The sequence below is a fragment of the Bradyrhizobium diversitatis genome, assembly GCF_016031635.1.
GTDB lineage: Bacteria > Pseudomonadota > Alphaproteobacteria > Rhizobiales > Xanthobacteraceae > Bradyrhizobium > Bradyrhizobium diversitatis.
In genome coordinates this window covers 224,329-270,666 of the sequence record NZ_JACEGD010000008.1, presented here as the reverse complement: position 1 = coordinate 270,666, position 46,338 = coordinate 224,329, and the positions used below count along the sequence as shown (strand labels likewise).

Here is a 46,338-nt window from a genome sequence, read left to right as displayed (position 1 = left end):
CTGCAGCATCCAGCATCTGCTCGGCCAGCAGCTTCTTCAGCTTGGCGTTCTCGTCCTCGAGTTGCCGCAACCGCTTGGCATCGGAGACGTCCAGACCGCCGAACTTCGCCTTCCAATTGTACAGCGTCGCTTCAGAGACGCCATGCTTCCGCGCCAAATCGGCAGCCTTCGCACCCGCCTCATGCTCACGCAGCACGCCAATAATCTGCTCTTCCGTAAACCTGGCTCGCTTCATCTGTCCGTCCTTCAGAAGGCCGGACTCTAACTTCAACTGGAGGAAATCGGCAGGGGCAGGTCAACCTTCCTGAAGAGCAGAATTTCCAAGGACACCTGGTGTCGCCAACAGTTCGTGCGTCCCCTTGCGGTGCGATCGCTTGCGCCTCTGCATTGGTTCGCACCAAAGCCATCCGTGGGTGCATGCACACCGAGGGCACTTCGCCGAAAACGCCGAATAGGTCGACGTTTGCGAATCCATTTCCGTTACCGACTCGATAGCTCTCAGTTTTCCGAGCTTTTGGCGCCCCGAAGCATTGGCACGGGCCTTGCTAAATGGGTTAACGCGTGGGGTGTAGCCGCCCGACCGCCTGGGAGCGTGAAATGCCGAGTTCACTCACCGAGCACGACCCGGAGTGGGAAGCGTTCGAAGCGGAAGCACCCGAGTGGCTGGGTGAGAGCAGCTACGAGGTTCGGCGCCTCCTACCCCCCCTTGGCGCCCAACAGAGCCCTCTAATTCGGGGGCTCTATTTTGGACTCCTCTTCGCCGCTGATTTCCCGCTGTTCACTCACCGATTATGCGCACAACCGCGGCTGACCTGACAATCTCCCATTGCATTCTGCTCGGCAGCATTCGAAACTCCCCTCGCTGTGCGCGACTAAGTCCGGATGATGGGCTGACCATGGGAACATATCTTCTTGCTGGGGCCGGCTTCAGTCGAAATTGGGGAGGTTGGCTCGAGAACGAAGCTTTCGAACATCTTCTCTGTGTGACTGAGGATGATCCCGAGCTACGCGAATAGATTGTCGATCTCGTCCAGTTCCTGACAATAGAGCTTGCTCTTCAAATTTTGGCGCGACGTATTACTCTCAGCCGAAGCTCACCGCTCACCAAACCGATCTGAAGCTCGAATATCTCTGCCAGATGATCGTCTCTGGCGACGTGGACGCCTCACCGGCAACGAACCATGCGCTCTTCTCGATGGCCTTGGAGCATTGCTTGGAACGGCACCGAGATGGCCTCTTCCGCGAGCCGGCTAGCGAACCCGAGAAACGGGGGTGTCGGCGAGTCAGGCAAGGCGCCTCGGCGCGACGGTTTCGATCTCATGGGTGGCGGCGCGCTGAAGCTCCTTGCGACGATTTCAGAGTCACTTGAAACGCTAATTGACGGCCCCATTCACCGGCGGCAAACCGAGAGCCAAGAGATGGAGAACGAGCGGCGGATTGATCCAGGACGAACGGTGGAGCAGCAGCAGCGTCCTGAAGAGGCCGAGCAAGCGCAGGCTGGAAAGGCGGGGATGGAAGTCTTTCTTCAGCAGCGTGCTAGGGGGCTGGGGATTGATCGGGGGCGCGGACGGTAGTCCACATTCTTCGCCTGAATTTTAGCACCAATTCTTGGAGAATCACTGGTGACGACATCCGGGAACCACGCTCCAGACCATTGGAATGTCGCGATCGGACGTGAGATCCCCGAACTGAAAGAGTTCGAGAAATTCCTCGAGATCTGGGACTCGACACTTGCTGAGGTTAGCACTCCCGCGATTGGCTGGGCCGCGAAGGAAGCACTGCGACGTGCAGTGAACGCCGTGATCGACGATTACCGACATGACCAACCAACGAGCATCGACGAAGTCGACCATTGGTATGAGCTTTACACCCGAGGCCAGTTTCCGCCGCTCCCGCTGGAGGTCGCTCCAAGCCAATTTCCAGCACCCATCTCCGATGCCGCCATGATCTGCGCGATAACACTCGGGCTGGTGCGGACTCGCTGGCGATCTCGCGATGAACTCATGGACGCCTACCAACAGTGGAATCCCGTTTTTGATCCTCAGGCAGATTTCACAACTCATCTTCGAACCCGCATTCCTCGGGGACAAGAACCCCGCGGGTGCGGCAGCTCAGTATAACTGACATGGAAGAAGAGCTTACTGATCCGCATCAAGAACCTGTCAGGATTGAAGACGAAGTCCGCTCTGTCGGTTTCGGGCGGCGGATAACGCGCGGCGGTGTTTCATGTTGGAGCTCTTTATCGACTCAACGAGGTCGGTCTTCTGGGCAGATTGACCCGGATTTCCAGCGTCTCTTGTTGAAAGGCGCAAAGTTAAACGACCGACCTGACGACTCAAACGGGAATGCACCTCGCTTTGTTATCAATGCCACCAACGTCCAGAGCTCTGCGCTCAGGCGCTTCTCGCGTCCGTATATGGGCGAATACTGGTCGCCCTAGTCAAAGATCCCGATGTGTTGCTTTGCAATGCAGTAGCTGCTTCGCCGGCATTTCCGCCGGTTCTCTCACCCACTACCGCACCAGAAACGCATCGCCTCATCCCTTCTTCCTCACGGCTGCCACAGTAGCGCTCTGCCTGACCCAACCATAGCGTGCTATCCGTATGACAGCGCGGAAGCCTTCGCGCCGGATCACGCCACCAACCCCGCCTCGGGATCGACGCGATGGGCATCGTGGACGGTGAGTGGTTCTGCCGATGCGCGAGAGCTCGGGTAAGCTACGTCGGGCCATTCAGGAGCGCGACGGACAAAGCAACTCATTTTGCCCGCCTACTAATCACAGGTTGACGTCAAAGTCGACGATAGCCCGTTCCGCGAAAGCATAGGTGCCTCCGAGCGCGAAAATTGCGTTTCCGCGCTCGTCGCGACCTTCGACCTTGACAACGTAGGCCTTGTTAGGCGCAACAACGTATCCGCCATTCTGCGGAAACCTGTCCACATTGCGCAACAACAACTCCTTGAGCGACGGGCGGGTGAACCGGATCGACCCGGCAATCTGCAAGACGTCGGTCGGCAGTTGCGCTTGCTCGGCAACTATTACGTTGACCGGTCCTACAGCGTTGACGCGCTTAACTCGCACAGCCACCCAAGCTTGTCCCACAGGCGGTTTGGGATCTACTTCGGTTTCGCGTTGCGATCGGAAGCCTAGCGCCACCATCAGGTTGTAGATGCCTGCGCTGCCTCCCGCGAGGATCAGGCTGGTGATGAATTTCGATACTGCCCCAGTTTCTTGTGCCACGAACTTTCTCAGTTCGTCATCTTTGGTCATCCCGGCGGGGGGCTGCTCGGGAAGCTTGAAGGCAGCGATCAGACTTGCGATCGCGTCGAAACTAAAAACGTAGACGACGATGAAGGAGATCGCGATCATGATGATCGTCTTCACACCACGCGTACTGAAGTAGGTCAAAAACACGCGCCAGTTAAAGATTGTGCTGAATGCACTCTCGAGCAAGAGAGCGACCACGAACAACATGGTCAGGACGCTGAGCGAAGTCGAGTAAACCACGTCGCTCAACCCAAGTGGATTTACCGTTGCCGCGAGGCCTGCCGTGGCGGAAGCGAGCCAGCAAATGGCAGCGACAGTCGTTACGAAAACGCACTTCAGCATGAAAGAGCCCCATGTTGATTGTGAAATCGGCCGCCTCCGTCGCGGCAGTTGTACCGGATCAATCCGGATCAATACGGTAGTCGAAATAAAGGTTGTTGCCGGAAGCGCACTGCTGGAATGCATTCCAGGAACGGTCGCTCGCCTCGTCATGCTTGCTCATCCTAGCGAAATCGGTGTCGGTCTGAAAAACGCGTCCGCCACACCGTTCCATCAATGCAGTCTTGATCGCTTTCAAGGGGTGGTCCCAGCCCGCCTTGCCGTCCGCCCATTTTCGAACGGCCGTGATCATCGCGGTGAACTCGCCTGCGTACCTTCCTCGTCCAAGCCAGGCAAGATTGGGGACCTTCGACATCTCGTTACCGGTAAGCGTCGCGTTGTGGCTGCCGTGATGACCTGTCTTGTAGAGCACTGTGCGGCCGAGCAGCTCGCGGACTTCCACCTCGCCTTCGCCATCCTTGAACGGCTTTGCAGCCCACGAGGCCCAGTTGCCGCGTTGTGCGTCGCCTGCAAAGAGAAGGACCTTGCCGCCTTTACCAAGCTCGAAGGCCAGCACAAGACTGGCGTTGTTAGTGTCGTTGCCCATCGCCAGCGCGAGATGCTCGGCGGCCAACAGCCAGTCGTTGTCGATGCGCCGGAACTTTGAGGCGGACGGAATTTCGTCATCATGCGTGCCCACCTTTCCGGCGCCGGTGCCGTAATGCGCCTTGAACCAGCGCGAGACAGCTGCGTCCCGGGAGATCCGCTCGAGCTGGATGGAATGACGCGCAGAGAACGGGCTGCCCGCATCTCCCGATTTTCCGTTCTGATTCACTGCGGCTGCGAACGACGGGGCGATCGAACCGCCTGTCAATCCGTGCTTCGGAAAACCTTCGCCGTCATGCGGATCGAGATCCTCGAGCAAATCTTCGTCGTAAGGCGGACCAAGCGCGAAAACGCGGACGGATTTCGCGCCGGGCAACGCGATGATCTCCTTATGCGGATAGATGCACCGCGGGTCTTTTGATGAGCACCCGCGCAGCACTTGCATGGATCGCTTGTTGTCCGAGCCACCTTCGGCGGCCATCGTTCCGGCCGCAGCGATCCTCGTCGGCGTCGCCTCCATCTCGCCGCCGATCTCGAGTGCTATCAGTTCGCTAATCCTTCTTGCCTGAGCCGGATCCGACGCGGCCAGCCTGTTGCTCGCAGCGACCAGCGCTCGCACGTTGTCGCCGTATTTCTTGCGCAAGCGCTTTGCCAGCTTGTCTTCCCTGCTCTCCGTCCAGGCGAACCAGACTTCGTCGACCTTGAGGCCGTCGAAACGCTTCTTTGTGATCGCGTTGACGTGGTCCTGATGCTCGTGAGTGATGATTGCAATGTCGATCTTGTCGTTGGTCACGGCGCGGATGTCTGCAACGACGTCATCCGGCGTGCTCTTGAGGAAGCCGGGAGAACCGGGCTTGTAGCCGCAGTCGATAAGCACATGGACAGGCTTGCTGTCGCCCCCGAAAGCCAGCAGGAAGCAATCACCGTGACCAATGCGGTACATCCGTACGATGGCGCCGCCCGCCGGGGGAGCCAGCTTGGCCGCGGATCCAGACGTGTTCGCAGGCTTATTTCTCCCGGATGCCTTTTTCTTGTTCCTCTTCGTCGGAGCCTTCTTCTTGCTCGCTTTCGCCTTTGCCCGCGGCGCCTTGCGCGCCATATCAGCCTCCATGCCGATGCAGCAGCGCGAACGGCTCGCGTGAGCTCATGTCGCGACTGGCGGCTTGGTAGGCGTTGTTTGGCGACAGTCCTCCCTCGAAGATGTATTGGCGCTGGCGTTCAAGCTCGTCGTTGTCGAGAATATCGCCGGGCGTACTGATGACGCGCCGAACATTCATGCTCACAGGATCGATGAGCAGGGTGCAGCCGGTGCGATATCGGAAGTCACCCGTGTCGCTCTTGGCAAGATTGGCTTGCTTGTCCTTGGCTTTTTGCACCTCGGGATCGAAGTAGCCGGCGCGACGCTGCGTGATTTCGACGACCAAGTCGCTGGTTGTCGAACCCTTTGCGGTGCGGCGCAGTGCGCGACGGACGGAGTGGACTTCCACCGCAATTCGTCCGTTTCTGCGAAACACGGTGGCAGGGACCTTCTTGCCGTCGTCGAGCACCAACCCTGCAGCCTTGGCGAGATTCTTGCCGGCTCCCTCGACGAGCCAAAACCAGAGCGCCCTGGAATTATCGTCGATATCCTTCCAAGTTTTCAGCCGATCTCCTTCCAGGTCCCAGGGTTTGAATTGGATCGGCTTGGCCGTGCGGCGAGGCCTGCGGCTCCCGGTCTTGCGCGCATCGGCATCCGATAGTGCCACGAATAGTTTATCGATTTCGTCCTGCTTCATCGTCGTAACGCCAGCATCCTGCATGGCCTCGGCGCCTGTCGGCCACATCAACCCTTCGGCCGACATGGTGCGCATCCCCCGGGGGTAGATTCCCCATTGCCGAAAGCTCTCGATGAACGCCAGCCGATACCCGAACTCGTCTTCCGGATTGATGTCGTGGTCAGCGGTGATAATACCGCGCAGATAGTCCCCGAAGGTGATCCCGACCGGTGGGCAGTAGTCGATTGCGCGGATGCACATCTGCAGTACATACATGGCAACGCGCGCGGCCTCGTCGGCCAGGCGTTTGGCAAGGTCGGGGTGAATAGCACCTTCTGGCAATACACCGGTCCCTTCGGTCGCGATCCTGAAGAGATCCAGCGTCCGTGCGTGATAGACCTTGGAAAAGGCGCCGAACACAGCCGCGACCAGGATGGCACCGCGATCGTGTGGCTCCATGGTATGGTCCAGTGCCGTCGTGCTCGGCGGCCTTGGCTCCCACTTGCCAGTCTTCGGATTCTCTGCCCCCAGCGCGTCACGAAGGGCGCCGCCACGACCTGCAGCTCGCCCGAACTGTTGCGCGAGCTGGGCGAGGATGTTCTCGTTGGCGAGATTGCCGCGCGTCCGCGCGATCTGGTCGCGCAGCACGCCGGGATAACTGAAATGCTGAAACAACGCGACGATATCGGCGAAGGCCTCGTGAAACGCCAGAACATCCTCGTTCACGGGCACGTTGAAACGGGGATGAACGCCGTCGAGAAGCGCGTGCGTCGTTTCGTGCGCGATGATGTCGTGTGAGAGGCAGGAAAAAACCAGCGTTCCCGGCGTATTGAACTTGTCCTTCACCTCGATCGGAAAGTAACCGAACAGCAGCGCCTTCTTGGAGGGACTGTAGTAGGCATTTCGATCACGCAGCGCGTGCGGATAAATGCGCAGGCGGCGTACGAAATATTCATAGTAACCTCCGCCCTTCGGGTACTCGCGCCGGGACGACCATAGCGCGACCCGACCCAGCGCCCGCTCGAAATGCCCGATTGTGGTCATGGCAACCGCATAGACCATCTGCTGATGGAATTGTGGATTGGTCTGCGAGGGTGCCAGGCCGTCCTGCGCGAGCAGCTTGGGATCGTCAAGATCGACCGGCCGATACAGAGCATTGCTGGCGGGATCGATGTCGACGACTTCGATGTACTCGCCGATCGGACCGGCTTGCAGGTCCTCCCACGGGACGTTGATGGTAATTTCGCTGATGCCGGCCATCTCGTACTGGGATGCGAGGCCCGGATCGAAGGAAAAAATCTTTAGGCGCCGGGAAACCGGATTGGGAACAGATTCCGATACAGCCAATGATCGCCCCCCGCGCTGTCAACAACCCCAGCTTGATCCTGCCGCACCGATGCGCCTTTTTCAAGTGCCTCTTGGGCGTTTTGCGCCGTCTGCCCTCATGGACCGATGTTTGCGATCGCGACGCTGCAAGTGTAGCGATAAGTGTAATGCTCAATCGGAAACTAGTAGCGAACAACGCTGCCGCAGAAAATGATGCGGTGAAATTTGAGCGCGAACTGCTCCTTGAAGATCTGGGCTATAACGTAAGTGCCAAAGCTGTGTGCGATGACCGACACTCTTGAAGCATTTGGATGCAACAGCTTCGCGTGCTGTATTTGCGTCCAGACCATCAGCTTTGCTGTGTTTCGAAAGTAAGGAGTTGGCAGCAGAAACTCCAAGATGTTCATACGGCCGTAGTTCGTGGACTTAACCGCGAATCCCTCATCTCTTAGGGTTTACTTAATTTCATTTTGCCATCTCGCGATCGCGTATCCCGTGAATCAGGATAACGAGGTGCTCGCCTGGTTTAGCGCTCAGGTTCATGATCCCTCCGCCGCAGCTAATTGCCTTCCGCGGTACTCACGTAAGCGTCCGGGCGCACCAGCGAGCACGAGTTTAACGCCGCTTCCGGAAGTTGCAATCGGCCAGGGCGTGGGTCAAGCGCTCCGCTGACATCTTGCTTCGGCTGATTTGCATCAAGGTCAATCAGGACCGGACTTGTCGATTTGACACTTGCTAGTTTTTTTGGGGAACGCTCCGCCCGGGCTTTGCACGCGTCCGGCCTTCTGCTTCTCGCGCACTTCGCACCACCATTCCGCCAAAGCATCTGTTGATATCCACTGGTGCAACTGCTGCGAGCATGGTAGGACAGTGTGTCTATTAGCCACTACGCACCGGGAATTGGGGGGCGCGTGGATAGTTTGCACAAACTGTCGGTGCGAGTGCCGTGGCACGCGGGCATTGTTTGTGCGCTGGGCTTGCCAAGCCGTGCGACAGATTCGTTATCTCTCAGTCTGTTTCTGATTTCTTTTTCACCGGGAGGCTCCATTCGGCCACGCTTGCAGTGCGTGACTGTGCGCGCGCCTCACCAGCCTTATAGAGGCGCCAATGGTAGACCTCAATCTTGAGCGCGAGGCACTGCAGAGGCATTTCCGTCAAAGCGGCCCTCTTTTCTATGGTCTTTATCCGATCCAACTTGCTGCGCCCCCGCGGAACGACCCGCAACGCAGCCGCTACATAGGCGAACTGCGCGGCTTCTACCCGAGGCATGATCCACTCGGCTCGCCGGTAGAGCCGATGATCAGCAACGGTTACTTTGGACCCTGGAACAGCTTCCTTCATTACGCGCCCAACGAGGACGGCGTTCATCGGGGGCACGGCGGCTGCGATGTCTACACTGGCTACACCCCCTTCCCTTTCGAGGTCGGCGTTCGTGCGCTGGTCGGCGGAACCCTGACGCTCAAGACGGCCTACCAGCAGACGACGAACGCCTTCGAAGAAGAGACGATCAACGGGCAGAGCGTCAGGACGAAGCGGCGGAAGATCGAGGAGCTTGGCAATCGCATCGCAGTCGAGTTTGACGTGACTGTCGGCACCCGCGTCATTCGCTACAGGCTCGACTACGGTCACTTAAATCGCTTCGCCCCTGCGCACCCGGATGCCCCAGCCGGTATCAAGCAGGGAGAACTGATCGGCTTCGCGGGCAAAAGCGGCAACGCCGACGAGCGTGGAGATGGCCGAACCCTCAGCTCTCCTTTCAGAGTGAACGCGGGTCATGTCCATCTCGCCCTCGTTCGCCTGTCGGGCCCCGCCGATGCCAGCGGCACGAGTGCCGCAGCGCGCTCCAACAAGGTTGATCTCTACGCGGTGCTTCCGCGCAAGCTCGGCTACCACCCGGAGCATGACGAGCTTGGCTACGGCAACGCGGCCAACGAGAAGCGCTCGCGGCCGACAAGAGGCAGGTGGATTGTGCCACCCAAGCCCGCACTGAAGCGCGACTTCGAGCGGCCGCAGCTTCCCATCGGTTCGCTTGCCGTCACGTTCGAGCCGCCGGCACCGCGCCGAAGCGAGCATGCGGGCAACCGCGCGGTGCAGCGCCGCGCCATCATGCCGGCGCCTTTCCACGCGCTGGACTTCGACAACCTCCCCCTGATCGAGACTACCCGCAACGCCTACGGCGCAATGCGCGCCCGCTTCGAGGCGGAAGCCGTTACCAATCCCACGACCGCAGTGCAGCGAGAGGCCAAGGCGGAGGCGGCAGATCATATCCGCGACGGCGCACGCCGCTTCGCTTCGTTAACCTCAACCGCTCCGGCGGAGAATGACGTCACGCACTGGGGCGAGACCGTGGGAGCTCTTGTGGCGCGCGCTCGCGGTCGCTGGACCACGCTCGGGGAGAACGCGCTGGAACGTCCGGCAAAGGTGCTGCTTTCGTTTATCCATCTGGGCGAGGCGCTCTACATCCTCATGGGCGGCCCCGCGCTCGAAGCGCTCGCGCGCTCAAGAGAACAGGTCGCATGCGGCATTTCAGTGCGGGGACAAGCCGTTGCCGTTGCCTGGGAAAATGCCGTGGTCGCGGCTCACATCACCACTATTGAGGGCGACCCTCCCGCCGGGGGCGGAGAGGTACCGAGGTTCTGGGTGGGCTCGATCACACTCGGTAACCGTAGCCTGCGACATGCCACGGTGCCAATGCAGGCGCTAGGGACGGACGCTGCGATCAACGCCTACCTCCAGACCCTCGCCAATGGCTTCCACGACTATTACCGGGCGATCCGCCTTGCGATCACTCAGCATCAGCGGATCGCCGGTGGCGATGCCGAAGCGACGGCCAGGCTCGTTGCCGCCTTTGATGCCATTGCGACGCGGCTCCTCGGCCTCGCGTCCACCATAAACGGCGGGACTGAGGCGGTCCGCATCGCGTTGATGAAGGCGCTCGTCTACGGCAACTTCGCTGCTTTTACCAAGGCCGCCGCGATCGCCGCCAACGAGACCCCCGTGTCGCCGGTCGCGCCGCAGCTCGAAGGCCTCCATTTCCAGCCCCCGATCGTCATTGCGTGAGCCGATGCCCTTCTCACTTATCGACACACGGATCGAACTGTACACCCCCGACGGATCGCAGGACGCGTCGCATCGCATTGCGCTCTCCGTCGAACCAACGGGTCCCGCACCGCGGTTGTCGGTCATTGTCGACGCGAACGAGCGCATGCTGGACCTCGCCGGGACGTGGCCGAACGAGCCGGAGAAAGCCGAGCTTATCGCCCTGACTCTGGCGGCCCCAGGCAACATTCCCGACATACTCGGAATGAAGCTAGGCGCGTCGACCACCGCAACGCCCAAAGAGGTGCGGCTCGAAATCCGCCCGCGCGCCGTGGCCGACGGCGATTCCGGCGGTCCCTTCCTTGCCCTGTTCATCACCTGGACGCTCGAGGCGACGGTGGGCGACGCGGTCGACCCGGCCTCGGGCGCCAGCGTTTCGGCACTGGAGGTCGGCGCCAGCGTTGCGGTCGACGTTCGCGTCGGCTTCGCCGCGATGGCGCAAACATCCGAGCTTGGCGTCGCAAACTTCGCAGTGCGGCTTGACGTCGTCGGCTTCGGCATCACCTCAAACTGGATCCCGCTGGCCCTTCTCGACGTCGCCACCTGGTCGGCGTTCGAGATGCCCGGTCTCCTCGACTGGTTCGCGAAGATCGTTGGCGTGACGATCCCTGACCTCCCGGCCATCACGTGGGACGTCGACCTTCCGCTGTCGATCACGTTACCGCTCGGCCTCAGGTTGAAGGAAAGCGCGTTCCGCATTGCGCCGGCAGACGGAAGGCCGCGTGTTCACCTCGAAGCGAAAGGCCTCGTCCTGCGCATCGGCAGCATCGATCTGCCCCACGATGACTTCCGCCTTGACCTCGTGTGGAACGGCGCCTCCTATACCCTGCGGGTGGTGCTCGCCGAATGGAAGAGGGCGCCCGGCGGCGACGGCGAGTTCTTAAAGCTGCCGTTTCGCCTCTTGCGCGCCTCGGCGGCAGCGTGGCGACTCCGGCTCGGTTTCTTCGCGCACGACGATAGGGCCTGCTTCGATACCGTACTCGAGGTCGGCGGCCTGAAGCTTGAGTACGGCGAAGGCCGCAAGCTGTACGAGGCCAATCTCAGGATACACCTTCGAGACTTGCGCGTCCTCACCGCGCCTCCCACCACCACCCGCACGCTGTTCGAGGGCGAGGGTGCAGAGTACGACTCCTATAAGATCCCCATCCCGCGCCTCACCTTTGCGGAGTCTCCCGCCGGCGCCGGCACGCCGAACGACTACGGCATCGAGTTCCTCGACGGCGCCGTTGATACGGACAGCCGCCTCTTCCTCGCCTGGCGGCAAAACGGCAACCAGTTCCTCAAGGCCTTGTCCTCAGACCTCTTCGGCACCGTTCCAGCGGGATCGATCCCCGGCGATGCCAACACTCTCGTCGCCGGGATTGAGATCGCCTCGTTCGCGAGCTCTGCTGGCGGCCGTGATTTACAGCTGCGCTTCGATTGGCGCGAGTCCACCGCGGCCGTCACGGCCGTCCTGCCGGCCTTGCCGGCAGTGCCGCCGCCCGCCGGGCGCGACGAGGAGGATCATCTGTGCTTCGACGCAGATGATCTTCGCAGCGGGATCGTGCTCCCCGTCCCGGCCACACCGCTACCCGATATGGCCGCGATCACGGCCGGCGCCGACGCAATAGCACTATCGCTGCTCGGCCTCACCCTGCGCCTTGCGCGGCCGTCGAGCCAGAGCATTGTCTACCGCGCCGAAGCGGACGGGGTCGACAGCCTGGCGTGGCTGGCCAACTATGACCCAGCGCCCTCCTTCGCAGCCGGCCGGGCACTCGCCGAGGCGGTCATCGACTTTTCCCTTGCCGATACCGCCGGCGGCGCGCGACAGGTGCAGCCTTCCAGCGCGGCCGGCAGCAGGGAGCCGTTCTTGCGGGCCTTGCTCGGCGGAACAGGAAGCGGCGCCACGTCCGTCGCTATTGCAGGATGGCGCGAGGGCGAGCGCCCGCGCTTCCTGCAGGTCTATGCGAGCGACCGCCCCTTCACCTCGCTCATCCCCGCGCCGGCTGCGAACAACCTCGGTGAGGATGAGTGCCCCGGCGCTCCGCCGGTCGATCGCGCCGCGCTTCCGCTCCCATCCTCGGCTTTCATCGGGTTCAGGCTGCGCGAGGCGGGTCTCTGGCAACTCGCACTGCAGACACGCCTGCTCGAGTCCGCGCTGAAGCTGTTCGGCGAGGGGCGGAGTGTGAACGTCAAGATCACCGAGGTCTGTGTCGACGCCCACGCGACCGCCGTCCTCCTTGCGACAGAACTAACGGTCGCGTTGACGGCCGAGACTACGGTTGAGGGCACCGTCCGCTTCCGCTTCGGTCTCGACGACCTCGCATTGTCAGTCGAGGGTCCGGCACGCCTTACGGTCGACCTGCCAGTGGACGACTTCCCCGCCTGGACAAGCGACGTGCTCGACCCCATCGCGACAAAAGGGAGTCGGATATCCAAGCCCCTCGAATTTCTGGGCTTCGAGCTCCGCGCATTGCGCACGGGTACGGAAAATACCCCGATTGGCATGCTCGCCCTCACCTTCGACGATGGACGCTTTGTCCTCGGCGTGCCCGACGGCTCGAAAGGGACAAAAGACGTCGATCTCCTCCTGCGCCACCAGGGTTTCGGCGGCACTGGCCTCGTCTTCCGCATCGACCGCTTCGCGCTTGGCACGGGCGGACTGGACCTCGACGCCACGCTGATCCCCGTCGCGCTGAAGCTGCCCGGCCTTAGCAAGCCGTTCGCGCTAAATGCGGCACGCTTGTCGATCGTCGGCGGGCGCATGCAGGACTTGATGATTTCGGGCTCTGGCAACTTGCCCGATCTGCTTAACGCCGCTCCGGTCGAGATCTCGGTTCGCATGGCGCAGAACCCAGGCGGCAATATCGTGCTGAAGGAGTTCGACTGCAGCCTCGGCGATGGCGACGCTCCGATTTTCACTCGCGGCGTGCGATGCCGCTTCGAGCTGACGAAGCTCACCATCGACATGGACGACGCCGGTGGCACCAGGGAAGCGGCCTGGTTTTTCCGCATCAGCGGCTCGCTGCAATTCCACCCTGAGGGCGCCGAATTCGCCGGCAACCTGCTTGAGGACTTTGACAGCATACGGTGCGAGTTCGCCAACGCACCGCTCGGCGACGAGTTTTTTGAGCACATCGAGCTCGTCGCGACCTTGACCCGGCCGCGCCGATTCAAAGTCCTGAAGTTGTTCGACATGGAGGTTCGCGGGATCGGTTTTCACCCGCGCTACCCCTCGTTCGACCGGCCCGCGATTATCATCGCCGGGCAGATCGCGTTTGCCGATATTGGTGACGTGCTCTCGGTCGATGTCGATTTCCACCGCCTCTACCTCGGGTTGCCCAATGCTACGGACCGCCTTCCGCCAGTTGAGGCGAAGGGCCTGCGCATCGCAATCTCCTCGAGCGGGTTCAAGATAGCCGGCCGCGTGGAATACATGAAGGACGAACTGATCGACGGGTTCGGCGGCGAGGGAACCGTCCTCATCCCCGGCCTGCCCGAGCTCTCCGCCGCATTCGCCTTTGCCAAGCTGCGTGCGGTCGCGACCGACGGATGGAAGCGTGGCTGGTTCATCGCGATCGAGGTGTCGCGAATCAGCTATCAGATCGGCTCGCTGCCGCTCTACCTGCGTCAGATCGGACTCGGCTTCGGGTACCGCTACACTTCGGTGATGATCAAGCGCTTGGAGGATGAGCCGGAGCTCGGAGCGCTCATCAAGCTGATGCTCGCCGAACTCGCGCAGCACCAGACCCTTGCGCGGCTGTCGAGCTGGGCACCCGATCCGGAGCGCGACGACGGCGGGTCGCCGCGCTGGTCGATCGGCTTCGAGGCGGTGTTGTCGATGACCTCGGCTAACTCGGCGCCAACCAAGTACGACCCCGCGGGAGAGCGCAAGCTGAAGACACTGATCCTGCAGCTCCTCGTCTTTCTGCGCTCCGACTTCACTTTCCTTGCCGCGGCAAAACTCTGGTTCCCGGTCAGTACCGACGACTTCTTCGAGGACGCCGAGGCGATGCGTAGCCGTCCTCTCGCGCTGGGCTTTGTCTCCTATCAACCATCGAAGAGCCGCCTGCTTGCCCACGCGGCCAAGGGTAAGAACCCCTACTTCGGGCGCGCCGACGACAGGCCTGTGCCGGACCAGGTCATCAAGATCCTCGACGACTCGCATTTCGAGGCAACTTTCCTTAGCGAACCTGGCGTGCTGCATGCCGAGCTCGGCTGGCCGGATCGCCTGTTCTTCAACTTTCGCATCGGCCCGCTGACGCTCGAGTGCCGCGGCGGCATTCTCTATCGACTCGACCGCGAGATGCTCGTCCACGGCGTCTTCTTCTCCGGGCGTGGCAATCTGACGGTCGGCGGTGGGGTGTCGGCGGGCATCGTTGGCGCCGAGGTGCGCGCCGAGATCACCGTCGCCGCAGCGATGCGGCTGATGATCGGTCTCCGCCTTACAGATCCGACGCGCTCAGCTATCTATGCAGTCACTGGCCTCGACGTTGCCGTGCGTTTCTCGATACATGCCTGGTTCCGGCTCAACCTGCGCTTCTGCAAGATCAAAATCGATATCGGCTTCAGTATTGAGCTGCAGCTCGTCGTGGTGCTCGAAATAGGCTGGGCCGGGGCAGCGGATCTCGGTTGCCGCGCCCGCGCGACGCTGGTGATCGGCGCGTTTGGCCGCCAGCTCAAGATCACTGCGCGCGCCTCGATCCTGGCGGACAACGTCGATGACGCGCGCGCTGTCCTCGCGCCGTATATGGGCTCGTTCCTTGAACCAGGTGCGGTCCCACCAATTCCGGGCCTTGGCGGCGGCGCCTTGTTCGATGTTCGCGGGATGCGGGCTCCCGTGTTTCCCGCATTCGCACCATCGACGGGCGATGCTGCAGCTGTCGGCGAGCCACTCGGCGACCGCTTCGTTTTTGCCCGGATGCGAGGCCAGAAGACCACCGACGGTCGCCGGCTCTGGTTCGGCTGGGTCATCCCGAGCCCGAAGTCGGAATTCTTTTACCCCGTCTCCCCGGTGCCTGCCGCGGAGGTCGCATACGCGCGCCTCTCCATTCCCCCGGATGCAGGCGTGCAAGTGTTCGCGCCGCAGATTGCGGGCGATCAGCTCACGTGGATTCCGGCGGGCGCAGCCATTGACCTGAGCATGCATGCCGATGCCAAGGTTGCGCTCGCCCCGGTGGACGGCGGCGCGGCCGAAGAGTTGACGCTGATCAAGCTTCTCGCCGGCTGCCACGAGCCGCCGGCGTCCGCGACCGAACCCGGTTATTTTCCGTCCCGGTGGGGCGATGATGACGACCTGATGAGCGTCGGCCGCGCGGCGCATCTCTTCACTCGCAAGGCCGATGCTGACGAGCGAATCCTCGACCCGAACGATCCCGCCCGCGCGACCCGGCGCAATCTCGACCCGAACAACCCCTACGACAAGAAGTTGATGCAGAGCGTGACCGCGCACTTCGACGCCACGGCGGGGAGCGACGACGCCGCAGGAAATCTGGAGCAGGCGCACGGGGCGCAGGCATGGCTCCTGCGCACCTTCACCGAGGATCTCGACGCTATCGCCTCGCGCACGCGCTTCGATGCAGGCGCGCCGACAGCGACCCCCCTTCCCGGGGGCCGGCCATCGATTGGCCATCTCGGGCTCCTGGTCTGCGTCGTCGCAGCGGAGTGTCCGCCCTGGCTCGGCGCGTTCTCGGGGGGCCACGAACAGGCGCACATCGATTTCCTGATGGAACACCACGGACCGGACACCGTCCACTTCGCCGGCAAGATCGGCCCGGTCCTCGACTTCAATACGGCCGACTTCGAAACAAATCCGCCTGACATCAGGGAGCGAGCTTCGTATTTCGACGAGGAGACGCTCAACTTCGCCTGGGATCTCGACTGGGGGCCGCGAGGAGACCCCGACAGCGTGCTCGGGCGCAGACCCGACATCACGCAATTCCTCGCTGCCTGCGAGGTCGTCATTACCGTGGAAGGCGAGGAGCAGCCGGTCGACCGCGCCCGCGTTCTGCCCGTTGACATTCTCGTGGACCCAACCTTGCGACTTCCCCCTCGCTACCAGTACTCCCGCTCCGTTGCCGCTCTTGGACTCGACCCAGGCGACTCGCTCTCGCTGGAAACGCGAGTGACGGCTACCATCCGTCCGATTGCGCAGGACCGAAGTGTCGGTGGGCCGCTGTCGATGACTGCCGTCTACCGGCCACGCGCGACCCCGCTTGCCGCAGATGACGTCACCTTTATCGTTCGCTTCAAGCCGGACCGGACGCTTACCGGTAGCCTCACCTGGCGCGAGCTCGTTCCGCCTAACGATCCAGGCGTCCTGGCCGTCCGCAGACGTGAGCTCGTACTGCGCCCGCTGCGGCGCCTTCCGCTCGGTGCGTTCCCCGAAGAGGCGGCGGACGCGGACGACAGCGGCCTCGCCAGCGCGCTCGGCAGCGGCCTGCGCGACGGGGACATCGTGATCGCCCTCTCGGACAAGCTTCGGAGCGTTCCACCGACCTCCCTTCCCCGCGTGCTACCCGAGAACGAGACCGCTCCCGCACCCGCACAGCAGGGCTTCGCCATCAACTTCGACGACGACCTCGCGAGTCTCGTCGCGGGTGTCTTCGACCACCTTGGCCGCCGACTCGAATCCACCTCGCAGCAGGCTTTGCTTGCATTTGGTTTTCTACGGCGCCGTCCTGCTACCGCGGCGGCGGGGTCGGGGTGGAACGTCTTCGTCCGCACCGCCGCGAACGATCTCGAACCCGTAAAGGACCTTCCCGCAGTCGGCTACGCTGCGCCGATCCGCGCTCGCATCCTCCTTGACCAGGTAGATCCCGAGGGCACGCCGAAGATGCGCGTGCTCGATCATCTGGAGTGGCTGCCGCCGCGCACCGATGCCGGTACGCATCAGCTGACCGAGGTCGCCGCCACCGTTGGCCTTATCCACACCGCGAACCTCGTTGATGCGGACACCATCGAATACCTGCCACGGCCGGGCCGTGAGCGTGGCGTCACGCTTCGATGGAGTGCGCAGCCCGCTGCCGACAGGCCAATTGAGAAAGTGGCCGCCTACCAGCTCTACGAGGCGCGGATGGACGCGCTCGTTAATCTCGACCGCGTAGAGGCCGCGGGATTCGGCACCGAATGGCAGAAAATTCACGAGGTGAAGCCGATCGACGTCCCCTTCGCCGGGCGCGCTGTTACCTCCTTTGTCCAGCCCGAGATCTGGGAGGCGAGCTCTCCCTCGTTTGCCGCGACGCTATCCTTCCTTCATCGCATCGAGGTGCCCAGCGAAGAGATGACCGCGAAGTGGCCTGGCTGGTTCTCCTGGAACGAGAGCGAGCTCAAATGGCCTCCGTTCGTGCCAAGCGTCGATGCCACGCTGGCCGAGATGCGTGCGGCCGGCGACTTCGTCGCCAAGCGGTCCCTGCATCCATATCTCGCAATCCTCGTCGCCCACCTTTCAGCGCAAGGAGCAACGGCGATCGGCGGGGCGCCTGGCACGACTTTCACGGTAGAAGTCAGTGCCGGCAAAGCCGTGAAGCTTGACGCTGGCGAAGGTAGTGCTGGCCGATTGCCTGACCCAATCACCTGGATGCAGCAGGATGTCGAGAACGCCGACCCGCTCGGCTGGGGCGGGCTCCACCACTTCGGCCTCGCTGTCAGCGTTGCGTTGCGCGACCCCGTATCGGGCGTCTACCTGACCCAATCCCAGGTGCGTCGCGAGATCCAGGTCGCACGAGAAGCTGTCCGGCAACGTGTCGCTTCCTTCGCTGATCTCGCGGAAAGCGAAAGCTACCTTGCGATGGACCTGCCCTTGCAGCACGAGCGAGCGGTGACGACTGAGATACGGCGCACCCTGCTCGCCGAGTCCGATCCGATCGCTCTCTCGATGGTGCAACTCACGTTGCGTCCGAGACCCGTCTGGCTGCGCCGTGGAGACGACTGGACGGCGCACCGCGGGGTGTCCTATTCGGTATTCCACGACCCTGACGGCCTGCTGTCGGGCGAAGGGCACCCGGTCCGCCTCCGCGCGGACCTTTCGGTCATCTACCTCGACGACCCGGTCCGTACAGCCATGTTCCCGGCCGCCGACACCGAAATTCCGTTCCGAACGATCCTGCCGGGCACTTGCCGGCGGGCCGTCTTGAGCTGGCGGTCGAGCGCCCCCCCGAGTACAGCATTCCGGATCGGCGACCACTTCTGGAGCGAGCAGCTGGCTGAGCGACCAGTGCCTCTCGTCGCTGCCGCTGAAGATCCCGCGCTCACCCCGTTCGGCCTCTTCCCGCTGCAGGAAGATGTGGTGGCCAGCGCACTCATGCGCACCGATGTGCTTCCGGATCAGCCTCCGCAATTGACGGCCGCTCCATACTACCAGGGCTTCCTCGACCATCTGGTGCAGGCGTTTCCGGGCGCGACGGCGGACGAACTGAAGCAGGATGCGTTGCTACCCCAGGCGTACATCCGCTGGTCGGCGCGCTATTTCCGGTCGGCATCGGTGGACAACCGCATCGCGACGCTCGTCGCACCGAAAGGTGCAATGCCCTCGCGCATGGCGCCCGACGGCCGCGGCACGCTTGCCTACACGCACCCGATCCGCGAGGACCTTGCGAGTCTGCGCTCCTATGCGGTGCGCGTCGTCGACCGTTATCATATGCTGCAGACCGGCGCCGAACCGCCCGAGCCGGACGGGTTCGCCCCGGAAAGCTGCGTTGACGTCGACATCCCGCGCAGGCGCAAGCTCGTCGCGCCCAAAGCAGTCGGGCTGCGCCTGCTCACCACGCCTGACGCGGTGGAGTACCACGAGCTGGCTCTTTCCGAGCATGTCGAGCAGGCGCTCTCGCGCGCCAATCTCCTTGTCGCCCGAAAACTCGAATTCCAGGATTTGCGGCGACGCTACACCATGGCATTCGCATTCGACCAGTGGGTCGATGATCTCGAGGCGGAAGGCCTCGTCGCTGACGTCTCGTGGCCGCCGGACCTCGCACCTGGTCGCGCGGAAGCGCCGCCGGACGGACTCGGTGCGGATACGTTCCTCGCCACGGCCCCGCTTGCTCGCTTCGGCGGGTTGCGCATCGTCACGCCGGCCGAGGCGTTCTACTACAAACAGACCGTCACCGTTGTCGCACGCGCAGTGTCGGTGCAGTCGCCGCCGCTTGAGATAGCGTTGCCCGCCCCCAATGCGATTCCGCCGCTTCCAGCCGACGCTAGTCCTACGATTTTTGCGCCGACGCCGGACTGGTCGGCCTTCGAGGACCTTTCTGCGCGCCACGCCAAGCTTGCGAATGTTCTCCGCGGCCACGCTGTGGTGCCATACCTCCTGCCGCGGACTGGTGCTCGCATCACGACGCGCTTCCCACGCCTGTTCGAGCACATCGCACCGGCAGCGCTCGCCGGACATCTTGCGGGTGAACGCCTCCCCCGCACATTCGGCTGCCTGCCCGATCCGCTCGGCCGGATCGAGATAGTCGCAGAGACAAGTGGCGCCCGCGCTACCATAGCCGTGGTCGAGCCCCGCAAGGACGCATCACTCATCGGCACAGTCATCGTAAACGAGCTGTCGAACAGCAATCCTGCCGTCTGCACAGTCGATGCCTCGGACATCTCCAAATTTTCCGACGGCATGAGAGTCAGGATCGCCGGCGCCATCGGGACCAGCATGACGGCCGCCAATGGCGTGCAGACAATCTCGAATGTGAACGCAGAGGCCAACACCTTCGTGTTGGCCAGCGTCAACACAGAGTTGGAAACCTCCCCGCAGATCTCAGGCGTCACAGCGACACCGACACTATTTGTCCATCGAAACGTGTCGAACGAGCTCACGGCCGCTCCCATCGACTACCCTGCGCCTTCGGCGAGCTGGCACGAGGGTCTCCCGTTTTCCGTCGACGTTTTCAAGGCGTGGCCGCTGCCGCTCGCTGACGAGATTGCGGTCGCGGTCCGGGAGGCGGCCGATCGCAAGCAGTTCGCAACGGATCGGGTCGCCCGGCTCGCCGCGCTCTCGGTTCGCCTGCGAGTAGAAGGCGCTGCCGACACATGGAAGGTGACTGAAATTGCTCCTCTCGATGGGCCGCGCTGGCTCTACAGGCCCTCACTCGATGCGGCCGGAGAGATCAGCGCCACGCAGGCAGACCGCGAGATTGGCCTGCGCCTTGTGCTCGATCACACACGCCTGGCGGCCGCGGAGCTCGCCGGCGATGATGTCGACCTGCTGCATGAGATTGAGACGAAGCAGAACGTGATCCTCAGCGAGCCGTTTCCACAGGCTTTAGACGTCAGACCGATCGACGCAGCGCTGGCGCAGGTCGAACACACCCTGTGGCTTCATGACAGCAGGGCCTGGCGCCCGATCGACACGATCCCGCCAGAGATCGGCGCTGGCGAGCGTTTCCTGATTCTCGGTGACCTCAACGAGGCGGTGTATGCTGCTGCGGCGGCAGCGCAGCTGCCGCTCCCTGACCCACCACCTACCGCGGCAGAGGCGGCCGCCCTCGCCGCACTCGCTCGCACACTTGCCGAACTCCACGTGCTCCGACGCGTTGTGCTTTCTGTCGTCGCTCACCACGGCAATCTGCCGCCCGCTCGCTGGGGAGACTCGTATGGCGTTTGACGTTTCCCGACTGCGCGCGCTTTTCCCGTCGCTGTACTCGCGCCGCGAGCCACGCCCGGGGGAGCCCACGGAGGAGCCCGACCGCGCCTGGTCGACGCTTGCAGTCGGCCGAACTACCGGGCGACTGCGCGTCGTCGGGCCTAACTGGTCGGTTGCCTGCATTCTCGCCAGGCGGCGGGGCGGTCGCGCGCTTGCGCTGGACACCCTCGCCGAAAGTGAGGTGCCGGCCGATTCCGCGATCAGCGGCCTGCGCCGGCCCACCGTGCTGCGCGCGACGATCTCCGACCTTTGGCGAGGTGCGCAGGCCGCGGCCTCGCTCTCGCGCCTCAGTCTGATCGCGATCGATACCGACAACGGGGGATTCCCCAGCCTTCCGCTGCCGGGATCGACGAGCCTCAACGGCTACGCCTTTGACAGCGAGCGAACGAGCGAGCTTTTGCTCGACACGATCGGCCGCTTCCCACGCAACAGGTCTCTCGCCTCGACCAACGTCGACACAATCTTCCTTCCCGCCACCCGCCTGCTCGCCGGGGAGATCTGGTTCCAGCCGGTTAACGGGTACCTTGGTAAAGCGCGCGCGGCGCTGCGGCTCGGCCCGCCCGACGAGCGCGTCATCCCCGCCGACCTTGCGAGCAAGATCGCCCTCCTGCCAGACGGTGTGGCGATCGCGGGCAGCATCGCACTTCCGTGGCGAACGGATACGTTGTCGGCCTGGTTTCGCATCTCGGTCGGAGGCGACGAGAGACGCGAACGCACCGCAATGCAACTTTGGCGCACGCCGATAGCGGACTGGCAGGGCGCTCTTGACGAGCTCGAGGAGATCCTTGGCACATCTGCAGGCAGCAATGGCCCTCGCTGGCTGGCGATGCGCGCGGGGTACAACATTGCGCCCCAGGCGCTTTCCTGGCCGCTCGGGACGACAGCGCAGATCCTGCTCCGGCGCAGCCAGGTCGACGAGACCGCGAAGGTGGTGCACGTCCGCTCCGACAACCTGGTCACCACGCTGGGAAGCGCACCGGATGGTACGGAGAGTGTTCTGACGCTGCGGCCGGCGGAGTTCCGCGTCGCCGCCGAGGGCGCGACGGGATTGGTTATTACCTCAGCCGCCACTACAGCAACGCCGTCGCCCGGCGCATACCTCAAGGCGGATGCTACCTACGTGTTCGACACCGCCAGGGCGGCGCGCGAAACGCTTACGCTCGACCAGGATGGCCACCCGCTGCGCCTTTCGGTACCGATGCTGTCCAATGCGGAACGGCTGCGGCGCGAGATGGCGTTCGCGCCCCCGGCGTTCAACCCGGACTGGGGTTCGACAGAAGCTAACTGGCTGTGGCTGTTCACCGCGGTCGACGGCGGCTGGCTCCACTGGCCATTCCCCAATGCGACTCTGCCTCTACTCGCGGCGGTCGTGGCCGGAAGGCCTGAGGTGGAAGATCCGATCGCGAGCGTCGGGCCTGGCGGCAGCAGTGGTTCCTGGCGGCTGGGCGCAGGCACGGGCGAGCGGGCGTGGTCGATCCTGATCTCCGGCGCTGAGGAGGCGGAGGTCGCGGCCACATTCGAGCGCAACGGAAGTACATGGGCGCTGTCACGTGCAAAGGTGGTGTCGCGCCGGCTTTCGATGCGGTTCGACGGGATCCTCCCGGTTACACCCTTCGTCCAGACAACCGATCGCCTGTTGCCGGATGCCCCTGAGCGTGCGCTGAGACACGCCGGCCTTGACGCCGTCACGCCGGACCTGTTGCGCGGGACAGAGTGGCAGGCATGGAACGTGCCCTCCGACTCGGCGCTGCGCGTCACGGCGACGATCGCAAATCTCGTGCTGCAGCCGCCCGACGCGTCCGGCGCGCCAGTCCGCTTCGATGCGGCGGCGCGCCTGAGGCTTGAGACGTTGTGGCCGGCCGCAGGCGTTCCCCACCCCGGCGGTGGCACAGATACCCGGAAGCATGGCGAAATGCGGCCATGGCTGTGGCTGCGACACGGGTCTTTGCCGGCAGTTCAGATCATGCCGCTCGCGGCGGCCGGAGCGGCGGCGCGCGAGCCGTCGGGGGTGCGCGAGCTCGCCCCGCTGCGCCGCCTCGCCGCGGATGCTCCCCTCGTCATAGGATTCGCCGTGCCGTTCGAGATGACGAGCAGCACGATCGGGATACATCCGCCGGACACCGGCACGTTCGAGCGGCCGCGCATCCGGTCGATTGTGAAGCCGTCTGCGCGGGACCGGATCGACGCTGACAGCGAGTCAGCGGACGTGCGTCCGATTGACGATGTCGGAATGGCCATCACCACGCTTCCCTCGCTGACCCTGTTCCCGGGGCAGTCCAATCCACGTTCGTTTGCGCTGGCCGACCTCACATGGAATGCCGCGCCGCTCGCGGTGGCTGTTGAGGCCGAGGTGCGGCACGACCTCGCGCTGTGCGACGAGGGCTTTGCCTTCGCCACCGTGCCTCCCCCGCCCCGCGACCAGGACGCTGCCGAGGACGACGCTCCGCCGGAGCCGGATGCGACATTCGCGCCGCTGCCATTTAATGCACCTGACACGGAAACGCGTAGCGCGTGGAGCAGCGTGTGGGCCGCCCGTATCCGGTCGCACGCTCTCGCCACCGCCGCGGACAACCGCCTTGTTGCGCGCAAGGACGGCGGCCACGAGCTGGCCTCGGTATTCCACGGCCAGAGCATCGCTCTTTCCGGAGCCGAATTCGATGGCGCAATCGTGATCGAGGAAGCGGACCCGGAGGCCGATCTCGATGAGACGGCGGCAAAGGTGCGGCTGACGCATGCTGGCCGACTCACGCTGGTCCCGGCGACAGGGGCCGGTCCTACCCAGGAGCTGCTTGGCTTGCCGGCAACCGGCGACCTGATGGGACTGCACGGCACGTTCCGCCGACCGGCGGGCACGGGGCGCCTTCTACTTGGCAGTCTTGCGGCCGAGGCCGATGCTCGCAGAAGGTTCCTGGATCAGGGCGGAGTCGTCTCGGAGCCACCGATGCACGCCGGCGACCTCGTGCGCAGGCGCGTTGATGCGAGGCACGAGCTCGTCACTCTCAGCGAGGCGATAGCGGTCGACCGCAGCGGCGGCGCGCCAGCCGCACTCTTTCATTTCCGCGACGTGCCGATGCCGCTCCCCAGTCTGGAGTCCGACCTTGCCGGCGCCTGGTACGACGACGCTGCCAGCGAGCGCGGCCTCGACGGGGCGGCCAATTCGACGCAGGTTGACCGCAACCATCTCGCCGGCTTTGCTTGGGCGCTCAGCGAAGAGCCTGCTCAAGCCCCCGGCCACCTTGCGTTCGGTCCATTCCTTTTCGAGCCGCTTGCGCTTGTCGAGGTGAAACTAACGAGCGATCGCAATGGCCTTGCGAGTGCTGTGATCGGCGGACGCATCAAGCTCCTGCTCGACGGGCGTCCTGTCTCCGCGAGCGGCCCGGTCGACCTGAAGCTTGAGCGGTCCGGACCGGCGCTGTCCTGGAGCCTCGCCGCCCGCCCTGCTAGATCGGATCCGGGCGTCCTTGCGATCCCGCTCGCTGACCCCGAGCTTGCCAACCCCGAACTCGCCGACGCCGGCGCGCCGCTTCTCGTGGTCGCGGGTCTCTCCCTCACTGAGCACACGATCACGGTCAAAGCCGCGGCGCTCCGTTTCACAGCGGGCGGACGCGCGATCGAGCGGGAACTCCGCGTCCCGACGCGAACGGGCGACGGCATCGAATTCAAGGACCAACTGGATAAAACCGACACGGGCTTCGCTGGCGCCCTTGTACGGCTCTTCGACGACGGAGCTGCGCCGGAGGTGAGCGCGCGGCTGTTTCTTGCTATCGGGCCCGGCCATGCGCAGCTCCGCCTCGGCGACAGCTTCAAGCTGGCCGGCGAGCCGCCGATAATCTCGGCATCGACATGTACCTTCGGTGGAATGACGCTCGCAGTCACGCCGAAAATCAGTCTCGACGGCCATATCGTTGCGGTCGAGTGGCAAGCGGACGTCGGCGGAACGCTGATGGGCGGGCTTGCCGTCGAGCAAGGAGCGCGGGGATCGGCGCTCGCGCTTCTCGCGCCGGACTCGTTCGCTGTTCTCGACGCTCGCGCGACAATCCGCTTGCGCGCCGAAGTTCCGACAGACAAACCGGGTTTCCTCGACATCTCGTTCGACGCGACGCGCCCTGGCGATCAAGGAACAACCCGGATCAGTGGCACGCTCGCAGTCGCGGACGATTATCTCTGGCCTGCTCCGACGCTCGAGCAGTCGGCAGATGATCCTCCGCTTGTTCTCGGTGACGTTGGCGCAGGTGGCGAGCGCTTTCGGCACGAGATGACGATCGCCTTCGCCTCTGCGCCCGTCGACCTCGCGCAACTTGCCGCCGGGGATGTGCATCTCGCGGCGAACGTGAAGCACAAGGTCAGCCACCCTGGCGGAGGAACAGTCGAGTGGTCGGCACACCAAATCGTACGTCTCTCCTCGCCAACCGCGGCTATGGCTCGGCTGAAAAAGATTCAGACGTCGGGCGATATCGTCGTCCTTAGCGGCTCGCGTTCGACCGGGGACGCAAACATTGCGAGGGTCGCCGCGGCGATGATCTCGGGTCTGTCGGTCGACCTCGCGAAGGCGCTACAGGCGGCGCTGCAGGCGGCGCTTGACACGGCCGCCAGGTCGATCGTCCTCGATACGTCGGCGCATCATTTCCTTTTCCTCACCGACGCGGGCGGAGAGCGGCTGGTGCACGTGCCACTGCCGGCCCTCGCGGCGCTCGGGACAGAGGACTGGTTCACCGTGGCGGCGCCGGGGGCGCGGCTGGTACGCAGGCTCGACCCGGCGATCGTGCCGGGGTTTCCGACGTTGCGGCCGGACCACAAGGCGCGGCTGAAGTCGCGCCGCGCGGCGGCCGCAGCAGCCGCTGTGCAACGTGGCACCGATATCGCCAGCGAGCTGGTCACGACTGGCGCCAAGCTCAGGCACGAGGCGACGTTCGCCGGCGAGACCGCCCTGGTGGGGAAGGAGAACACGACGCTCGACCCCGTCCATCCCTGGGCGGATCAGTCGATGCGGCTCGGGCTCCTGTTCGCCCGCCTCGCCGCCGGCGGCATCGTCGACCCGTCCGGCCTCACCCTCGCACCAAACGGCTGGGCTGACATGGAGCTGGTTTCAGAGGCTCTCGTCAGGAACGGGGTGCCGATCTACAAGACGGCACCGTACCGGGCGGTGTGGTCGGATAAATTGCTTGGCGATCCGCTGACCTTTGTCCCCGGCCCGGAAGAGGCGCGCGGGAAGGTTAGCCCGCCCTCTTCGACAATTACTCTTATCGCGCCCGCGGCCTCGGGCCGATCGCTCGCGATTGCCGCGACGGTCACAGTCGAGGAGCCGCCCTCGCACGACCACATCGTCGGCTGGGCGCGAGCGACACTGGCGCGGGCCGCGCCTTCGGCCATGGTCGGGCTCGTGGTGGTACGCTCGCTGGCGTCAGGTGTGCCACTGATCGGCGAAACTTTCATCATCACCTCAATTTCTCCCCGCTTCGATCGTCCGCAGCAGGTCGCCTCGGTGCGTGACGAAGCGCGCGCGCCGCAGGGCCAGCGGCAGGCGCAGGCTGCGCGGGGGTCAGCGCCGCCTGGCGTGCTTGATGGCTTTTGCCCGCTTCTAACACGCGCCGAGGTGCTTATGGACGCCGCCGGCGCGGTAGATGCCGATGGCGGAACCACTGTGGCCTTAACCGCGAGCAGCGCCGTCACGGGGTTCGGTCTCGCCGGCTCAGCCGGCCGCCTGTTGGAGCCGCCGGACTCGCGGTTCTGGCTTAGTGACCGGGATGTTATGCCATTCCGGCCCTTCACCACTGCGCCGGCTTCGGGAGCCGCCCAAGTGACGTTTGCGTTGCCGGAGGCGACGACGGCGCGCCTTCCCGCGGCGCTGTTGCCCGGCCGCACTGGCCGGTTTGCGGCGCCCCCCGATCCGCCCGGCGCCCCGCGCGGCTATCTGCCCTCGTCACACATCCTTTCGGCTGTCGGCGTGCGCGCCGGCGTCTGGATGGCACGTCGGCTGGGTATCGATGCCTATGCTGACGGCGCTGCGACGGCGCACAGCGCGCTTGAGACGCCGCTGTGGCTTCGCACGCCGCGCCCGGTGGAGCTCGGCGTCGACGATCGTACTCGTACGAGTTCGCACGAAGCGGACACGCATATGAGCCTGACGCCGTATCCAGTTGCTATCCTGCATGGGCCAGCGCGGGCACTCGCGCCGTTCGAAACAAGCATCCGTGTACCTGGCCGTCCGCCGCGCTCGACCGACGCGATGACCGTTAAGGTCGACGGGCCCGAACGAGGTCTGCTAGGGGCGGACTGGGATGGGCGCATCGTTCTGTCGGTGGTGGCCGCGTTCAACCCCCCTGAAAGACCCGCGTGGACTATCGAGAAGGCGACGCTGTGGATCGGCAGGGCCGTGTATCGGCCGAAGACCTTTTCGGCCGAGATCGGTCCAGACGCGCCAGCGGTGCTCGCCGACTTCCAATCCAGTTCAAATGAGCGGGCGCCCGATGCCGTAGCGGCGGTCGCGGCCGGCACCGCGGCAACGCTGGGCCTGCTCGTGAAGCGGGAAGGGCTAGTCCGCAGGCTGCGGTTTGATCTACGCTCCGCGGGCCGCCGCGCGCTGCTCGAGACGCCGATGTTCATACGGTTCGTCGACCCGGCCTACGATGATCAGCTCACGGGCTGCCCCAAGCCAATCGGGCGACCGATCCCGGCGACGGGGTACGATCTCGTCCTGGTCGCGGAACGGGGCGAGGTGCGCCCTGACGACTTCGTAGAGGTCGGGCTGGCCCTGCGGCGAAACGGAGAAGCGCCTCCGGTCCCACTCCCGGTTCACTTCTCCGACCAGCACGGCGCGCACCTCGTGATCGACGGCACGCCGCATCCGATTACGATCGAGGCGGCGCGCCGGCGTTCGGGCGAGACACCTGTGACGCTCGGTCGGACTTACGTGCCGCGGGTCGACGCCGGAGACTTGCCATTTCTCAACATCGCGCAGGATTTTGCCGAGGTAGCAGACGACTTGAGGGAGCGCGATCAAATCGCCATTACAGCCGAGGTGCTGGGGTTGCACCTCCTTACCCTGCTCGACGTGACGGAGCGCCCCCAATTGCCTGCCAACACCTCCGCCTACGCGCTTCTGCGACTTGACGGGGCAGATGCGGCGGTGACCCGTGCCGCACCTCTCAACGGGTCGCCCGGATCAAAACTGTCGGTGCCGCTCTATGCCCGCGGCGCTCGACCGACGCTCGTCGAGCTCGTTGATCCGCGCGAGATGGTATACGGCGCGGTCCGCCGCAGGGCGCACTACATCTGGTCGACGCTGGTGCCCCGCCGGGAGGGCTCCGTGTTCGCCCTGCAGAAGAGCGCTGGCGTCGGTGCGACCTGGCTCACGGGCGATCTGGACGCGCAATGGCGGCACTTTGACTGAACGTGCATACGCTCGCCGCCATCAGGAGGATGGGAGCTTGAGATGCTATGGAAAAATACGGAGAGCGTCAGTCGCGCTTGAGTTTGCTCTTTTGACCGCAATCGTGATCGGCGTCGCTGTCACTGGATCTTTGATATCGCGTCATTTAGGCACGGACCAGGACGTACCGTTGGAAATAGCCATATGTTTCGTACTCGCGCTAATAGTCTATCATGCTTGGTTCTACTTCGTACGCGGGTATCATACCAAGAATGTCACCAAGTACATCGACTACCTTTATCTGGGTGTCGCAGCCATTGGTCTGCTGTCGGCGGGGCTTGAGTTTTCGCGGCAGCAATACGCGGCTGATGCTCGCGCCGCCTTCGAGCGCGCACTCGATGCCCTCGGGCACCTTCCCATGGTCATGGAAGATCACAGTTCCAGGTGCCGGCGGGACAATGACCAATCCGAGAAATGCAGGCTGCTGCAACAAATCCCCACGAATTTCCGCTTCCGACTGAACGAGGTCAAGCTCAAGCCCGCCATAGACGGGATCGAGGGTCTGGAAAGATGGGCCCGCGCCCTGCAAAATGAGTTCCACTTGCTCGATAATCCACAGGACAGCTTCCTGTCTCCTGGCGTCGTCAACATCCGAACAATCGTGGATGGATTAAGGGGGAGCGTTTTTGTTCATGATCCGCAAGGCGTGGTCGCGCGGTATAAGTTCTTTGGCTTTTTTCTTCTCGCCGCAGCACTTGCCATCAGGATCACAAAAGTTTCGATAGAGATATTTGAGTGGTACAGCGAAGCCCCCACGTCGCAGGCCATACCTGACGAGAAAAGTCGCCAGGCCCACGGCCCGGAGCCAGGCCCGCTTGAACGCCAGAATGGCAGAGCGTCGTGAAGACCATCAGACGAGATGACGTCAGTTGCCAGTAAGGCAGCTCAAAAGCATGGCACCGGCGACCATCATCGTTGCTGAAATCGGCCGGGTCGACTATCGCTTCGACCCCGAACAGGACTACGTCGTGGTCGACATCGAGACCACCGGCGCCTGGTCGAACGGCGACCGCATCACGGAGATCGGCGCAGTGAAGGTTCGCAATCACAAGGTTGTCGACGAATGGCACACGTTGCTTAATCCGCAACGTCCGATCCCGGCCAAAATCGTTCAATTGACCGGTATCACCAATGAGATGGTGCGGGACGCACCCGTGTTCGCGAATGTGGCGGAAAGCTTCATGGAATTCATGGGTGACGGCATCTTCGTCGCCCATAACGTCAATTTCGACTATGGATTCATCGCTTATGAGTACGAACGGCTGGAGCGCCGCTTCCGGTTTCCCAAGCTCTGCACGTGCGCCGGAATGCGGCGGCGCTATCCCGGACATAAATCCTACGGGCTCGGCAAACTCTGCGAAATCTACGGCATCGAACTCGAAAATCATCATCGGGCGCTCTGCGACGCACGCGCTTCCGTTCACCTGCTGAACCTGATCAACCGGAAGCGGCACGAGGAAGTGGCACAGGCTGCGGAGGCGGCCTAGGGCATCGACACGGCATTCATCAGGGACGCCGTCTATTTGACTGAACTTGCACGTCCGATCGGAATTCAGGACGAGCTCGATCCGGTTCTTCCGCACCTCGCGGCGGATGTCCGAGATCCCTGGCACCCCAAGAGACGGTATCGACCGATCGCAGACGGTCCCATTCCCGTCGGAGAAAACGGACCTCTCAGCGACGTTTGGCGTCGCCATGGGTGATTGACCATCTCACGACAGTGCAATCTGCGCATGTCTGTGAGAACGTCGGGCCCGTCGCTTACCACCCGATCAGAACGTGCCGGGATAGGCGCCGCCGTCGATGAGGATGTTTTGCCCTGTTATGTATCCAGCTTGCGCCGAGCAAAGGAACGCGCAGGCAGCACCGAACTCGTGGGGCTGACCGAAGCGCTTGGTCGGATTGGCCATCCTGATTTCCTCGGTGACTTCTGCGGCGTCGCGTGAGGTGTTCTTTGCCAGCGCAGCCAGGTTCGATTTCAGCCGGTCGGTATCGAACGTGCCGGGCAAAAGATTGTTGATGGTCACGTTGTGCTCGGCCACCGAGCGACACAAGCCGGCAATGAAGCCAGTGAGGCCCGTGCGCGCGCCGTTGGACAATGCCAGCATCGCGACCGGAGCCTTTACCGCGTGCGAAGTCACATTGACGATGCGGCCGAATCTGCGCTCGATCATGCCGTCCAGTGTCGCCTTGATCAAGGCAATCGGCGCCAGCATGTTGCCGTCGAGTGCCTTGATCCAGTCATCGCGCTCAAGCTTGCGAAAGTCTCCGGGCGGCGGACCGCCGGCATTATTGATGAGAATGTCTGGAGCAGGACAGGCCGACAAGAGGGCGTCCCGTCCTTCATTCGTCGTCACGTCCGCGGCAATCGTGTTCGGGCGGCTTCCCGTTAGTTTCGCAATCTCATCTGCTGTTGCTTCCAGCACCTCTCGCCGCCGGGCAGCAATGAACAGCTCGACCCCCTCTCGCGCAAGCGCCATGGCACTTGCCTTGCCGAGCCCCTGGCTCGCCGCACACACGACGGCCTTTCGACCCTTGAGTCCCAGATCCATGATCCCTCGCCAGTAGCTACTTCACGTCGTTCGATGAAGTGTCGGTATTTTATTCCTCTGGTAACGTCAGCCGGCGGGCTTGGCGCCCCACATGCAGAAGCTGGCTGGCTCGAAGCCGAATTGACGCGGGCGGTGGGTCTCATCGTTCTCGATTTCGCCGACTCCGACAGAGTATTCAAAGACCATGCCGTCAGGACCTTTGAAGTAGAGGAAACGAGCGCCCGAGGTCGGATGCCGACCAGGCCCGAATACGATTGGCACGCGCTTCTCGTTCAGGAAGTAGTGGGAGCGCAACACGTCATCGCTGCTCCCGACCTGGTGGTTGATGTGTTGGATACCGGCATTTGGCGCAGGAAGCAGCGCGATCGTGTGATGGATGGCGTTGACGCGCATCAGGGAAATATCACCAATGCGATCGCTAACTCGGGCGTTGCAAACCTGGGTCCAGAACCGCTCGTCACGCAAGAGATTGGTCGAGTTCAATCCGACGTGGCTGAAGCCGGTGATGCCCGCATCGCGGCTGGCGAAATAGCGAGGCCCGCTGCGTTCCGGTCGCACCACCAGTTCGATGTGATTGCCGGTCGGATCGTAAAAGCCGATGAACGCTTTGACTTTGCGCTGCTCGGCCTCTTCGGCCGTGCCAGCATGGACGGCGTGGCCGAGCGCTTCGAGCGTGGATGCGGCAACCTGCAGGCTCGCATCATCCTCGACCTCGAAGCCGACGGTCTGATTGCCCGCATCGCCTTCCGAGTAGCATAGCGTGTGCGCCCGATCGTCGGACCGAAAATAGAGCTTCTTCTTGCCGCGTTCCGCAATCTGCAAGCCGAGACAGGCGGTCGCAAAGGCTTCGGCCGATTCGAGGTCCGGCGATCCGAGGCGGACGTAGCTGACATCCTTGAGATAAATCATGCTCGTTTCCTTCTTGTTGTCTTAGAGGGGCGCGCGCAATTCCGGCACGTCTTTGCTCTCACTGCCCCAATCGCATAACGACGTCGCTGCCAGTGGAAACTGTCGCGCCAGTCGCGGCCTGTCGCCGTATTCCACCATTCCGGTGACGTAGGAAAAGATCACGCCGTCGGGTCCCTCCACATGCAGGAAGATCTGGCGCGACGCAGCCTGGCGGCCGGGGCCCTGCACGATCTTGATCTGGCTCTCTTGCATGAAGTAGCTGTTCTGCATGATCTGATCGAGCGCTTCGACTTCGAATGCGGAATAGAGCAGCCCGTTGCGCTTCGAAGGGAACAGCGCGATGCGGTGATGCTTCCCGTCGGTCCGCAAATACGCGATGTCGCCGACCCAGTCGCTGACTTCGGCTCCGACAGCTTTCCAGAAGGCGAGGTCGCGGACATGGTGCGTGGTCCGAAGGCCGACGCTATGGAACTGCACGATGCCGGCGTCACGGGTTGGAAAATAGCGTTTGCCGCTGCGCGAGGGGCGCACCACGAGGTCGATCCGGTTCTTCGAGGCATCCTCGGCCAGAAGTGCTGAATGGACGTAGCGTCGCCGACACTCATCGGGGTCAGCGTTCTTTACCACGAAGCCTAGATCGCCCAGGCGCCTGCCAATGATGTCGAGCGCCTCGTCGTCCCATACTTCAATCCCGATGCTCGCATCGTCGCTCGAGTTGCTGGCGAGACTGACTGTCCGATAGCGGTCGTCGGAACGAAAAGCGATCTCGCCGTCCTGTTCCGCGACGCGCTGCAGGCCGAAGACATCCGACATGAAGCGGGCGCTGGCATGCAGCTCGGTGACTGACAAGCGTACATAACAAACCGACGTGACAAGCGGTCTCTCGTTGCCGTTGATCATCTCGTTCGCGCCCTCCTGACCGCTACTGACGCACGCGGCCTTCATAGTTCACGTACGAACACAGTGCGCCCCTCAACAATTGTGCGAATGGCCACGATGTCCTTGATCGCCTCATCGGGAACGGAAAGGATGTCATCCGAAATAACGACCATATCGGCGTATTTGCCGGGCTCGATCGATCCAGTCTTTCGCTCGGAAAATGAGTAGCGCGCCGCGGCGCTTGTATAGAGGCGAATAGCCTCCTCGCGGCTGATCCTTTCCGCAGCACCGAATGTCTGGCCGCTCCTGTCGCGCCGTGTCACCATCACATACATGTTGATGAACGGGTTCAGGGAATTGGTGGGATAATCGGTTCCCTGGGCCACGGCATCAAGCCCCATTACATCGATCATGGTGCGCATCGGAAAGGCCCGATCAGCGGTTTCCTTCCCGAGAAACTTCGCGACCGCCGGCGCCTTGTCCCAGAGAAACGACGTTTGCGCGTCGACACGCACGTCAAGTGCGCGCGCACGCTCCATCTGGTCCCGGCGCATCAGACTGCCATGAATAATGATAAAACGCCGCCCCCTGATCGAGCGTTCTGCACTGGCTCGCTCGTACGCCTCCAGCACCGTGTCGATAGCCGCGTCTCCGACTGCATGGACGCCCACACGCCAGCCGTAACGATTCGCTGTTGCAACCAGGGCATTAAATCTGGCTGGCTCAATGACAATCGTGCCCTTGTATGCCGGATCGTCGGGATAACCGTCGCGCATCGCCGCGGTACGCAGCGTCATCCCGCCATCAATCTGAAGTTTGACACCTGAGTAGCTTAGCCAGTCATCTCCAAAATCGGAGGCAGCGCCGATGCGTGCGAAGAACAGATCCCACTCGTCCGTCGTCATGGCTGGATTGAGGCCGCCGGTTGGCGCGTACATCGCGCTGATCCGCAGCGAAGCTTTCCCGCTTCGCCGAACACGCTGATGCGCTCGCATCGTCGCGGGGTCGACTGCTGCACTTATCGCTGACGTAAGCCCGAACTCATTGAAGTACCGCATGGCGTGCTGCAACTGTTCGTCGCGCTCATCTTCAGACCATTGCGGCAACAGAGCGTGCACCAGACCCTCGGCAGCTTCTTCCAGGGTTCCGTTGGGCTCTCCGGTCGCCTTGTCGCGGTGGATGATCCCACCCTCGGGATCGGCCGTCTCCCGGCTGATTCCGGCCATCGCCAGCGCCTTCGAATTCACCAGGGTGAAATGCCCGACGGGAAGACATACAGGATTACGGGGCGCAGCCTGATCCAGCTCCTCGCGTGTGAGGAAGCGCTTTTCCGTCAGCTGCGCGATCGGATGCCACTCTGCCCCCCTCACCCACCGGCCTGCCGGCAACTTGTCGGCATAGTGCCGGATACGATCCAGCGCCTGGGCAACCGTAGCCACGTCGTTCAGCTGCACTGTGGATTCCAGCAGGCCAGCGCGCTCAACATGGGCATGGGTGTCAATGAGACCGGGAAGCACAGTTCGTCCCTGAAGATCGATGATTTCCGTCGGCGGCCCGGCAGTCGATCTGACCTCGCTGGTTTCACCGACCAGGACAAACTTGCCATCTCGAATCGCGACTGCACTCACAACACGGAAGTCAGCATCCGCAGTTACGACATTACCGTTCACGAAAATCGAATCCGGCCACACCGAATTGGCACCGCCGCGGTTGAAAGACCTCTCATGGCTATCTGTCGAGTTCATATGCACGACCTCACACTGCCGCCTTCCGAACCCGGGCTGGTCTTTAGTCCATCGCGCTCTTTGTTCATTCTTCGATATTCTATGTTATTTCGATATTATGCAATACGCGATCTGCGCAAGGCAGCCTTGCCAACCTCGTCACTCTGCCCGGCATCCGGTTCGCCGGGGCACACCGTGAGCAACAACCGTCTCGACTATCCCCACCGCGGAGAGTTGGCTCGCCGGGTTCCCATGCGGCGCAAGAGGAGTCCGAGGACATAGGCTCTCGCGCGTATTGCAGCTTCAGTCCGGTTGAGCTGCCTGGCTATCGACTCCACACGTCGACCCGCCGCAATTTCCTGCCTCAAAATTTCGTCATCAGTGGCGGTCCAAAGGCGTCTCGCTTCGTTCAAAGGCAACTCCACGCATATTCGGCAGGCAAGGATGCCCGCACCATCAAGATCTCAACACGGTACGATCGAGGACCAGTTTCCCGATTTCACTGCCAACAGAACAAGGACCGATCCTCCCTTATTGACCCGGAAATGAATCGACGCACCTCTTGCACTTGTCGACTGTTATGCGTGTCAGGATGGGACGCGAGCCAGTACGTGCGTGTAAATCTCATTTCACGAAGAACGCGCCTGAGCTCGGGATATCGCAGAGCAACGTAGTCGTGCACTATTCCTACTCCGTGACCGGAGCGGATGGCCTCGAGCTGACCGACAACGGACCCGCACTCGTACCGGCGCGACATGAACCGTCCAACAGCCGACGCGTAGCTCAGGGCCCGGGCGTAGGCCAGATCCTCTACGTGCGTTATCAGCATCCGTCCTGCGAGATCAGCCCGGGTTTCAATTGCCCCCTCGCGAACAAGATATTCTTCTGACGCATACACGCTGAGGCTGTAGTTCGTCAGCCTCGACAGGATCAAGCGACCCCGATCGGGCCGATCGAGGGCTATCGCTACATCGGCCTCGCGCCGCGCAAGTGAGAATGTGCGCGGCAACGGCACAAGCTGAATGAGTAGCCTGGGGTGTCGGGATGCCAGCATGCCAAGCCGATCGGCCAGATAATAGTTTCCAAAGCCCTCGGGAGTTCCGACGCGGACGGTGCCGCAGATCTCATCACCTGCGGCGCCAATCTCCGAATTCACGCGAAGGAACTCACTTTCCGCGCGCTCCGCAGCGGCAAGCAGAGTTTTACCCGCCGAAGTTAGCTGGCATCCAGATCTGCTCCGCTCAAGCAGTCTGGCTCCAATATTTGTCTCCAGCGCAGTGATTTGACGGGCAACCGTCGAATGATCCAGCTTCAGTTTCCTCGAGGCCCGCGAAATCTGTCCGACGCGGGCGACTTCCAGGAATATATGGACCCGCTCCCAATTCATCGGACGTCGCCAGCGCAACTCACGCTTCACGCGTTCGAAGCTTCGTAACAAATTGATCCACGTCCGTGCCCAGCTTCGCTGAATGGCGATTGAGCGCATCCGCGCATTCCAGTGCAAGGCTCGCCGAATTCCCTGTTTCGATGGCTGCGCGGTTTACGCCGCTGATCGTGCGCGACACGCTCTCCGTTCCATCGGCCATCCGCTGAATGTTGAGGGCGATTTCCCGCGTTGCCTCACCCTGCTGACTGACCGCGTATGTTACTTCGCCGGCTATGCGGCCAAGGTCTTCAATCGTACCGGCGATACCCCCGATAGCCCCCACGGCATTGACCGTCGTATCCTGGATCGTTGCGACCTGATTTGCGATCTGCTCGGTGGCCTTTGAGGTCTGACTTGCAAGCGCCTTGACCTCGGCCGCGACGACCGCGAAGCCGCGGCCTGCCTCGCCAGCACGCGCTGCTTCAATGGCCGCATTCAGGGCAAGAAGATTGGTTTGGGCAGCAATGGAACTAATCAACTGAACGACGTCTTCAATCATTCTGGCGGCCTCGGTGAGCGCCTTGATCGTGGCGTCTATGCGTCTGGCTTCCAGCTGCGTTTGCTCGGCAATCCTGGCCGATTGAATGACCTGACGATCAATCTGGTCGATCGACGCAGTGAGCTGTTCGGTCGCGGCCGCCACCGCCTGGATCTTGCTTGCGGTGTCTACCGCTGCATTGGCGCCCAGCGTCGACTCACGCGCCACGCCATCGGCGAGAACAGCCAGCTCTTCCGATATCCTCCTCATGTCAGCCGCAGACAACCCGGCTGCATCAAGGGATAACCGGATGCCAGCCTGAAACTCATTTGCCATCTGATCCAGAAGATTCCGCCTGTCGGTTCTGGAGCGCTCTTCCAGCTTCTGCTGGTCTCCCCTCAACCGTTCGGCCTCGATCATGTTGTCCCTGAATACCTGAACCGACTTCGCCATCGCCCCGATCTCGTCAACCCGATCGAGCGCGGGAATAACGGTCGACGTTCGCCCTTTTGCGAGGTTCTCCATCGCAAACGTCATCGCCTTCACTGGCTTGACGATGCTTTGAGCGATCAGCAGCGAGATGATAATAACGGCCAGCGACAATCCCCCGATGAGCATACCAACCTTCAATAGCTGGCCAACAAAAATCGCGTCCACATCGTCAGTGTAGATGCCGCTGCCGATGGTCCAGTCGTACGGTTCGAACAGCTCGACATACGAAATCTTTGAACTTGGCGCTTCGCTTCCCGCCTTGGGAAACCGGTACGAGACGTATCCGCTTCCGTTTCGATGAGCGATGTCGACCTGCGCTCGCGAGAAGTAGACGCCGTCCGGATCCTTCACGCCGGACATATTCATACCTTCGATCTTGGGATTGGGATGCGCTTCCGTGATCAGGTTCGGTCCAGTTGCAAAAAAATAGTCGCTTCCAAAGCGAAGGCTGCGCAAAAGCGCCCGCGACCGGGCTTTGGCGTCCGCCTCGGCGAAGCCCTCACTTCGCGAGCGTTCATAGTCCACGATCAGCGCCAGACGGGCGACCTGGACCAGATCCTTCAATTTCGCCTTTCTATCCTCAAGCAGGTTCTCGCGAAGAGTAAACAGACCGGCAACCGCCACAACGCAAAGACCCAGCACGGACAGGCCGACCATTACAAGCAGTCGCCTCGAAGTCCCCAACCTGATCATTTCGATTTCCTGTATAATTTCGAAATTATCATTCTTGCATACCAGCTGTTGCCTAATGCGGCGTTAAGAGCAAGGCCTTTCTGAAGATGTCACCGGGCAAGGCAAGCCGACGCCGTCCTCGCAGCGCACTGCGGTCGCGAGGCAGGTCATCGATACTGCGAACGGGCATTTCAGCAAGGATGCGCGACTGCCGCCAGGAGCCGGCATGGACGCTGAAAGGGAGGTTTCTGCGCCAGACGCACCTTCCGCGCTCCCTGCATGGCGCGGCGCCCCGGTCAACCTTGTCGCTCTGGCGACTGGCGGAGGCATCCTGCGTGCCGGACGATGGCCTGCTTGCCCGGGTCAACGGGCATTTGGTGCGGCTCTGCCCGAATTTAATGGAGCGTCGTGTTATGGCAGTCCGCGCAGCCTGGTCCATCGGCCACCGCCCGCACACCACTCGCCTCACCGCCGGCGAGTTAATGAGCGACCCGGAAGATGCGCGTGCCTTTGCCGCCTGCCTTTGCAGTCTCCGCCGGGACAGCCCCCCTGACTGACGCACTCTCAGCTGTCCTGTCAGTGTTTCTGCGGCCAGACTACAGTGGAGGCATCATTCCGGTCGATTGACCGGCTTTTGTCCGCTCTGCTAGTGCGTTCGACCGCGGCCAGCGCGACGCGGCTTGAGCTTTGCTGAAGAAGCCTTCGGCGCCAGCGACTTCTCAAGAAATTTTTGAGCGAGTTCGCCAGCATGCCGAATGTGCTTGTCGAGAATGCTCACAGCCTTTACGTGGTCGCGCTTTACAGCGGCGTCCAGTATGGCCTCATGCTCCTGGGTAATCGACTGGTCGATACTCTTGTACTCGACAAAGGCCCTGCGATACCGCTCACCATTCTGGATCAGCAGCTCGCAGAATCGCAGCAGCCACGGTGATCCGCACTTGCCGTACAAGGCGAAATGAAACTCGCGATGGCGCTCTTCCCAAAGATCCGCCGCCTTGTCCCTGGTTAAATCGCGGCTTGTTTGAACGCCCCTGAGCCGATGAAGCGCCGCAATCGCGTTTGCTTCCCAGTTCACATCACCGTTAATGATCGAGCGACGAAGTGCTTCGCCTTCAAGTCTGGCGCGCCAGTCCGTAATCTCCAGCAATTCATTTTCGTTGAGTTCAGCGACGCGGAAGCCGCGTTGACCGTCCGCACGGACCAACCCCTCGCTCGCCAGCTGAAAAAGAGCCTCGCGGATCGGACTTGTGCCGACGCCATAAAGCCCTTTCAAGTCCTCTGACTTGACCTTTGCGCCTGACTTCAGTCGCCCGGAGATAATATCACCCCGCAACCGATCGACTGTCGCATCGGTCAGCGTTTTATGTTCCCGATTCGACCCGATTCGAACCGGGGGCCCCCAATCAAACGTCATCCAAAAAATCCTGAATAGAGGGATTCTGGAACCCAATGTAGGAAATTTCGAAGATCAACACAATATCCCGGATCGAGAAAGTCTGTGATTCTGCTCGACTTTCTCGGCATCGCAGAAGCTGCACCAACACTGGCGCCGAACGAGCCTGCCTCGCCCGCCCGGCAACAAATCCCTTCTCCGAATTTCGAAATCTGCTATTCTGTCGAAATCTGTCGTATTGAACCGGAGAGCTTGATGTTTCCCCTTCCCCTTGTCGACCTCGTTGCGACCATGCAAGAGCTGACCGAAAGCCAAAAGCGCGTGAAGGTCCTCTGGCAAGAGGCGGAATCCCTTGCTTTCGTCGCTCGTGGTCGCGAGTACCGGAGCGAATTCCATATCAACGACAGCGATGAATTCACCTACATGATCAAGGGCACGATGAACCTGCATTACCGGCGATCAGACGGCACAGAAGACGTGCTTGTTATCCCGGAAGGATCGGTCAACTTTATGCCTGCGAACGTTCCGCATTCGCCGCGTTTCCCGCCCGACGCTTTCGCCCTCATCGTCGAACGAAAGCGTCGGGAAGGCGAAGTCGATCGATTTCAGTGGTTCTGCCCCAAGTGCGATAACTTTCTGCACGAAGAGCGGTTTGTTGTAGGCGATTATCGAGCGGATCCGGTGTCGAAGGCCTATCAGAACTTCTTCGACGATGAACATGCCCGCACCTGCAAGAAGTGCGGGAATGTAATGCCCAGGCCCTGAATCCCTGCGAACGCCAGGATCAAACCGATACCTGGCGTTCCTTTACCTGGCGCGCCCTCAACGTTGGCATCAGCCGCAGGGCGTTTTCGCGTTCGATCTTTCCCAGGTCTGCCGGATTGACCACAAGTTCGGACAAGGAACGAACCGATTGTCCCATGGTGGCTTCCGGCGCATGCGGATAGTCGCTTCCGAACAGGATGTGATCCGCCGAAGTCAGACGGAGTAGCGCACCAAGCGCGATTTCGTTAGCCGACAACGCGGTGTCAAAATATAGATCTCCGAGCTGCCGCAATACTCCGTCCGGGACCGCCTCCTTGTATTCCGGCCTGGCCTCAAGCCGGGCAAGTCGTTCGGCGAGGAACGGCACAGCTCCGCCGGCGTGCGAGAAGATAAAGCGCAGGTTTCGGTACTTCGTGAAGGAACCGCTAAACATCAAGCTGGCGATCGCCCGTGTCGTATCGAACGGGAACTCCAGTGAAGCCGGAGGCAGACCACAGACGCATTCGCATGGTCCCTCAGTCGGATGTACGTAGACAAGCGCCTTCCGGCGATCGAGCTCTTCCAGGACTGGAGCTAACCGGCTGTCTCCGGGATAGACGCCACCATAGTTGGACAACAGACAAATGCCCTCGGCTCCCAGTTCGTCGAGACAATAGGCAATCTCCCGCAAACTGGCGTCGACGTCGGGCAGCGGCAGGCTCGCGAAAGACCCGAAACGACCCGGGTAGTCGTGAGTCATCCGCGCAGCATACTCATTGCAGACACGACACAACTTCACTGTGCCGGCCGCATCGGTGCAGACGAACCCGGGCGCAGACAGTGATAACACCGCTGTCTGGATCCCGTTACGGTCCATAGCGTCAATCGAGTGCGAGGGCGTCCATTCCGGAGCACGCCCCGAGACCAGGGTGCGCGCAATCGCACGATGACCCACCGCTTCGACGTATGCCGGGGGTAGATAGTGATGATGTGTATCGACGCGGTACGTAAACACTAGCAGCTCCTGTTCTCGTCGAACGGGGTTGGACACAGAGCAAACGGGCCTGCACCGGACCCGCCTGCCCGCGATAACAACGCGCAGGAGCGGGCAACACCAGGAAACGTGATTTGCTGACGCGGACTTAATCGAACATTGCAACGCAATCGATTTCGATATTGACCCCTGCCCTGTGCGGTGTTGCGCCGATACACGTGCGCGTCACCTTCTCCCCTTCCAGAAACTCCCTGAACACTTCATTGAAGCGGGGGAAATCATCCACATTGCGCAAAATGACGCGCATGTTCACGACGTTGGCCAGCGTCGCTCCACCCGCATCGAGCACGCGCAAGAGATTGCGAAGCGTTTGCCGCGCCTGGACCTCGATATCACCATCGACGAAAACGCGTGTGGCGGGATCAAGCGGGCCCTGCCCCGACACGAACAGCATGTTGCCAAAGCGGACCGCTTGCGCAATCGGAGCAGGCTTGCTCGCTTCGGTAAAGCCAGTCGTCGGGGCGGATTGTGACGTAACAATTGTCTTCGGCATGTCGGCCTCGATCTTCGGATTAATTTGAACAGCCCGCATCCGCTGACTGTCACCGGCAAGACATAGCCGGGTGTCAGACCGACTATCTCATATAATTTCGAAATTCAATTGAAATTGCCCGGCGGCGCCCCGCGAACAGATTTTGCTGAAAAAACATTGTCTGGAAATTACTTGAAATTACGAAATTTTGTTCGTAGCGTCACCGCAACGTAAAACGATGACATTCCGCTCACCGGCAACCGCTGCGTGGCGAGCGAGCGGTCGTTCAGATTCGAAGGAGGAATGCCGATGTTCTCGAGAAGCTCGATTGCAATGAGTTGGCTGAGCGCCCTGGCGATGGCACTGCCGGGCGTTTGTTTCGCGCAGGACACGCTCAGGATCGGGCTTATTGTCCCGATGACCGGGCCCTTCGCCTCAACCGGACGAATGATTGAGACCGGCGTGAACCTGTATATCAAGAAGCACGGCAACACCGTCGCTGGCAGACGGGTCGAGATCGTACTCAAGGACGATACCGGCACACCTGATATCGCGAAGCGGCTCGCGCAGGAGCTGGTCACCAACGACAAGGTGAACCTGCTGGCAGGATTCGGTCTGACTCCGGTTGCCCTTTCCGTTGCACCTCTGGCAACCCAGGCAAAGGTCCCGATGGTCGTGATGATGGCCGCCACTTCGACGATCACGGAAGCATCCCCCTATATCGTCCGCACGAGCTACACGTTGCCGCAGGTCACTGAACCGCTGGCCGATTGGGCCCGGAAGAATTCGATCGCGAAGGTGGTAACGCTCGTAAGCGACTACGGGCCCGGCATAGATGCTGAAAGAGCGTTCAGGGAGCGTTTTTCCTCGAAGGGCGGCGCAGTCGCCGGCGCGCTGCGCGTACCACTTCGGGATCCGGACTTCTCGCCGGCCCTTCAGCGCGCAGCGGATGCGAAAGCTGACGCGCTCTTTGTCTTTGTGCCGACCGGTGCAGGTACGTCGATCATGAAGCAGATCATCGAGCGCGGCCTCGACAAGAGCGGTCTTAAGGTCATCACGGCAGGATCAATCGTCGAAGACGAGGTGCTGAATACCCTCGGAGACGCAGCTGTGGGACTTGCGAGTACCCAACATTACTCGGCAGCCCACGACTCCCCCGAAAACCGGGAGTTTGTTGCGGATTACAAGGCGGCCACGAACGGCGGCCGCCCTGATCTTCCGGCCGTCCATGCATATGACGGCATGCACTTGATCTACGAGGCTGTCAGGAAAACGGCCGGCTCCGTCGATGGACAGCGACTGGTGGACGCAATGAAGGGCCTCGCCTGGATGAGCCCCCGGGGGCCCGTCTCCATCGATCCGGACACGCGAGACATTATCCAGAATGTCTATGTCCGCAAGGTCATGCGGCGCTACGGGGAACTATACAACGTCGAGCTCGAGACAATCCCCGACGTCAAGGATCCGGTAAAACTGGCCAAGAAGAAATCACCCTGATAGCCGGCCTGGGGCGACAGAAACATGCTGACTATTTTGTTCGACGGCGTCGCTTACGGCATGCTGCTGTTTGTCCTGGCGTGCGGATTAGCCGTTACTCTGGGGCTGATGAACTTCGTCAACCTCGCCCATGGCGCGTTCGCCATGACAGGCGGCTATGTCACGACCGTTCTTTTGAACGATTGGCACGTCCCCTTCCTGATGGCGCTTCCCATTGCGTTTCTGGCAACGGCCATGCTGGGACTTTTGCTCGAAAGGACGCTTTACGTTCGCCTCTACACGTGTGGCCACCTTGACCAGGTACTGTTTTCGATTGGCATCGTCTTCATGTCCGTTGCCGCGGTTACGTACTTTATGGGTTCGCAGCAACAGTCATTCCAGCTTCCCGCATTTCTTCAGGGTCGCTTTGAGCTCGAGCTACTGAGCGTGGGTCGCTACCGGGCGCTCGTTGTTGCGATGGGCGTTGCCATTTTGATCATACTGCAAGTGATCCTGATGAAGACCAGCTTCGGCAGTCGCCTCCGGGCAGCAGTCGATGACAGGCGCGTGGCACGTGGGCTCGGCATAAGTGTCGGGCCGATCTTCTCACTTACTTTTGCGATTGGTTCGGGTCTGGCCGGGTTGGGTGGCGCGCTGGGAGTCGAGATAGTCGGTCTTGATCCGAACTTTCCTCTCAAGTTCATGATCTACTTCCTGATTGTCGTTACAGTCGGGGGAACGTCGGGACTCATTGGTCCATTCCTGGCATCGCTCCTGCTCGGAATAGCTGACGTCGCAGGCAAGTACTATCTGCCGGACACAGGTTCGTTCGCGATCTACACGCTGATGATCGTCGTCCTGCTCATGCGCCCTCAGGGGCTCCTCTCGAAAGCACAATAAGACCCCATGCACCCCGCTATTCAGATGACCGGTCGAAGCCGAAACACCAGCTTCCTTGTGGAACAGTCGAGGTCGGGACTCGCAGAGCTTGCAGTCTGGACCATTCTGCTGTTGGCGATGTTTCTGGCTCCTGGAAGGCATCAACTACTCAGTGAAATAGCAATTGTTGCGCTGTTTGTGCTCTCGCTTGATCTCATCATGGGTTACGCCGGAATCGTTTCACTGGGCCAGGCGGCATTCTTTGGCGTCGGTGCCTATAGCGCCGGGCTGGTTGCGATATACGTGACGAGTGACCCTGTTATCGGATTGCTCGTATCGGCCGCTGCCGCGGGCCTGGTCGGATTTGCTACCAGCTTTCTGGTCCTGCGTGGCTCCGACCTTACCCGATTGATGGTCACGATCGGCGTGACATCGCTCCTCGGCGAGATTGCAAACAAGGCGACGGGCATTACCGGCGGGGCGGACGGGCTCCAGGGAATATCGATCGGCCCTCTCCTTGGCCTGATACCCTTCGATTTATACGGTACGACTGCATACGGCTACAGCCTGGCCATCCTGTTTCTCGGAATTGTGCTCGCCAGGCGAATAGTCGGCTCTTCCTTTGGACTTTCGCTACGTGCAATCCGTGACAATCAACTGCGCGCTTCGGCGGTTGGCATTCCTGTCAATGCGCGCCTCGTTGCAATTTACACAATCTCTTCTGTTTATGCCGGTGTGGCAGGAGCACTGATGGCACAGACCACTCAGTTCGTATCACTCGACGTCTTCGACTTTCACCGTTCGGCTGATGCACTCCTGATGCTGGTAATTGGCGGCACGGGATATCTCTATGGTGGAATCATTGGTGCCGGTGTCTTCAAACTGATTCAAAGCGTTCTCTCCGACGCGACTCCTCAATACTGGCATTTCTGGCTTGGTCTTCTGCTCGTTGTCCTTGTCCAGGTCGGTCGCACACGAGTTATCAGGAGCATCGCCAACCTTCTGGGGCTCGGCCCCCGGCAAATCTCGCCGCAAGCCAACGACGCGAAGATGAGTCAACCGCGCTGATGAGTACAAATGCACTTGAGACCAGACAGCTCGTTAAACGTTTCGGTGGCATAACCGCGACAGACAACGTTTCGTTCACACTCGAACAGGGCTCACGACACGCACTCATCGGGCCAAACGGTGCTGGCAAGACGACCTTTATCAACCTGCTCACCGGTGTTCTCAATCCGACCAGCGGCTGCGTCCTGCTTAACGGAGAGGATATTTCCGGCCTGGGAATTCACGGGCGGGTACGCCGGGGTCTCGTTCGAACGTTCCAGATCAATCAGTTGTTTCCAACGCTCACTGTACTGGAAACACTGGCACTGGCTGTTTCGGAACGCGACGGCTTCGGCCGGAATCCGTGGCGGCCCGCCGGATCGCGGCACGGCATTATGAAACAGGCATCGGCCCTCGCTGACACCTTTCTGCTGACCGATGTCCTTCGCAACATCGCCTCAAGCTTGTCGTACGGTCAGCAGCGACTGCTGGAAATTGCAGTCGCGTTCGCTTCTCGTCCAAAGGTTCTCCTGCTGGACGAACCCGCGGCGGGCGTACCCGAGCATGATCGGGCCACAATACTTGATGTCCTGGCGTCCCTGCCCCGCGACGTATCTGTCGTCCTGATTGAGCATGACATGGATCTTGTCTTCAGCTTTGCCGATATGATCACGGTCCTGGTAAGCGGTTCTGTGTTGACACGCGGGTCTGCGGATCAGGTCAGCTCCGATCCACGTGTGAAGGCAGTCTATCTGGGTGAGGCCGAACATGAATAGCCTGTTGAGCCTCCGGAATGTTCGAGCCGGCTATGGCCGCGCTGTTGTCCTGCCCGATCTCTCCCTCGAATTGAAGGAGGGAGAGGCGCTGGCTGTGCTCGGTCGCAATGGAGCTGGAAAAACCACGATGATCGATACGATCGTCGGCGTAACGAGCCAGTTTGGCGGAACCATTTGCCTCGGCAAGCGGCGATTGAGTGATCTGGGTCCTGAACAACGTGCCCGCGCCGGTCTCGGATGGGTACCCCAGGAGCGAAACATCTTTCGATCGTTGACTGTCGAAGAGAACCTCACCGCGATTGCGATACCCGGCGCCTGGAATTTAAAGCGGGCGTATGAGCTGTTCCCGAGACTCCAGGAGAGGCGCCTGAACCTGGGCAACCAGCTCTCAGGGGGCGAGCAGCAGATGCTGGCGATAGCGCGCGCACTCATGCTGAACCCGAAGATCCTACTGCTGGATGAGCCTACTGAAGGGTTGGCCCCGATCGTGGTCGACGACATCTTGAAGATCCTTCTCAAGATCTTCAAGTCAGAGGGAATGGCAGGGATAATCGTGGAGCAGCATGCACGACGGATTCTTCGTCTCGTAGACCGCGCGATCATCCTGGACCGCGGAACGATTGTTCACGCGGCGACAGCCAGAGAGCTTCTGGAAGATGATTCGATTCTTGAGGACCATCTCACCGTGAAGAAGAAGGTTCACGCGCCCCGCCAGACCCTGTAAGACCGACTGCATTCGGAGCAGTGTCGCGTCTATTGCAGATGATGTGATAGATGCCGGGAGTTCAAACCTGGGGCGGGGAGCTACTTGTCCGGGCGGGTTCGGCGAGCTGGCCACAAGCTGTGAAAACCTTACCCGGACGAAACAGAGGCGCTTGCAGGCAGTCCCCGCCAGGGCCTTCCATCCGGAAGGCTACAGCTACGCCACTTCAACAGGCCCACTTCCCCGAAGCCGG

The 46,338-nt window shown here is 61.8% G+C and carries 26 protein-coding genes; 13 read left to right on the top strand and 13 right to left on the bottom strand.

The window, feature by feature from the left end:
- A partial coding sequence (locus H1B27_RS10280) for a transposase (RefSeq protein WP_197965965.1) occupies positions 1-235 on the bottom strand: 235 nt, incomplete at its 3' end.
- Between the two features lie 994 nt (positions 236-1,229).
- Here H1B27_RS10280 and H1B27_RS10275 point away from each other — a divergent pair.
- Both H1B27_RS10275 and H1B27_RS10270 read left to right on the top strand, forming a co-directional pair.
- Positions 1,230-1,574 (top strand): hypothetical protein, encoded by a 345-nt coding sequence (locus H1B27_RS10275; RefSeq protein WP_197965964.1) that lies wholly within the window; start codon positions 1,230-1,232, stop codon positions 1,572-1,574.
- A gap of 48 nt (positions 1,575-1,622) precedes the next feature.
- Complete coding sequence (locus tag H1B27_RS10270) at positions 1,623-2,120, top strand: hypothetical protein (RefSeq protein ID WP_197965963.1); 498 nt, start codon at positions 1,623-1,625, stop codon at positions 2,118-2,120.
- Positions 2,121-2,776: 656 nt separating this feature from the next.
- Here the strand turns inward: H1B27_RS10270 and H1B27_RS10265 are convergent.
- The 3 genes from H1B27_RS10265 to H1B27_RS10255 are packed head-to-tail and all read right to left on the bottom strand — an operon-like array spanning position 2,777 to position 7,290.
- Positions 2,777-3,607, bottom strand: a complete 831-nt coding sequence (locus tag H1B27_RS10265; protein ID WP_197965962.1) for a hypothetical protein — start codon at positions 3,605-3,607, stop codon at positions 2,777-2,779.
- A 58-nt stretch (positions 3,608-3,665) separates the two neighbouring features.
- Positions 3,666-5,288 carry an MBL fold metallo-hydrolase gene (locus H1B27_RS10260; protein ID WP_246515332.1) on the bottom strand — a complete coding sequence of 541 codons (1,623 nt, stop codon included), beginning with the start codon at positions 5,286-5,288 and terminating at the stop codon, positions 3,666-3,668.
- Position 5,289: 1 nt separating this feature from the next.
- Positions 5,290-7,290, bottom strand: a complete 2,001-nt coding sequence (locus H1B27_RS10255) for a gluzincin family metallopeptidase (protein ID WP_246515330.1) — start codon at positions 7,288-7,290, stop codon at positions 5,290-5,292.
- Positions 7,291-8,376: 1,086 nt separating this feature from the next.
- Between H1B27_RS10255 and H1B27_RS10250 the strand changes: the two genes are divergently transcribed.
- The 5 genes from H1B27_RS10250 (at position 8,377) to H1B27_RS10230 (ending at position 29,896) form a co-directional block, all read left to right on the top strand.
- Positions 8,377-10,329, top strand: a complete 1,953-nt coding sequence (locus H1B27_RS10250; protein ID WP_197965961.1) for a hypothetical protein — start codon at positions 8,377-8,379, stop codon at positions 10,327-10,329.
- Positions 10,330-10,333: 4 nt separating this feature from the next.
- Entirely contained in the window at positions 10,334-20,941 is a 10,608-nt protein-coding gene (locus H1B27_RS10245) for a hypothetical protein (protein WP_197965960.1), read from the top strand.
- The gene (locus H1B27_RS10240; protein ID WP_197965959.1) at positions 20,931-28,370 is read left to right on the top strand and encodes a hypothetical protein; all 7,440 of its coding nucleotides are present in this window, start codon (positions 20,931-20,933) and stop codon (positions 28,368-28,370) included. The genes H1B27_RS10245 and H1B27_RS10240 overlap by 11 nt, the downstream gene beginning before the upstream one ends.
- Before the next feature lie 91 nt (positions 28,371-28,461).
- Complete coding sequence (locus tag H1B27_RS10235; RefSeq protein ID WP_197965958.1) at positions 28,462-29,253, top strand: hypothetical protein; 792 nt, start codon at positions 28,462-28,464, stop codon at positions 29,251-29,253.
- Between the two features lie 124 nt (positions 29,254-29,377).
- Positions 29,378-29,896, top strand: coding sequence for a 3'-5' exonuclease (locus H1B27_RS10230; RefSeq protein WP_311976939.1), 519 nt, complete (start codon positions 29,378-29,380; stop codon positions 29,894-29,896).
- 285 nt (positions 29,897-30,181) lie between these two features.
- Here the strand turns inward: H1B27_RS10230 and H1B27_RS10225 are convergent, their stop codons facing one another.
- The 7 genes from H1B27_RS10225 to H1B27_RS10195 all read right to left on the bottom strand — a co-directional run bounded on the left by H1B27_RS10225 (position 30,182) and on the right by H1B27_RS10195 (position 38,955).
- The gene (locus H1B27_RS10225) at positions 30,182-30,961 is read right to left on the bottom strand and encodes an SDR family oxidoreductase (RefSeq protein ID WP_197965957.1); all 780 of its coding nucleotides are present in this window, start codon (positions 30,959-30,961) and stop codon (positions 30,182-30,184) included.
- A 66-nt stretch (positions 30,962-31,027) separates the two neighbouring features.
- Complete coding sequence (locus H1B27_RS10220) at positions 31,028-31,870, bottom strand: VOC family protein (RefSeq protein WP_197965956.1); 843 nt, start codon at positions 31,868-31,870, stop codon at positions 31,028-31,030.
- Between the two features lie 21 nt (positions 31,871-31,891).
- On the bottom strand, positions 31,892-32,770 hold the full coding sequence (locus H1B27_RS10215; protein ID WP_197965955.1) for a VOC family protein: 879 nt from the start codon (positions 32,768-32,770) through the stop codon (positions 31,892-31,894).
- Positions 32,771-32,811: 41 nt separating this feature from the next.
- Positions 32,812-34,494 (bottom strand): amidohydrolase, encoded by a 1,683-nt coding sequence (locus H1B27_RS10210; RefSeq protein ID WP_197965954.1) that lies wholly within the window; start codon positions 34,492-34,494, stop codon positions 32,812-32,814.
- A 478-nt stretch (positions 34,495-34,972) separates the two neighbouring features.
- Entirely contained in the window at positions 34,973-35,860 is an 888-nt protein-coding gene (locus H1B27_RS10205; protein WP_197965978.1) for a LysR family transcriptional regulator, read from the bottom strand.
- Positions 35,861-35,879: 19 nt separating this feature from the next.
- Positions 35,880-37,526 carry a methyl-accepting chemotaxis protein gene (locus tag H1B27_RS10200; RefSeq protein ID WP_197965953.1) on the bottom strand — a complete coding sequence of 549 codons (1,647 nt, stop codon included), beginning with the start codon at positions 37,524-37,526 and terminating at the stop codon, positions 35,880-35,882.
- 661 nt (positions 37,527-38,187) lie between these two features.
- Entirely contained in the window at positions 38,188-38,955 is a 768-nt protein-coding gene (locus H1B27_RS10195; RefSeq protein ID WP_197965952.1) for a GntR family transcriptional regulator, read from the bottom strand.
- Between the two features lie 84 nt (positions 38,956-39,039).
- Between H1B27_RS10195 and H1B27_RS10190 the strand changes: the two genes are divergently transcribed.
- Positions 39,040-39,699 (top strand): 3-hydroxyanthranilate 3,4-dioxygenase, encoded by a 660-nt coding sequence (locus tag H1B27_RS10190; protein WP_311976938.1) that lies wholly within the window; start codon positions 39,040-39,042, stop codon positions 39,697-39,699.
- A 19-nt stretch (positions 39,700-39,718) separates the two neighbouring features.
- Here H1B27_RS10190 and H1B27_RS10185 read toward each other — a convergent pair whose 3' ends face one another.
- Positions 39,719-40,693, bottom strand: a complete 975-nt coding sequence (locus H1B27_RS10185; RefSeq protein WP_197965951.1) for an amidohydrolase family protein — start codon at positions 40,691-40,693, stop codon at positions 39,719-39,721.
- A gap of 127 nt (positions 40,694-40,820) precedes the next feature.
- The gene (locus tag H1B27_RS10180; RefSeq protein WP_197965950.1) at positions 40,821-41,225 is read right to left on the bottom strand and encodes a RidA family protein; all 405 of its coding nucleotides are present in this window, start codon (positions 41,223-41,225) and stop codon (positions 40,821-40,823) included.
- 288 nt (positions 41,226-41,513) lie between these two features.
- Here H1B27_RS10180 and H1B27_RS10175 point away from each other — a divergent pair, with 288 nt between their 5' ends.
- From H1B27_RS10175 to H1B27_RS10155, 5 genes are all read left to right on the top strand, one after another.
- Entirely contained in the window at positions 41,514-42,701 is a 1,188-nt protein-coding gene (locus H1B27_RS10175) for an ABC transporter substrate-binding protein (RefSeq protein WP_197965976.1), read from the top strand.
- A 24-nt stretch (positions 42,702-42,725) separates the two neighbouring features.
- The gene (locus H1B27_RS10170; RefSeq protein WP_197965949.1) at positions 42,726-43,580 is read left to right on the top strand and encodes a branched-chain amino acid ABC transporter permease; all 855 of its coding nucleotides are present in this window, start codon (positions 42,726-42,728) and stop codon (positions 43,578-43,580) included.
- A 117-nt stretch (positions 43,581-43,697) separates the two neighbouring features.
- Positions 43,698-44,627, top strand: coding sequence for a branched-chain amino acid ABC transporter permease (locus tag H1B27_RS10165; protein WP_376708979.1), 930 nt, complete (start codon positions 43,698-43,700; stop codon positions 44,625-44,627).
- Positions 44,627-45,382 carry an ABC transporter ATP-binding protein gene (locus H1B27_RS10160; protein ID WP_197965948.1) on the top strand — a complete coding sequence of 252 codons (756 nt, stop codon included), beginning with the start codon at positions 44,627-44,629 and terminating at the stop codon, positions 45,380-45,382. Before H1B27_RS10165 ends, H1B27_RS10160 begins: the two co-directional genes overlap by 1 nt.
- The gene (locus H1B27_RS10155) at positions 45,375-46,106 is read left to right on the top strand and encodes an ABC transporter ATP-binding protein (RefSeq protein WP_197965947.1); all 732 of its coding nucleotides are present in this window, start codon (positions 45,375-45,377) and stop codon (positions 46,104-46,106) included. The genes H1B27_RS10160 and H1B27_RS10155 overlap by 8 nt, the downstream gene beginning before the upstream one ends.
- The last annotated feature ends 232 nt before the right edge of the window (positions 46,107-46,338 follow it).

Coding starts and splice junctions, on each gene's coding strand:
- H1B27_RS10205 (WP_197965978.1), bottom strand. CDS start 35,860: ATGAATTGGGAGCGGGTCCATATATTCCTGGAAGTCGCCCGCGTCGGA.
- H1B27_RS10180 (WP_197965950.1), bottom strand. CDS start 41,225: ATGCCGAAGACAATTGTTACGTCACAATCCGCCCCGACGACTGGCTTT.
- H1B27_RS10275 (WP_197965964.1), top strand. CDS start 1,230: ATGGCCTCTTCCGCGAGCCGGCTAGCGAACCCGAGAAACGGGGGTGTC.
- H1B27_RS10215 (WP_197965955.1), bottom strand. CDS start 32,770: ATGATCAACGGCAACGAGAGACCGCTTGTCACGTCGGTTTGTTATGTA.
- H1B27_RS10245 (WP_197965960.1), top strand. CDS start 10,334: ATGCCCTTCTCACTTATCGACACACGGATCGAACTGTACACCCCCGAC.
- H1B27_RS10160 (WP_197965948.1), top strand. CDS start 44,627: ATGAGTACAAATGCACTTGAGACCAGACAGCTCGTTAAACGTTTCGGT.
- H1B27_RS10210 (WP_197965954.1), bottom strand. CDS start 34,494: ATGAACTCGACAGATAGCCATGAGAGGTCTTTCAACCGCGGCGGTGCC.
- H1B27_RS10200 (WP_197965953.1), bottom strand. CDS start 37,526: ATGGTCGGCCTGTCCGTGCTGGGTCTTTGCGTTGTGGCGGTTGCCGGT.
- H1B27_RS10195 (WP_197965952.1), bottom strand. CDS start 38,955: ATGACGTTTGATTGGGGGCCCCCGGTTCGAATCGGGTCGAATCGGGAA.
- H1B27_RS10175 (WP_197965976.1), top strand. CDS start 41,514: ATGTTCTCGAGAAGCTCGATTGCAATGAGTTGGCTGAGCGCCCTGGCG.
- H1B27_RS10170 (WP_197965949.1), top strand. CDS start 42,726: ATGCTGACTATTTTGTTCGACGGCGTCGCTTACGGCATGCTGCTGTTT.
- H1B27_RS10260 (WP_246515332.1), bottom strand. CDS start 5,288: ATGGCGCGCAAGGCGCCGCGGGCAAAGGCGAAAGCGAGCAAGAAGAAG.
- H1B27_RS10155 (WP_197965947.1), top strand. CDS start 45,375: ATGAATAGCCTGTTGAGCCTCCGGAATGTTCGAGCCGGCTATGGCCGC.
- H1B27_RS10250 (WP_197965961.1), top strand. CDS start 8,377: ATGGTAGACCTCAATCTTGAGCGCGAGGCACTGCAGAGGCATTTCCGT.
- H1B27_RS10240 (WP_197965959.1), top strand. CDS start 20,931: ATGGCGTTTGACGTTTCCCGACTGCGCGCGCTTTTCCCGTCGCTGTAC.
- H1B27_RS10165 (WP_376708979.1), top strand. CDS start 43,698: ATGTTTCTGGCTCCTGGAAGGCATCAACTACTCAGTGAAATAGCAATT.
- H1B27_RS10220 (WP_197965956.1), bottom strand. CDS start 31,870: ATGATTTATCTCAAGGATGTCAGCTACGTCCGCCTCGGATCGCCGGAC.
- H1B27_RS10225 (WP_197965957.1), bottom strand. CDS start 30,961: ATGGATCTGGGACTCAAGGGTCGAAAGGCCGTCGTGTGTGCGGCGAGC.
- H1B27_RS10265 (WP_197965962.1), bottom strand. CDS start 3,607: ATGCTGAAGTGCGTTTTCGTAACGACTGTCGCTGCCATTTGCTGGCTC.